This window comes from Pseudomonas sp. Irchel 3E20, assembly GCF_900187645.1.
Taxonomy (GTDB): Bacteria; Pseudomonadota; Gammaproteobacteria; order Pseudomonadales; family Pseudomonadaceae; genus Aquipseudomonas.
In genome coordinates, this window is sequence record NZ_FYEE01000001.1 from 342348 (window position 1) to 400018 (window position 57671).

The 57671-nt window shown below is 62.3% G+C and carries 53 protein-coding genes (2 of these 53 cut by a window edge); 32 read left to right on the forward strand and 21 right to left on the reverse strand.

All coding sequences use genetic code 11. The annotated features are described in order from the left end of the window. Positions 1-130 carry the 3' end of an HU family DNA-binding protein gene (locus CKW13_RS01425; protein ID WP_095106229.1) on the forward strand. The gene continues 152 nt to the left of window position 1, outside the view, so only the last 130 of its 282 coding nucleotides appear in the window; its start codon lies off the left edge, out of view; the stop codon is at positions 128-130. Between the two features lie 74 nt (positions 131-204). Here the strand turns inward: CKW13_RS01425 and rlmF are convergent, their stop codons facing one another. The 5 genes from rlmF to CKW13_RS01450 form a co-directional block, all read right to left on the reverse strand. Further along, on the reverse strand, positions 205-1218 hold the full coding sequence (rlmF, locus tag CKW13_RS01430; RefSeq protein WP_095106230.1) for a 23S rRNA (adenine(1618)-N(6))-methyltransferase RlmF: 1014 nt from the start codon (positions 1216-1218) through the stop codon (positions 205-207). Positions 1219-1385: 167 nt separating this feature from the next. After that, on the reverse strand, positions 1386-4232 hold the full coding sequence (locus CKW13_RS01435; protein ID WP_095106231.1) for a valine--tRNA ligase: 2847 nt from the start codon (positions 4230-4232) through the stop codon (positions 1386-1388). 112 nt (positions 4233-4344) lie between these two features. Then, on the reverse strand, positions 4345-4725 hold the full coding sequence (locus CKW13_RS01440) for a DNA polymerase III subunit chi (RefSeq protein ID WP_095106233.1): 381 nt from the start codon (positions 4723-4725) through the stop codon (positions 4345-4347). Positions 4726-4732: 7 nt separating this feature from the next. Further along, on the reverse strand, positions 4733-5161 hold the full coding sequence (locus tag CKW13_RS01445) for a DNA polymerase III subunit chi (RefSeq protein WP_095106234.1): 429 nt from the start codon (positions 5159-5161) through the stop codon (positions 4733-4735). Between the two features lie 58 nt (positions 5162-5219). Next, positions 5220-6710, reverse strand: coding sequence for a leucyl aminopeptidase (locus CKW13_RS01450; protein ID WP_095106236.1), 1491 nt, complete (start codon positions 6708-6710; stop codon positions 5220-5222). A 276-nt stretch (positions 6711-6986) separates the two neighbouring features. On the opposite strand from CKW13_RS01450, the gene lptF reads away from it, so the two are divergent. The 8 genes from lptF (at position 6987) to pdxJ (ending at position 15388) form a co-directional block, all read left to right on the forward strand. Next, entirely contained in the window at positions 6987-8105 is a 1119-nt protein-coding gene (gene lptF / locus CKW13_RS01455; RefSeq protein ID WP_095106238.1) for an LPS export ABC transporter permease LptF, read from the forward strand. Continuing rightward, positions 8098-9159 carry an LPS export ABC transporter permease LptG gene (lptG, locus tag CKW13_RS01460; protein WP_095106240.1) on the forward strand — a complete coding sequence of 354 codons (1062 nt, stop codon included), beginning with the start codon at positions 8098-8100 and terminating at the stop codon, positions 9157-9159. The genes lptF and lptG overlap by 8 nt, the downstream gene beginning before the upstream one ends. A gap of 160 nt (positions 9160-9319) precedes the next feature. Beyond that, positions 9320-11119, forward strand: a complete 1800-nt coding sequence (gene lepA, locus CKW13_RS01465; protein WP_095106242.1) for a translation elongation factor 4 — start codon at positions 9320-9322, stop codon at positions 11117-11119. A 5-nt stretch (positions 11120-11124) separates the two neighbouring features. Then, a complete protein-coding gene (gene lepB, locus CKW13_RS01470; RefSeq protein ID WP_095106244.1) occupies positions 11125-11979 on the forward strand; it encodes a signal peptidase I in 855 nt (284 codons plus the stop codon). Positions 11980-12154: 175 nt separating this feature from the next. Further along, the gene (rnc, locus tag CKW13_RS01475; protein WP_095106246.1) at positions 12155-12844 is read left to right on the forward strand and encodes a ribonuclease III; all 690 of its coding nucleotides are present in this window, start codon (positions 12155-12157) and stop codon (positions 12842-12844) included. Continuing rightward, positions 12837-13739: a GTPase Era gene (gene era, locus CKW13_RS01480; protein ID WP_095106248.1), complete on the forward strand. Its 903-nt coding sequence runs from the start codon at positions 12837-12839 to the stop codon at positions 13737-13739. Before rnc ends, era begins: the two co-directional genes overlap by 8 nt. Before the next feature lie 166 nt (positions 13740-13905). After that, positions 13906-14595, forward strand: a complete 690-nt coding sequence (recO, locus tag CKW13_RS01485; protein WP_095106250.1) for a DNA repair protein RecO — start codon at positions 13906-13908, stop codon at positions 14593-14595. Positions 14596-14641: 46 nt separating this feature from the next. Then, positions 14642-15388 (forward strand): pyridoxine 5'-phosphate synthase, encoded by a 747-nt coding sequence (gene pdxJ, locus CKW13_RS01490; RefSeq protein WP_095106252.1) that lies wholly within the window; start codon positions 14642-14644, stop codon positions 15386-15388. A gap of 119 nt (positions 15389-15507) precedes the next feature. On the opposite strand, the gene mltF is transcribed toward pdxJ, so the two are convergent. Next, complete coding sequence (gene mltF, locus CKW13_RS01495; protein ID WP_095106254.1) at positions 15508-16968, reverse strand: membrane-bound lytic murein transglycosylase MltF; 1461 nt, start codon at positions 16966-16968, stop codon at positions 15508-15510. Between the two features lie 286 nt (positions 16969-17254). On the opposite strand from mltF, the gene purL reads away from it, so the two are divergent. Beyond that, positions 17255-21151, forward strand: coding sequence for a phosphoribosylformylglycinamidine synthase (gene purL / locus CKW13_RS01500; protein WP_095106257.1), 3897 nt, complete (start codon positions 17255-17257; stop codon positions 21149-21151). Between the two features lie 4 nt (positions 21152-21155). Then, complete coding sequence (locus tag CKW13_RS01505; RefSeq protein ID WP_095106259.1) at positions 21156-21467, forward strand: YqfO family protein; 312 nt, start codon at positions 21156-21158, stop codon at positions 21465-21467. A gap of 75 nt (positions 21468-21542) precedes the next feature. On the opposite strand, the gene CKW13_RS01510 is transcribed toward CKW13_RS01505, so the two are convergent. After that, a complete protein-coding gene (locus tag CKW13_RS01510) occupies positions 21543-22046 on the reverse strand; it encodes a murein L,D-transpeptidase family protein (RefSeq protein ID WP_095106261.1) in 504 nt (167 codons plus the stop codon). A gap of 33 nt (positions 22047-22079) precedes the next feature. Then, positions 22080-22631, reverse strand: coding sequence for an NUDIX hydrolase (locus CKW13_RS01515; protein ID WP_095107016.1), 552 nt, complete (start codon positions 22629-22631; stop codon positions 22080-22082). 149 nt (positions 22632-22780) lie between these two features. Between CKW13_RS01515 and CKW13_RS01520 the strand changes: the two genes are divergently transcribed. From CKW13_RS01520 to purT, 5 genes are all read left to right on the forward strand, one after another. Beyond that, positions 22781-23380 (forward strand): CoA pyrophosphatase, encoded by a 600-nt coding sequence (locus CKW13_RS01520; RefSeq protein WP_095106263.1) that lies wholly within the window; start codon positions 22781-22783, stop codon positions 23378-23380. Positions 23381-23422: 42 nt separating this feature from the next. Further along, on the forward strand, positions 23423-23947 hold the full coding sequence (locus CKW13_RS01525; protein WP_095106265.1) for a gamma carbonic anhydrase family protein: 525 nt from the start codon (positions 23423-23425) through the stop codon (positions 23945-23947). Next, on the forward strand, positions 23944-24159 hold the full coding sequence (locus tag CKW13_RS01530; RefSeq protein WP_095106267.1) for a DUF1289 domain-containing protein: 216 nt from the start codon (positions 23944-23946) through the stop codon (positions 24157-24159). The genes CKW13_RS01525 and CKW13_RS01530 overlap by 4 nt, the downstream gene beginning before the upstream one ends. 100 nt (positions 24160-24259) lie before the next feature. Next, the gene (locus tag CKW13_RS01535) at positions 24260-24727 is read left to right on the forward strand and encodes a VUT family protein (RefSeq protein ID WP_095106269.1); all 468 of its coding nucleotides are present in this window, start codon (positions 24260-24262) and stop codon (positions 24725-24727) included. Between the two features lie 99 nt (positions 24728-24826). Further along, the gene (purT, locus tag CKW13_RS01540) at positions 24827-26008 is read left to right on the forward strand and encodes a formate-dependent phosphoribosylglycinamide formyltransferase (protein ID WP_095106271.1); all 1182 of its coding nucleotides are present in this window, start codon (positions 24827-24829) and stop codon (positions 26006-26008) included. An 80-nt stretch (positions 26009-26088) separates the two neighbouring features. Here purT and CKW13_RS01545 read toward each other — a convergent pair whose 3' ends face one another. The 3 genes from CKW13_RS01545 to CKW13_RS01555 all read right to left on the reverse strand — a co-directional run bounded on the left by CKW13_RS01545 (position 26089) and on the right by CKW13_RS01555 (position 29697). Then, positions 26089-27405: an MFS transporter gene (locus tag CKW13_RS01545; protein ID WP_095106273.1), complete on the reverse strand. Its 1317-nt coding sequence runs from the start codon at positions 27403-27405 to the stop codon at positions 26089-26091. A gap of 240 nt (positions 27406-27645) precedes the next feature. After that, positions 27646-28872: an HlyC/CorC family transporter gene (locus CKW13_RS01550; RefSeq protein WP_095106275.1), complete on the reverse strand. Its 1227-nt coding sequence runs from the start codon at positions 28870-28872 to the stop codon at positions 27646-27648. Positions 28873-28884: 12 nt separating this feature from the next. Continuing rightward, positions 28885-29697 (reverse strand): inner membrane protein YpjD, encoded by an 813-nt coding sequence (locus tag CKW13_RS01555; protein WP_095106277.1) that lies wholly within the window; start codon positions 29695-29697, stop codon positions 28885-28887. A gap of 209 nt (positions 29698-29906) precedes the next feature. Between CKW13_RS01555 and ffh the strand changes: the two genes are divergently transcribed. From ffh to CKW13_RS01615, 12 genes are all read left to right on the forward strand, one after another. After that, on the forward strand, positions 29907-31283 hold the full coding sequence (gene ffh, locus CKW13_RS01560) for a signal recognition particle protein (protein ID WP_095106278.1): 1377 nt from the start codon (positions 29907-29909) through the stop codon (positions 31281-31283). A gap of 250 nt (positions 31284-31533) precedes the next feature. Next, positions 31534-31785 carry a 30S ribosomal protein S16 gene (gene rpsP / locus CKW13_RS01565; RefSeq protein ID WP_007944872.1) on the forward strand — a complete coding sequence of 84 codons (252 nt, stop codon included), beginning with the start codon at positions 31534-31536 and terminating at the stop codon, positions 31783-31785. A 5-nt stretch (positions 31786-31790) separates the two neighbouring features. Next, the gene (gene rimM / locus CKW13_RS01570; protein WP_095106280.1) at positions 31791-32327 is read left to right on the forward strand and encodes a ribosome maturation factor RimM; all 537 of its coding nucleotides are present in this window, start codon (positions 31791-31793) and stop codon (positions 32325-32327) included. Between the two features lie 2 nt (positions 32328-32329). Continuing rightward, the gene (gene trmD, locus CKW13_RS01575) at positions 32330-33082 is read left to right on the forward strand and encodes a tRNA (guanosine(37)-N1)-methyltransferase TrmD (RefSeq protein WP_095106281.1); all 753 of its coding nucleotides are present in this window, start codon (positions 32330-32332) and stop codon (positions 33080-33082) included. A gap of 45 nt (positions 33083-33127) precedes the next feature. Then, entirely contained in the window at positions 33128-33478 is a 351-nt protein-coding gene (rplS, locus tag CKW13_RS01580) for a 50S ribosomal protein L19 (RefSeq protein WP_003175895.1), read from the forward strand. 82 nt (positions 33479-33560) lie between these two features. Beyond that, positions 33561-33974 (forward strand): acyl-CoA thioesterase, encoded by a 414-nt coding sequence (locus CKW13_RS01585; protein ID WP_095106282.1) that lies wholly within the window; start codon positions 33561-33563, stop codon positions 33972-33974. Between the two features lie 103 nt (positions 33975-34077). Continuing rightward, positions 34078-34974, forward strand: a complete 897-nt coding sequence (xerD, locus tag CKW13_RS01590; protein WP_095106283.1) for a site-specific tyrosine recombinase XerD — start codon at positions 34078-34080, stop codon at positions 34972-34974. A 111-nt stretch (positions 34975-35085) separates the two neighbouring features. Beyond that, the gene (locus tag CKW13_RS01595) at positions 35086-35817 is read left to right on the forward strand and encodes a DsbC family protein (protein WP_095106285.1); all 732 of its coding nucleotides are present in this window, start codon (positions 35086-35088) and stop codon (positions 35815-35817) included. 129 nt (positions 35818-35946) lie between these two features. After that, positions 35947-37251, forward strand: a complete 1305-nt coding sequence (locus CKW13_RS01600) for a homoserine dehydrogenase (RefSeq protein ID WP_095106287.1) — start codon at positions 35947-35949, stop codon at positions 37249-37251. Between the two features lie 104 nt (positions 37252-37355). Beyond that, positions 37356-38765, forward strand: coding sequence for a threonine synthase (gene thrC, locus CKW13_RS01605; RefSeq protein WP_095106289.1), 1410 nt, complete (start codon positions 37356-37358; stop codon positions 38763-38765). Between the two features lie 121 nt (positions 38766-38886). After that, on the forward strand, positions 38887-40227 hold the full coding sequence (locus tag CKW13_RS01610; RefSeq protein ID WP_095106291.1) for a transporter substrate-binding domain-containing protein: 1341 nt from the start codon (positions 38887-38889) through the stop codon (positions 40225-40227). Positions 40228-40379: 152 nt separating this feature from the next. After that, positions 40380-40667, forward strand: coding sequence for a DUF3509 domain-containing protein (locus CKW13_RS01615; protein WP_095106293.1), 288 nt, complete (start codon positions 40380-40382; stop codon positions 40665-40667). Between the two features lie 167 nt (positions 40668-40834). On the opposite strand, the gene CKW13_RS01620 is transcribed toward CKW13_RS01615, so the two are convergent. Both CKW13_RS01620 and CKW13_RS01625 read right to left on the reverse strand, forming a co-directional pair. Then, positions 40835-41776, reverse strand: coding sequence for a TIGR02285 family protein (locus CKW13_RS01620; protein WP_095106295.1), 942 nt, complete (start codon positions 41774-41776; stop codon positions 40835-40837). Next, positions 41757-42956, reverse strand: coding sequence for a CaiB/BaiF CoA-transferase family protein (locus CKW13_RS01625; protein ID WP_095106297.1), 1200 nt, complete (start codon positions 42954-42956; stop codon positions 41757-41759). Before CKW13_RS01625 ends, CKW13_RS01620 begins: the two co-directional genes overlap by 20 nt. A 148-nt stretch (positions 42957-43104) precedes the next feature. Between CKW13_RS01625 and CKW13_RS01630 the strand changes: the two genes are divergently transcribed. The 3 genes from CKW13_RS01630 (at position 43105) to CKW13_RS01640 (ending at position 46708) form a co-directional block, all read left to right on the forward strand. Continuing rightward, complete coding sequence (locus CKW13_RS01630; RefSeq protein WP_095106298.1) at positions 43105-43647, forward strand: YaeQ family protein; 543 nt, start codon at positions 43105-43107, stop codon at positions 43645-43647. 60 nt (positions 43648-43707) lie between these two features. Continuing rightward, positions 43708-45417, forward strand: a complete 1710-nt coding sequence (recJ, locus tag CKW13_RS01635; RefSeq protein WP_095106300.1) for a single-stranded-DNA-specific exonuclease RecJ — start codon at positions 43708-43710, stop codon at positions 45415-45417. Positions 45418-45601: 184 nt separating this feature from the next. Next, positions 45602-46708, forward strand: coding sequence for an NADH:flavin oxidoreductase/NADH oxidase (locus CKW13_RS01640; RefSeq protein ID WP_095106301.1), 1107 nt, complete (start codon positions 45602-45604; stop codon positions 46706-46708). A 48-nt stretch (positions 46709-46756) separates the two neighbouring features. On the opposite strand, the gene CKW13_RS01645 is transcribed toward CKW13_RS01640, so the two are convergent. Beyond that, complete coding sequence (locus tag CKW13_RS01645) at positions 46757-47938, reverse strand: DUF418 domain-containing protein (protein ID WP_095106303.1); 1182 nt, start codon at positions 47936-47938, stop codon at positions 46757-46759. A 273-nt stretch (positions 47939-48211) separates the two neighbouring features. On the opposite strand from CKW13_RS01645, the gene CKW13_RS01650 reads away from it, so the two are divergent. After that, positions 48212-48397: a hypothetical protein gene (locus tag CKW13_RS01650; protein WP_095106305.1), complete on the forward strand. Its 186-nt coding sequence runs from the start codon at positions 48212-48214 to the stop codon at positions 48395-48397. A gap of 361 nt (positions 48398-48758) precedes the next feature. Here the strand turns inward: CKW13_RS01650 and CKW13_RS01655 are convergent, their stop codons facing one another. From CKW13_RS01655 to CKW13_RS01685, 7 genes are all read right to left on the reverse strand, one after another. Continuing rightward, positions 48759-50621: an FAD/NAD(P)-binding protein gene (locus CKW13_RS01655; protein WP_095106306.1), complete on the reverse strand. Its 1863-nt coding sequence runs from the start codon at positions 50619-50621 to the stop codon at positions 48759-48761. 105 nt (positions 50622-50726) lie between these two features. Beyond that, entirely contained in the window at positions 50727-52151 is a 1425-nt protein-coding gene (locus CKW13_RS01660) for a gamma-aminobutyraldehyde dehydrogenase (RefSeq protein WP_095106308.1), read from the reverse strand. A gap of 66 nt (positions 52152-52217) precedes the next feature. Next, on the reverse strand, positions 52218-53027 hold the full coding sequence (locus CKW13_RS01665; RefSeq protein ID WP_095106310.1) for an ABC transporter permease: 810 nt from the start codon (positions 53025-53027) through the stop codon (positions 52218-52220). Further along, positions 53017-53946 (reverse strand): ABC transporter permease, encoded by a 930-nt coding sequence (locus tag CKW13_RS01670; protein ID WP_095106312.1) that lies wholly within the window; start codon positions 53944-53946, stop codon positions 53017-53019. The genes CKW13_RS01665 and CKW13_RS01670 overlap by 11 nt, the downstream gene beginning before the upstream one ends. A gap of 1 nt (position 53947) precedes the next feature. Next, positions 53948-54985: an ABC transporter ATP-binding protein gene (locus CKW13_RS01675; RefSeq protein WP_095106314.1), complete on the reverse strand. Its 1038-nt coding sequence runs from the start codon at positions 54983-54985 to the stop codon at positions 53948-53950. Between the two features lie 223 nt (positions 54986-55208). After that, positions 55209-56360 carry a putative ABC transporter substrate-binding protein YdcS gene (ydcS, locus tag CKW13_RS01680; protein ID WP_095106316.1) on the reverse strand — a complete coding sequence of 384 codons (1152 nt, stop codon included), beginning with the start codon at positions 56358-56360 and terminating at the stop codon, positions 55209-55211. A 131-nt stretch (positions 56361-56491) separates the two neighbouring features. Beyond that, positions 56492-57671: the 3' portion of a gamma-aminobutyraldehyde dehydrogenase gene (locus CKW13_RS01685; RefSeq protein ID WP_095106318.1), read on the reverse strand. The gene runs 308 nt beyond the window's last position; the window shows 1180 of its 1488 coding nt (coding positions 309-1488); its start codon lies off the right edge, out of view; it ends in the stop codon at positions 56492-56494.

Genomic DNA, 57671 nt, shown 5'->3' on the forward strand with positions numbered 1-57671 from the left:
GCTGAAAGTGACCGAGCGTCCTGCCCGTACTGGCCGTAACCCTTCGACTGGCGCTGCCATCGAAATCGCTGCCAAAAAAGTTATCAAGCTGGTTGTGGCTAAAGGCCTGACTGACGCGGTTAACAAGTAAGACCGAAGTTCAAAAAAAACCGTGCGCCGGAGCGATCCGGGCACGGTTTTTTATTGCCTGCGATTTGTTGGTGCTCAGTCCTTGCGGGCCCAGCGTTGGCGCCAAGCCTGCTGTTGTGCCTCGGTCTGGAACGTCCAGGCGACGAAGCGGCTTTGCTTCTGGCCCTGGGACATTTCCACCACTTGGCTTTGCAGGACGCCGGCCTTTTTCAGGGCGGTCTGGATCGCGGGCAGGTTCGAGGCTTTGGATACCAGGGTGCTGAACCACAACACTTGCTGGGGCACATGGGCGCTTTCGGCGATCAGTTGGGTGACGAAGCGCGCTTCACCGCCCTCGCACCACAACTCTGCCGATTGGCCGCCGAAGTTCAGCACCGGCAACTGGCGCTTGGGGTCGGCGCGGCCCAGGGCGCGCCATTTGCGCTCGCTGCCACGGGTCGCTTCGTCCATCGAGGCGTGGAACGGCGGGTTGCACATGGTCAGGTCGAAACGTTCGTTGGCCTCAAGCAAACCCAGCAGGATGTGTTTGGGGTTATTTTGCTGGCGCAACTGGATGGCTTTGTTCAGGCCATTGGATTGCACGATGGCCTTGGCGGCGGCGATGGCCTTGGGGTCGATCTCCGAACCCAGGAAGTGCCAGCGGTAGTCGCTATAGCCGATCAACGGGTAGACGCAGTTGGCGCCCATGCCGATGTCCAGCACCTTGACCGGCGCGCCACGGGGGATCACGCCTTCGTTGACGCTGGCCAGCAGGTCGGCGAGGAAGTGCACGTAATCGGCACGTCCCGGTACTGGCGGGCACAGGTAGTCGGCGGGAATGTCCCAGTGGGCAACGCCATAGAAGGACTTGAGCAGCGCCCGGTTGAACACCCGCACCGCATCGGGGCTGGCGAAGTCGATGCTTTCCTTGCCGTAAGGGTTGAGGATCACAAAACGCGCCAATTCCGGTGTGGTCTTGATAAGCGCCGGGAAGTCGTAGCGACCCTGGTGGCGGTTGCGCGGGTGCAGGCTGGCCTTGGCGCGTGGCTCTACAGCCTTGGCAGGCTTGGTTTTGGTGCGCGGGGCTTTAGGTTTGCTGGGGGCGGTCATGGGCGGGTCGATTCGGGGGTTGGCTCAAAGTGGCGGGCATTGTCCCACATCTATGGGGAGTACCGATCAACTGTACGAGCCTGCTCGCTCCCCCGGTGTTTTTGCGCAGGGCGTTTGGGGGACCAAAAAAAAGAGACCCGAAGGTCTCTTTTCATACGGGCGACACCTTACAGGCTGGCAATCCGCGCATGTTGCTCGGCCAACTTGCCCAGGGCCTGTTCGGCCTCGGCCAGTTTGGCGCGCTCCTTGTCGATGACTTCGGCCGGGGCCTTGTCAACGAAACCGGCATTGGACAGCTTGCCGCCGACCCGTTGCACTTCGCCTTGCAGGCGCTGGATTTCCTTGTCCAGGCGCGCCAGTTCGGCAGCTTTGTCGATCAGGCCGGCCATGGGCACCAGCACTTCCATCTCACCCACCAGGGCGGTGGCGGACAGCGGCGCTTCTTGGCCCGCGGCCAATACGGTGATGGATTCGAGCTTGGCCAGTTTTTTCAGCATCGCTTCGTTTTCGCTCAGGCGACGCTGGTCCTGGGCGTTGACGTTTTTGAGGAACAGCGGCAGGGGTTTGCCCGGGCCGATGTTCATCTCGCCACGGATGTTGCGCGTGCCGAGCATCAAGCTCTTGAGCCATTCGATATCGCCTTCGGCCGCCTCATCGATGCGAGCTTCGTTGGCCACTGGCCAAGGCTGCAGCATGATGGTTTTGCCCTCGATACCGGCCAGCGGCGCGAGGCGCTGCCAGATTTCTTCGGTGATGAACGGCATGAACGGATGGGCCAGGCGCATCGCCACTTCGAGCACGCGTACCAGGGTGCGGCGGGTGCCGCGCTGGCGTTCGATGGGCGAGTTTTCGTCCCACAGCACGGGTTTGGACAGTTCCAGGTACCAGTCGCAGTATTGGTTCCAGATGAACTCGTACAAGGCCTGCGCCGCCAGGTCGAAGCGGAACTGGTCAAGTTGGCGGGTCACTTCGGCTTCGGTGCGCTGCAACTGGGAGATGATCCAGCGATCGGCCAGGGACAGCTCCACCGCTTCGCCGTTCTGGCCGCAATCTTCGCCCTTGTCCAGCACGTAGCGCGCAGCGTTCCAGATCTTGTTGCAGAAGTTGCGATAGCCTTCGACGCGGCCCATGTCGAACTTGATGTCGCGGCCGGTGGACGCCAGCGAGCAGAAGGTGAAGCGCAGGGCGTCGGTGCCGTAGCTGGCGATGCCGTCGGCGAACTCGTCGCGGGTCTGCTTCTCGATCTTTTTCGCCAGTTTGGGCTGCATCAGGCCGGTGGTGCGTTTTTGCACCAGGGTTTCCAGGTCGATGCCGTCGATGATGTCCAGCGGGTCCAGGACGTTGCCCTTGGACTTGGACATCTTCTGGCCCTGGCCGTCGCGTACCAGGCCATGCACGTAGACAGTTTTGAACGGCACTTGCGGCGTGCCGTCTTCGTTTTTCACCAGGTGCATGGTGAGCATAATCATCCGGGCGACCCAGAAGAAAATGATGTCGAAACCGGTGACCAGAACGTCGGTGGAGTGGAATTTCTTCAGGAACTCCGTCTGCTCTGGCCAGCCCAGGGTGGAGAAGGTCCACAGGCCGGAACTGAACCAGGTGTCGAGGACGTCGTTGTCCTGTTGCAGCGCCACGTCCGGGCCCAGGTTGTGCTTGGCACGCACCTGCGCTTCGTCGCGGCCGACATAGACCTTGCCGGCCTCGTCGTACCAGGCCGGAATGCGGTGGCCCCACCACAGTTGGCGGCTGATGCACCAATCCTGGATGTCGCGCATCCAGGAGAAGTACATGTTTTCGTATTGCTTGGGCACGAACTGGATGCGGCCGTCTTCAACGGCGGCAATCGCGGGCTCGGCCAGGGGTTTGGTGGAGACGTACCACTGGTCGGTCAGCCACGGCTCGATAATGGTGCCGGAGCGGTCGCCCTTGGGCACTTTCAAGGCGTGGTCGTCAACGCTGACCAGCAGGCCGGCGGCATCGAAGTCGGCGACGATCTGCTTGCGGGCCTCGAAGCGGTCCAGGCCGGCGTACTGCGCCGGGATCTGGCCGTCGACGCTGTCGTTGAGGGTGCCGTCGAGGTTGAACACTTGGCAGGCCGGCAGCACGCTGGCGTTCTTGTCAAAGATGTTGAGTAGCGGCAGGTTGTGGCGCTTGCCCACTTCGTAGTCGTTGAAGTCGTGGGCCGGGGTGATTTTCACGCAACCGGTGCCGAACGCTGGGTCGCAGTAGTCGTCGGCGATGATCGGGATACGGCGCCCGACCAGCGGCAGTTCGACGAACTTGCCGATCAGGGCCTGGTAGCGCTCGTCGTTGGGGTTAACCGCAACGGCGGAGTCGCCCAGCATGGTTTCCGGGCGGGTGGTGGCGACGATCAGGTAGTCGTTGCCCTCGGCGGTTTTGGCGCCGTCAGCCAACGGGTACTTGAGGTTCCACAGGAAGCCCTTTTCGTCGTGGTTTTCCACTTCGAGGTCAGAAATCGCGGTGTGCAGCTTGGTGTCCCAGTTGACCAGGCGTTTGCCACGGTAGATCAGGCCATCCTCGTGCAGGCGCACGAAGGCTTCCTTGACCGCTTCCGACAGGCCATCATCCATGGTGAAGCGTTCGCGGCTCCAGTCTACGGACGAGCCGAGGCGACGGATCTGACGGGTGATGTTGCCACCGGACTCGGCTTTCCATTCCCAGACTTTTTCCAGGAACTTCTCCCGGCCCAGGTCGTGGCGGCTCTGGCCCTTGGCTTCGAGTTGGCGCTCTACCAGCATCTGCGTAGCGATGCCAGCGTGGTCGGTGCCTGGCTGCCACAGGGTGTTGCGCCCCTGCATGCGGCGAAAGCGAATCAGGGCGTCCATGATCGCGTTGTTGAAGCCATGGCCCATGTGCAGGCTGCCAGTGACGTTCGGTGGCGGGATCATGATGGTGTAGGAATCGCCCGCGCCTTGCGGGGCGAAGTAGTTCTCGGACTCCCAGGTGTTGTACCAGGAAGTTTCAATGGCGTGCGGCTGGTAGGTCTTATCCATGCGCGGCGGGACCCTATTGGCATTTATTCAGGAAAAGCCGGGAAGTATAGCGGCGGGGGGCGTGGCAAGCCACAAGCTGCAAGCTACAAGAAGAGAGTGCTCGGCTTGCCGCTTAAAGCTTGCCGCTTGTAGCCGCGGCCAGTAACCGCTCCATCCGCGCTTCGAGGCGGCGCTTGATTTCGGTTTCGATGTGAGGGGCGAAGTCGTCGATGACGTCTTGCATGATGAGCTGGGCCGCGGCGCGCAGTTCGCTCTCCAGGTGCAGCAGAGTGTCGGGAGCGTTGTCCGCGACGGGAGCGGGGGTTGGTTTGGGCGCAGGTGCAGCCGGGATCTGGGCGCTGATTTGCTCGAATAGCAGGGGGATTTGCACCTCGCTGGCGACCGTTTCGGTCAGCAGCGGCGGTTGCAGGTTGTCGTCGCCGAGCAGTTGGCGGATCGACTCAAGGTCGTCCAGCAGGTGCGCGGATTTTTGTAGTGGGTTCGGGGTGTCCATCGTGGGCTCAGAGTCGCTGTAATCGGTGATCTTGCAGAGGATAGCCCTGTTCACGGTAGAAGCGGAAACTCTCCCGTGCGGCCTGACGAATTGCCGGGTCTTCGACCACCACTTCCGCTACGCGGGCAAAGCGCGGGGCGAAGGCCGGGACCTTAAGGGCGAGGTTGACCAGCAGGTCTTGGTGCTCGCCGCAGTCGTCGCCCAGGCCCAGGACCACCTGGCCGTCGCGCTCGCTTTCGGCCGGGCCGTGGGGCACGAAGCTTTCGCCCTTAAAACGCCAGAGGCGGGCGTCGAGATCGTCGCGCTGAGCCGCGTCGCAGCAATGCAGGTAGATGCGGTGGCCCATGCGCCAGGCTTTTTCGGTGAGCTTGCAGGCAAAATCCAGGCGCGCCGAAGGATCGGCACTGGGCAGGATATAAAAGTCGACTTGGGTCATTGCGGTTCCTGGGCCCGGGTGGCGTTGAATGGAGCAACGCCGCCCGTGCTCATTGGGTTCAGGCGTTGGCGCGATCGATCAGGTATTGGGTCAGCAGCGGCACTGGCCGGCCGGTGGCGCCTTTGTCCTTGCCGCCGCTGGTCCAGGCTGTGCCGGCGATGTCCAGGTGTGCCCAGTTGAAGTTCTTGGCAAAGCGCGACAGGAAGCAGGCCGCGGTGATGGTCCCGGCCTTCGGCCCGCCGATGTTGGCGATGTCGGCGAACGGGCTGTCCAGTTGCTCCTGGTATTCATCGAACAGCGGCAGTTGCCAGGCGCGGTCGTCGGCCTGCACGCCGGCGCTGAGCAGTTGGCCGATCAGTTCGTCGTTGTTGCCCAAAAGGCCCGAGGTGTGGGAACCCAGGGCAACGATGCAAGCGCCGGTCAGGGTGGCGATGTCGACCACAGCCTGGGGCTTGAAGCGTTCGGCGTAGGTCAGGGCATCGCACAGCACCAGGCGCCCTTCGGCGTCGGTGTTGAGGATTTCCACGGTCTGGCCGCTCATGGTGGTGACGATATCGCCAGGACGGGCGGCCTTGCCGCTGGGCATGTTCTCGGCGCAGGCCAGGATGCACACTAGGTTGATCGGCAGCTTGAGTTCCAGCACCGCACGCAGGGTGCCGAACACGCTGGCCGCGCCGCCCATGTCGTATTTCATTTCATCCATGCCGGCACCGGGCTTGAGGCTGATGCCGCCGGTGTCGAAGGTGATGCCCTTGCCGACCAGGGCGAAGGGTTTCTCGGATTTCTTGCCGCCGTTGTACTGCATCACGATCAGGCGTGGCGGTTGCTCGCTGCCTTGACCGACGGCGTAGAACGAGCCCATGCCCAGTTCCTTGATTTTCTTCTCGTCCAGGACTTCGACTTTCAGGCTTTTATAAGCCTTGCCCAGCTCCTTGGCTTGCTCGCCGAGGAAGGTTGGGTGGCAGATGTTTGGCGGCAGGTTGCCCAGGTCGCGGGTGAACGCCATGCCGCCGGCGATGGCCTGGGCGTGGGTCACGGCGCGTTCGACTTCAGCCTGGGCGGCCTTGATGGTCAGCAGGGTGATTTTCTTCAGGGCGTGGGGTTCGGCTTTCTGGCTCTTGAAGCGGTCGAAGCTGTATTGGCCGTCGAGCAGGGTTTCGGCCAGCAGGCGGGTCTTGCCGTAGCTGTCGCGGCCCTTGACCTGCACGTCGTCCAGGGCCAGCACGGCGTCGCTGCCGCCCAGGCTTTTGAGGGTGTTGAGGATGGCGGCGACGATTTTGCGCAAAGGGCGGTCGCCCAGCTCTTGATCCTTGCCCACGCCCACCAGCAGCACGCGTTCGGCTTTGAGGTTGGGCAGGTTGTGCAGCAGCAGGCTCTGGCCGATTTTGCCGGCCAGGTCGCCGCGCTTGAGCACGGCACTGATGGCGCCGCCGCTTTGTTCGTCGAGGCGGCTGGCGCTGGCGCCCAGTTTGCGGCCTTCACCGACAGCGACGACCACGGTGGCGGTCTTCACGGTTTCTGGGTTAACGCTCTTTACAACCAATTCCATGTCCGGCTCCCTGAATAAATGGTCAATAGGCGCACCGCCAGGCAGCGGGCGCTTGAGGCGTGTTCTATAAAGAAAGGCGCCGGTGCGTGCCAGCGACAAAGCGGCCAGTTTGAACCTCGCCGCCCGAGGCTGACAACCCTCGCAGCGCATGCGCAGTGACAGGCGCACCCAATCACAGGATAATGCGCCATCTTTTTCGGCGGCCGTCTATTGCGCGCCCGCTCGCGACGTTTGCTTGTTTGGCCGCCTTAGCCTGACAACCCTGGAGTGTCTGGTTTGATCGTCTTCCGTTATCTATCCCGCGAAGTCCTGTTGACCCTCAGCGCCGTCAGCGCCGTGCTGCTGGTCATCATCATGAGCGGGCGCTTCATCAAATACCTGGCCCAGGCTGCCTCTGGCGCGCTGGACCCAGGCTCGCTGTTCCTCATCATGGGGTTTCGCCTGCCGGGCTTTTTGCAACTGATCCTGCCGTTGGGGCTGTTTCTCGGCATTCTGCTGGCCTATGGCCGATTGTACCTGGAAAGCGAAATGACCGTGCTCTCGGCCACCGGTATGAGCCAGCAACGCCTGCTGGGCATGACCATGGTGCCGGCCGCGCTGGTGGCGCTGATCGTCGCCTGGCTGAGCCTGAGCCTGGCGCCGCAAGGGGCCAACCAGTTCCAGTTGCTGCTCAACAAGCAGGACGCGATGACCGAGTTCGACACCTTGGTGCCCGGCCGCTTCCAAGCGCTGCGCGATGGCACGCGGGTGACCTACACCGAAAAACTGTCCGACGACCGCACCAACCTGGCCGGTGTGTTTATTTCCGAGAAACGGGTGTCGGCGGACAAGAAAGACCGGGGCATTTCCGTGCTGGTGGCCGAGAAGGGCCGCCAGGAGGTCCAGGAGGATGGCAACCGCTACCTGATCTTGGAAAACGGCTATCGCTACGATGGCAACCCGGGGCAGGCGGACTACCGTGCCATCAAGTACGACACCTACGGCGTGCTGCTGCCCAAGCCTGATGTCAGTGACGAAGTGACCGACCGTGACGCCATGTCCACCCGTACCCTGCTGGGGAACGACGACCTGCGCTCACGCACCGAGCTGCAATGGCGCCTATCGCTGCCGCTGCTGGTGTTCATCGTGACGCTGATGGCGGTGCCGCTCTCGCGGGTCAACCCGCGCCAAGGGCGTTTCCTCAAGCTGCTGCCGGCGATCCTCCTTTATATGGCTTACCTGAGCATCCTCATCGCCGCCCGTGGCGCCCTGGAAAAAGGCAAGATCCCGCCCGCGCTGGGCTTGTGGTGGGTTCACGGGATTTTCCTGGCCATTGGCCTGGGGCTTTTGTACTGGGAGCCGTGGCGTTTGAAGATGGCGAGTCGCCGCAGTGTGTTGGAGGTGGCCCGTGGGTAAGCTCGACCGCTACATTGGTAGCAGCGTATTCATGGCCATCATCGCCGTGCTGGGGATCATCCTCGGCCTGGCGTCCCTGTTCGCCTTCATCGATGAAATGGGTGACGTCAGCGACACCTATACCTTGGTCGATGTGCTGAGCTTCGTGCTGCTGACCGCGCCACGGCGGGTCTACGACATGCTGCCGATGGCGGCGCTGATTGGCTGCCTGATCGGCCTGGGCAGCCTGGCCAGCGCCAGCGAACTGACCATCATGCGTGCGGCCGGGGTGTCCATCGGGCGCATCGTCTGGGCGGTGATGAAGCCGATGCTGGTACTGATGCTGGTGGGCGTGCTGGTGGGCGAGTATGTCGCCCCGGCCACGGAAAACATGGCCCAGGCCAACCGCTCCCTGGCCCAGGGCGGCGGCGAGGCGCAAAGCGCCAAGCACGGTTTGTGGCACCGGCAGGGCGACGAGTTCATCCACATCAACTCGGTGCAACCCAACGGCTTGCTCTACGGTGTCACCCGCTACCGCTTCGACAAGGAGCGGCACATGCAATCGTCGAGTTTCGCCCGGCGGGCGACGTTCGATCAGGATCACTGGCAACTGACGGACGTCACCACCACCCTGTTCCATGGCGACAGCACTGAAGTGGTCAATGTGCCCGAAGAGCGCTGGGACGTGGCCCTCAGCCCGCAACTGCTGAGCACCGTGGTCATGGCCCCGGACTCGCTGTCCATCACCGGCCTGTGGGGTTACATCCACTACCTGGCCGACCAGGGCCTGAACAATGGCCGTTACTGGCTGGCCTTTTGGGTCAAGGTGCTGCAGCCCTTGGTTACGGCGGCGCTGGTGCTGATGGCGATTTCCTTCATCTTCGGCCCGCTGCGTTCGGTGACCTTGGGCCAGCGCGTGTTTACCGGTGTGCTGGTGGGTTTCACCTTCCGCATCGCCCAGGACTTGCTCGGCCCCTCGAGCCTGGTGTTCGGCTTCTCGCCGCTGTTCGCGGTGCTGGTGCCGGCCGGGATTTGCGCCCTGGCAGGCGTCTGGCTGCTGCGCCGGGCCGGCTGAGCCCGTATCAGGCTGCACGCAAAGCGCCCTGGTCGAAAGACCGGGGCGTTTTTCATTGTGCGCTGCTGACAGGTGAACGTGACGCTGGCGCCGTGGATCAGGTACAATTCCCGGCTATTTTTCGGCGGGCTATGCCTGCAGCCTTTTTGAGTGTTCATCCGTGAGTGATTTGAGTCATATCCGCAATTTCTCCATCATCGCCCACATTGACCATGGCAAGTCGACGCTGGCTGACCGTTTCATCCAGATGTGCGGTGGCCTGGCCGAGCGCGAGATGGAAGCCCAGGTACTCGATTCCATGGACCTGGAGCGTGAACGCGGGATCACCATCAAGGCCCACAGCGTCACCCTCTATTACAAAGCCAAGGACGGTATCAACTACCAGTTGAACTTCATTGACACCCCCGGCCACGTTGACTTCACCTATGAAGTCAGCCGTTCGCTGGCGGCCTGTGAAGGTGCCTTGCTGGTGGTCGATGCCGGCCAGGGCGTCGAAGCCCAGTCCGTGGCCAACTGCTACACGGCCATCGAGCAGGGCCTGGAAGTAATGCCGGTGCTGAACAAGATCGACCTGCCACAGGCCGATCCGGACCGGGTCAAGGAAGAAATCGAGAAAATCATCGGCATCGATGCCACCGACGCCGTCACCTGCAGTGCCAAGACCGGCCTGGGTGTCGACGAAGTGCTCGAACGCCTGGTCGCGACCATCCCCGCGCCGACCGGCAATATCGAAGATCCGCTGCAAGCGTTGATTATCGACTCCTGGTTCGACAACTACCTGGGCGTCGTGTCCCTGGTTCGCGTGCGCCATGGCCGCGTGAAGAAGGGCGACAAGATCCTGGTCAAGTCCACCGGCAAGATCCACCTGGTGGATAGCGTGGGCGTGTTCAACCCCAAGCACACCGCCACCGTCGATCTGAAAGCGGGCGAAGTGGGCTTCATCATCGCCGGCATCAAGGACATCCACGGTGCACCCGTGGGCGACACCCTGACCTTGAGCTCCACCCCGGACGTCGATGTACTGCCTGGCTTCAAGCGCATCCAGCCGCAGGTCTACGCTGGCCTGTTCCCGGTCAGCTCCGACGACTTCGAGGACTTTCGCGAGGCGCTGCAAAAGCTGACCCTCAACGATTCGTCCCTGCAGTACACCCCGGAAAGCTCCGACGCCTTGGGCTTCGGCTTCCGTTGCGGGTTTTTGGGCATGCTGCACATGGAAATCATCCAGGAGCGCCTGGAGCGCGAGTACGACCTGGACCTGATTACCACCGCCCCGACCGTGATCTTCGAGCTGCTGCTCAAGACCGGTGAGACGATCTACGTCGATAACCCGTCGAAACTGCCGGATCTGTCGTCTATCGAGGACATGCGCGAACCTATCGTGCGGGCCAACATTCTTGTGCCCCAGGAACACCTGGGCAACGTCATCACCCTGTGCATCGAGAAGCGTGGCGTGCAGCACGACATGCTCTTCCTCGGTACCCAGGTCCAGGTGACCTACGATTTGCCGATGAACGAAGTGGTCCTGGACTTCTTCGACCGTCTCAAATCCACCAGCCGCGGCTATGCTTCGCTCGATTACCATTTCGATCGTTACCAGTCGGCGAACCTGGTCAAGCTGGATGTACTGATTAACGGTGAGAAAGTTGACGCCCTGGCGTTGATCGTCCACCGCGACAACGCCCACTACAAAGGGCGTGCATTGACCGAGAAAATGAAGGAGCTGATTCCTCGGCAGATGTTCGATGTGGCAATCCAGGCCGCCATTGGCGGGCAGATTGTGGCGCGGACCACTGTCAAGGCTCTCAGAAAGAACGTACTGGCCAAATGCTATGGCGGCGACGTCAGCCGTAAGCGCAAGCTGTTGGAAAAGCAGAAGGCCGGTAAGAAACGCATGAAGCAGGTCGGTAACGTGGAAATTCCACAAGAAGCCTTCCTTGCAGTGCTCAGGTTGGATAGTTAGGTCCTATGTCGCTAAATTTCCCGCTGTTGCTGGTCATCGCTGTTGCCGTTTGCGGCCTGCTGGCGTTGCTCGACCTGGTGTTTCTGGCGCCGCGTCGCCGGGGGGCCGTTGCCCAATATCAGGGCAGCGTCAGCCAGCCCGATGTGTTGGTGATTGAGAAACTGAACAAAGAGCCTTTGCTGGTTGAATACGGCAAATCGTTCTTCCCGGTGCTGTTCATCGTGTTGGTGCTGCGTTCGTTCTTGGTCGAGCCATTCCAGATTCCCTCTGGCTCGATGAAGCCGACTCTGGATGTGGGCGATTTCATCCTGGTAAGCAAGTTTTCCTACGGGATTCGCTTGCCGGTGATCGATAAGAAAGTTATCGAGGTCGGTGACCCGCAACGCGGTGATGTGATGGTGTTCCGCTACCCAAGCGACCCGAACGTCAACTACATCAAGCGTGTGGTCGGCCTGCCAGGCGATGAGGTGCGTTATACCGCCGACAAGCGTTTGTTCGTCAATGGTCAGTCGGTCGCCGAGCAATTGGTGGGCGCCGAGCCGGGTACCCTGGGCAGCGCCGAGCTGTACAAGGAAAAACTGGGCGAGGCCGAGCACCTGATCCGCAAGGAAATGAGCCGCTACCGGTCGCCGCCGGATCGCCAGTGGGTCGTGCCCGCCGGGCATTACTTCATGATGGGCGACAACCGCGACAACTCGAACGACAGTCGCTATTGGGATGACCCCAGCATTCCCAAGGATCTGCTGGGCATGGTTCCCGACCAGAACATCGTCGGCAAGGCTTTCGCGGTCTGGATGAGCTGGCCGGAGCCGAAACTCAGCCACCTGCCGAACTTCTCGCGGGTTGGCCTTATCAAGTAATCACCCACGGCGCTGTTGACCACAGCGCCGAATGCATTTTTGGTGCCGCCAAACGGGCCGCCCCTATGCAGCCAACGATATTCAGGAAGTTATTTTTGAACACAGCGTTAATTGTTCTAGCCCTCCAGGGCCTCGCCCTGGCGGATCTCGACCACGAACTCAGCGTGGATAAGCCGTGAGCGTCTCTTTAAGCCGTCTTGAGCGTCAGCTCGGTTACACCTTCAAGGACCAGGAACTGATGGTCCTGGCCCTGACCCACCGCAGTTTTGCCGGGCGCAACAACGAACGCCTGGAGTTTCTCGGTGATGCCATCCTCAACTTCGTCGCCGGTGAAGCCTTGTTCGACCGCTTCCCCCTGGCTCGCGAAGGCCAGTTGTCGCGTTTGCGCGCACGCCTGGTGAAGGGCGAGACCCTGGCAGTACTGGCCCGTGGTTTCGACCTGGGCGAGTACCTGCGCCTGGGTTCTGGCGAATTGAAGAGCGGCGGTTTTCGCCGCGAATCGATCCTGGCCGATGCCCTGGAGGCCCTGATTGGGGCGATCTACCTCGATGCCGGAATGGAAGTGGCCCGCGAGCGCGTATTGGCCTGGCTGGCTTCGGAGTTTGAAACGCTGACCCTGGTTGACACCAACAAAGATCCCAAAACCCGCCTGCAGGAGTTTTTGCAGTCCCGCGGTTGCGAACTGCCGCGTTACGAAGTGGTGGATATCCAGGGTGAGCCGCATTGCCGAACGTTCTTCGTCGAATGCGAGATCACCCTATTGAATGAAAAAAGCCGAGGTCAGGGTGTGAGCCGTCGTATTGCCGAACAGGTAGCGGCGGCCGCAGCTCTGATAGCCCTGGGCGTGGAGAATGGCCATGACTGATTCAACCGCAACTCGCTGTGGCTATGTTGCCATCGTCGGCCGTCCCAACGTGGGCAAGTCCACGCTGCTGAACCATATCCTGGGGCAAAAACTGGCGATCACTTCGCGCAAGCCCCAGACCACGCGCCACAACATGCTAGGCATCAAGACCGAAGGCAATGTGCAAGCCGTCTACGTCGATACCCCAGGTATGCACAAGGGCGGCGAAAAAGCCCTGAACCGCTACATGAACAAAACTGCCTCGGCCGCGTTGAAGGACGTTGATGTGGTGATCTTCGTGGTGGACCGCACCAAGTGGACCGACGAAGACCAGATGGTTCTTGAGCGCGTGCAGTACGTGACCGGCCCGTTGATCGTGGCGCTGAACAAGACCGACCGCATCGAAGACAAGGCCGAGTTGATGCCGCACCTGAGCTGGCTTCAGGAGCAATTGCCCAACGCTCAGATCATGCCGATCTCGGCACAGCACGGGCATAACCTTGAAGCACTGGAGCGCGTGATCGCCAATCATCTGCCGGAAAACGAACACTTTTTCCCGGAAGACCAGATCACTGACCGCAGCAGCCGTTTCCTTGCCGCCGAACTGGTGCGCGAGAAAATCATGCGCCAGATGGGGGCCGAACTGCCGTACCAGATCACCGTGGAAATCGAAGAGTTCAAGCAGCAGGGTAAGACTCTGCACATCCACGCTCTGATCCTGGTCGAGCGCGATGGCCAGAAGAAAATCATCATTGGCGACAAGGGCGAGCGCATCAAACGCATTGGCACCGAAGCGCGCAAGGACATGGAGCTGCTGTTCGACTCCAAGGTCATGCTTAACCTTTGGGTCAAGGTCAAGGGTGGCTGGTCTGACGATGAGCGGGCATTGCGTTCGCTGGGTTACGGCGACCTGTAGTTTCGGTTTGCGGTACACCGGGGCATTCCTGTGGGAGCGGGCCTGCCTGCGATGAGGATGCAGCATTCAACAGTGATGTTGAGTGTTAGTCCGCCATCGCGGGCAGGCCCGCTCCCACATTGGTTTGTGCTGTTCATAAAACTGTACCGCGTCCGTGAGAACCGCCATGTCCTCGACTCCCCCCACCGGTCAACCCGCCTACGTCCTGCATAGCCGCGCCTACCGCGAAACCAGCGCCCTGGTGGATTTCCTCACGCCGCAGGGGCGGCTGCGGGCGGTGTTGCGTAGTGCGCGGGGTAAGGCGGGCACACTAGCCCGGCCGTTCGTGGCGCTGGAAGTGGAGTTTCGCGGGCGCGGCGAGTTGAAGAACGTCGGGCGTATGGAAAGCGCCGGCGCGTCCAATTGGCTCAACGGCGAGGCGCTGTTCAGTGGGTTGTACCTCAATGAGCTGCTGATCCGCCTATTGCCCGCCGAAGACCCGCACCCAGCGGTGTTCGAGCACTACAGCGCCACCTTGCTGGCCTTGGCCGAAGGCCGCCCTCTGGAGCCGCTGCTGCGGGCTTTCGAATGGCGGCTGCTGGATGATCTGGGCTACGGTTTTGCTTTGGGCTCGGACATTGAGGGCAACCCGGTTGCACCGGACGGCCTCTATCGCTTGGTCGTCGACGCGGGCCTGGAGAGGGTTTACCTGGTGCAACCGGGCCTGTTCCACGGTGCCGAATTGTTGGCCATGGCCGAGGCCGACTGGAGTGCAACCGGCGCGTTGGCTGCGGCCAAACGCCTGATGCGCCAGGCCCTGGCGGTGCACCTGGGCGGGCGGCCACTGGTGAGCCGCGAGTTGTTTCGCAAGCCCTAGCCTGTATGCTGTGCGCCCAACTTCCCTGTCTTTTGGAGCGCTTTTCGTGACCACCAGCAATCGCATTCTTCTTGGCGTGAACATCGACCACGTGGCGACCTTGCGCCAGGCTCGCGGCACCCGTTATCCGGACCCGGTCAAGGCTGCGCTGGACGCCGAAGAGGCGGGCGCCGATGGCATCACCGTGCATCTGCGTGAAGATCGCCGGCATATCCAGGAGCGCGACGTGCTGTTGCTCAAGGACGTGCTGCAAACCCGCATGAACTTCGAAATGGGCGTCACCGAAGAAATGATGCTGTTTGCCGAGCGCATCCGCCCGGCGCACATCTGCCTGGTGCCGGAAACCCGTCAGGAACTGACCACCGAAGGCGGCCTCGACGTGGCCGGCCAGGAAGCGCGTATCAAGGCCGCGGTGGAACGCCTGGCGAGCTTCGGCTGTGAAGTTTCGCTGTTTATCGACGCCGACGAGCGGCAAATCGAAGCTTCGCGGCGTGTCGGTGCTCCGGCCATCGAGTTGCATACTGGCCGCTACGCCGATGCGCAAACCCCAAGTGACGTGGCCGATGAGTTGCAACGCATCGTCGATGGTGTGGCTTGCGGCTTGGCCCAGGGCTTGATCGTCAACGCCGGGCATGGTTTGCACTATCACAACGTCGAAGCGGTGGCGGCGATCAAGGGCATCAACGAATTGAACATCGGCCATGCGCTGGTGGCCCATGCGCTGTTCGTCGGCTTCAAGGGCGCGGTGGCGGAGATGAAGGCGCTGATCCTGGCGGCCGCCGCCAAGGCCTGAAGACAACCAAACCCTGTGGGAGCGGGCTTGCCCGCGATAGCGGTATTGTCGCGGTAGAGCAATGCGAATAGCTGCGGCACCATCGCGAGCAGGCTCGCTCCCACAGTCGATTCAGGGGGTTAGAGCGGCGGGGTTTCTTGGGCTGGCTTGGTCTTGTCCACGCCAGGTACATGCAGGTTGCCTTCGGCGACCTGATCGCCTTCCAACTGCGGCTGCGTGACCCAGGTCAGGATGTCGTAGTAACGCCGAATGTTGGCCACAAAATGCACCGGCTCGCCGCCCCGGGCATAGCCGTAGCGGGTCTTGCTATACCACTGCTTCTGCGACAGGCGCGGCAGCATTTTCTTTACATCCAGCCATTTATTAGGGTTCAGCCCTTCTTTTTCCGCGAGCTTGCGGGCGTCGTCCAGATGGCCGCCGCCCACGTTGTAGGCCGCCAGAGCGAACCAGGTGCGATCCGGTTCTTCGATCTTGTCGTCCAGTTGTGCCTTTATAAGGGCCAGGTACTTAGCGCCGCCGCTGATGCTCTGCTTGGGGTCGAGGCGGTTGGACACGCCCATGGCCTGGGCGGTGTTCTGGGTCAGCATCATCAGGCCGCGCACCCCGGTCTTGGAAGTCACGGCCGGTTGCCACAACGATTCCTGATAGCCGATGGCCGCCAGCAGGCGCCAATCGACCTTTTCTGCCTTGGCCGAGGTCTTGAAGAACTTCTCGTACTTAGGCAAGCGTTGTTGCAGGTGCTGGGCGAAGGTGTAGGCGCCAACATAACCGAGCACATCGACATGGCCGTAGTAGCGGTCCTTTAGGCGTTGCAGGGTGCCGTTCGCCTGGACCTTGTCCAGGTATTCGTTGATCTCATTGAGCAGGCTGTTGTCTTCGCCGGCGGCTACCGCCCAGCTTTGCTGGCTGGCTTCGCCTAGGTCGAAGGCGACACGCACATTGGGGAAGTAGACCTGGTTCATCGCCACTTCGTTGGAATCGACCAGGGTCAGGTCGATTTGCCCTTCGTCCACCATGCGCAGTAGGTCAACTACTTCGACGGCGTCGGATTCTTCGTACTCTATAGAAGGGTATTTCTGTTTCAGTGCCGCCAATTGCTCGGCGTGGGTGCTGCCCTTAAGCACCATGATGCGCTTGCCAGCCAGGTCGGCCGCGTTGGTGGGGCGGGAGCGGCCGTTGCGATAGATGATCTGCGGGGTGACGTCCAGGTAGGTGTGGGAAAAGCGGACCTGCTGTTTGCGTTTCTCGCTGCTGACCAGACCGGCAGCAGCCAGCACAGGGCCGTTGGGCTTGCCCAACTGATCGAAGAGGTCGTCAAGGTTGTCGGCGGTTTCGATCTTCAGCTCTACGCCCAGATCGTCGGCGAAACGTTTCACCAGCTCGTATTCGAAGCCGGTTTCGCCGTTGCGGTCCTGAAAGTAGGTGGCGGGACTGTTGCGGGTTATCACCCGCAGTACGCCATCCTCCTTTACGCGCTCCAGTGTGCTGGGTTTATCAACACAGGCACCGAGCATCAGGAAGAGTCCGGTTGCGATGAGCCATTTGGCGCAGCGCGGACGGAAAGCCATTTGGGAAAACATCTGCGCAGTATACGCAAAGGACCATCAGCGCCATATCTCGACAGCGCGAGGCAGGTCTGCTAGCGCAGGGCAAACACCCTGGCGGGCCTGAAGCGCCGCTGTTGTTCTGGCATATTTCGACGCAAAAAAACTATGCGCCTCGCCCCTCGCTGGCCTCGGTTACCCCGATGCGATGCTCAGGCGATGTCCGGCTCGCCCGTGGCGTGCCGTTTCGGGTGCTGTCGCGGGCGGTTTAGGCTAGAATACGCGGCCTCAAAGCACACCCCTTCCCGAGGCTGTCCCGAAGATGTTGATCCTGCGCGGCGCTCCTGCCCTTTCTGCCTTTCGCCACAGCAAACTCCTTGAGCAACTGAGCCAGAAGGTTCCGGCTGTCAGTGGCTTGTATGCTGAATTCGCTCACTTCGCCGAAGTTACCGGCGTCCTGACCGGCGACGAACAGCAGGTGCTCGCGCGCCTTCTGAAGTACGGCCCAAGCGTTCCTGTTCAAGAGCCGACCGGCCGCCTGTTCCTGGTGCTGCCGCGTTTTGGCACCATCTCGCCGTGGTCGAGCAAGGCCAGCGACATCGCTCGCAACTGTGGCCTGGCGAAGGTCCAGCGCCTGGAGCGCGGCATTGCCTTCTATGTAGCCGGTGAATTCAGTGAGGCCCAGGCGCAATTGGTGGCCGATGCCCTGCACGACCGCATGACGCAAATCGTGCTCGGCGACCTGGAGCAGGCTGCCGGTCTGTTCAGCCACGCCGAGCCCAAGCCGCTGACCGCTATCGATGTGCTGGGCGGCGGTCGTACCGCGCTGGAAACCGCCAACCGCGAACTGGGCCTGGCCCTGGCGGAAGACGAGATCGACTACCTGGTCAACGCCTTCGTTGGCCTGGGCCGCAACCCTCATGACATCGAACTGATGATGTTCGCCCAGGCGAACTCCGAGCACTGCCGCCACAAGATCTTCAACGCCAGTTGGGATATCGACGGCCAGAGCCAGGAGAAAAGCCTGTTCGGCATGATTAAGAACACCTACGTGATGCACAGCGAAGGTGTCCTGTCGGCCTACAAGGACAACGCCTCGGTCATCGTCGGCAGCGTGGCCGGGCGTTTCTTCCCGAACCCTGAGACCCGCCAGTACGGCGCGGTGCAGGAGCCGGTGCACATCCTGATGAAGGTCGAGACCCACAACCACCCGACCGCCATTGCGCCGTTCCCGGGCGCGTCCACCGGTTCCGGTGGCGAGATCCGCGATGAAGGTGCAACCGGTCGCGGCGCCAAGCCCAAGGCAGGCCTGACCGGTTTCACCGTATCTAACCTGCAGATCCCCGGTTTCGAGCAGCCCTGGGAAGTGCCTTACGGCAAGCCCGAGCGCATCGTCACCGCGCTGGACATCATGATCGAAGGCCCGCTGGGCGGCGCAGCGTTCAACAACGAATTCGGCCGTCCGGCCCTGACGGGCTATTTCCGTACTTTCGAGCAGTCCATCACCACCCCCCGTGGCGATGAAGTGCGCGGTTACCACAAGCCGATCATGCTGGCTGGCGGCATGGGCAACATCCGCGCCGAACACGTGCAGAAGGCCGAGATCGTTGTCGGCTCCAAGCTGATCGTCCTCGGCGGCCCGGCCATGCTCATCGGCCTGGGCGGCGGTGCGGCATCCTCCATGGCCACTGGCGCCAGCTCGGCGGACCTGGATTTCGCTTCCGTGCAACGGGAAAACCCGGAGATGGAGCGTCGTTGCCAGGAAGTCATCGACCGTTGCTGGCAGTTGGGTGACAAAAACCCCATCAGCTTCATCCACGACGTCGGCGCGGGCGGCCTGTCCAACGCCTTCCCGGAACTGGTCAACGACGGTGGCCGTGGCGGTCGCTTCGAGCTGCGCAACATTCCCAACGACGAGCCGGGCATGGCCCCGCACGAGATCTGGAGCAACGAATCCCAGGAACGCTACGTGCTGGCCGTTGGCCCGGAAGATTTCGCCCGTTTCCAGGCGATCTGCGAGCGCGAGCGCTGCCCGTTCGCCGTGGTCGGCGAAGCCACTGCCGAGCCGCAACTGACGGTCACCGACAGCCACTTCGGCAACAGCCCCGTGGACATGCCGCTGGAAGTGCTGCTGGGCAAGGCCCCGCGCATGCACCGTTCGGCGGTTCGTGAAAGCGAGCTGGGCGATGACTTCGACCCCTCGGGCCTGAACATCGCCGAGTGCGTCGAGCGTGTCTTGCACCACCCAGCGGTGGCCAGCAAGAGCTTCCTGATTACCATCGGCGACCGCACCATTACCGGCCTCGTGGCCCGTGACCAGATGGTCGGCCCATGGCAAGTCCCTGTGGCCGACGTTGCCGTCACCGCCACCAGTTTTGACGTCTACACCGGTGAAGCCATGGCCATGGGCGAGCGCACGCCGCTGGCCCTGCTGGATGCCCCGGCGTCGGGCCGCATGGCCATCGGCGAGGTGCTGACCAACATCGCTGCTTCGCGCATTGGCAAAATCTCCGACATCAAACTGTCGGCCAACTGGATGTCCGCGGCCGGCCACCCCGGTGAAGATGCGCGTCTGTACGACACGGTCAAGGCTGTCGGCATGGAGCTGTGCCCGGAATTGGGCATCACCATTCCGGTGGGCAAGGACTCCATGTCCATGGCTACGCGCTGGAACGATGAAGGCGTGGACAAGACCGTGACGTCGCCGATGTCGTTGATCGTCACCGGGTTCGCGCCGGTCACCGACATCCGCCAGACCCTGACCCCGCAGTTGCGCATGGACAAGGGCACCACCGACCTGATTCTGATCGACCTGGGCCGTGGCCAGAACCGCATGGGCGCCTCGATCCTGGCCCAGGTCCACGGCAAGCTTGGCAGCCAGGCCCCGGACGTTGACGACGCCGAAGACCTCAAGGCCTTCTTCGCCGTGATCCAGGGCTTGAACGCTGATGGCCACCTGCTGGCCTATCACGACCGTTCCGACGGCGGCCTGCTTACCAGCACCGTGGAAATGGCCTTTGCCGGCCATTGCGGCCTGAGCCTGAACCTCGATGGCGTGGCCGAAACCTCGGCCGATATCGCCGCCATTTTGTTCAACGAAGAGCTGGGCGCGGTGATCCAGGTTCGCCAGGACGCTACCCCGGACGTGCTTGCACAGTTCAGCGCCGCCGGCCTGGGCGATTGCGTCTCGGTTATCGGCCAACCGGTGAACAGTGGCGATATCAGCATCATCTTCAATGGCGACACCGTGTTTGAGGGTCAGCGCCGCCTGTTGCAACGTCAGTGGGCTGAAACCAGCTACCAGATCCAGCGTCTGCGCGACAACGTCGACTGCGCTGAACAGGAATTCGACCTGATCCTGGAGGAAGACAACCCGGGTTTGAGCGTCAAGCTCAGCTTCGACGTCAACCAGGACGTGGCCGCGCCCTACATCAAAAAAGGCATCCGCCCACAAGTTGCCGTGCTGCGTGAGCAGGGTGTCAACGGCCAGGTGGAAATGGCCGCAGCCTTCGACCGCGCCGGTTTCAGCGCGATCGACGTGCACATGAGCGATATCCTCGCTGGCCGTGTCGACCTCAACGAGTTCAAAGGCCTGGTGGCCTGCGGCGGTTTCTCCTACGGCGACGTACTGGGCGCCGGTGAAGGCTGGGCTAAGTCGGCGCTGTTCAACAGCCGCGCCCGCGATGCCTTCCAGGGCTTCTTCGAGCGTAATGACAGCTTCACTCTGGGCGTGTGCAACGGTTGCCAGATGATGTCCAACCTGCACGAACTGATCCCCGGCAGCGAGTTCTGGCCGCACTTCGTGCGCAACCGCTCCGAGCAGTTCGAAGCCCGGGTGGCCATGGTCCAGGTGCAGGAGTCGAACTCGATCTTCCTGCAGGGCATGGCCGGCTCGCGCATGCCAATCGCCATCGCCCACGGTGAAGGCCATGCCGAGTTTGAAAGCGAAGAGGCCCTGCTCGAAGCCGACCTGTCCGGCTGTGTGGCGATGCGCTTCGTCGATAACCACGGCAAGGTCACCGAAAGCTACCCGGCTAACCCGAACGGCTCGCCGCGCGGGATTACCGGCCTGACCAGCCGCGACGGCCGCGTGACCATCATGATGCCGCACCCGGAGCGGGTGTTCCGTGCCGTGCAGAACTCGTGGCGCTCGGAAGACTGGAACGAAGACGCGCCATGGATGCGCATGTTCCGCAACGCCCGCGTGTGGGTGAACTAAGGCCGTGTACAAACTCGCCTTCTTCGTTCCGCCCAGCCACGTGGAGCAGGTCAAAAGCGCCGTATTCGCCGCCGGTGGCGGACGGATCGGCGCCTACGACCAGTGCGCCTGGCAGGTGCTCGGGTTTGGCCAGTTCCGCCCTTTGGACGGCAGCCAGCCGTTCCTCGGGCAAACCGGCGAGGTCGAGCAGGTAGAGGAATGGCGAGTCGAGTTGGTGGTGGCAAATGAGTCGATAGTGGCCGCCGTCGCGGCCCTCAAACTCAGCCACCCCTACGAAACCCCAGCCTATGAAGTGTGGCGGTTGGAGGATTTCTGACTCCTGGGCCGCTCAAATGAAAAACCCGCTGAACCGGAAACGGTCAGCGGGTTTTTTGTGGGCGGGCCCAAAGGCTCACGGCCGGATTTCAATCATCGTGCCGTCCTTGACCAGGCCCCACACTTCGCGCATGTCAACGTTACGCATGGCAATGCAGCCGTCGGTCCAGTCCAGGGTGTGGAAGTAGTCCTCCGGGTATTCCTCGGAGTCCGGGGTGCCGTGGATCATTATCATTCCGCCTGGCGGTACGCCTTCGCGGCGGGCGCGGGCGGCGTCGGTGATGTTGGGGTAGGAAATGTGCATGGCCAGGTTGAAGCGGTCGCTGGTTTTGCGCCAATCCAGCCAATAGAAGCCCTCGGGGGTGCGTTTGTCGCCTTCCATCAGCTTGGGGCCCTTGGGTTTCTTGCCCAGGGAGATGCGGTAGGTCTTGAGCGGTTTGCCATCGTTTATCAGTTGCAGTTGATGGGCCGATTTGAGCACCAGCACTTTTTCGATGATTTTGCCGTCCAGGGTTCCCATCGGGGAGGCCTGGGATACAGCCATGACAGAGAGGCAGAGCAGTGCAAGCAACCAGCGCATTGAAACGATTTCCCAAGGTACGGTGTTGTTGTTTTAAGTGATCGCAGGCTGGGCCAGCGGCGGTATGGATTCGCTGCGCACCGGGTAGAGGCCCGCGCGGCGGTCAGCGAAAAAGCATTCTAGGGTACGCCCCACGGTGCGGAAAGCCAGCTCTGACCAAGGGATGTCGGCCTCCTCGAACAGCCGCACTTCCAGGCTCTCGATGCCCGCGGCGAAATCCGGGTCGGCCAGCTCGGCGCGAAAGAACACATGCACCTGGCTGATATGAGGCACATCGATCAAGGTGTAGAGGCTCAGGTTGCGCACGCGGGCGCAGGCTTCCTCGGCGGTTTCGCGTTCGGCGGCCTGCTGTACGGTCTCGCCGTTTTCCATGAACCCGGCCGGCAACGTCCAGTAACCCAGGCGCGGTTCGATGGCGCGGCGGCACAACAGCACTTGCGTGCCCCAGGTGGGCAGGCACCCGGCGACGATGTTGGGGTTCTGGTAGTGAATGGTCTGGCAGTGATCGCAGACAAAACGCAGGCGTGAGTCGCCATCGGGAATGCGCTGGGTAACCGGGTGACCGCACTGGCTGCAAAATTTCATACGGGGGCTTCCGAAAAGGCTGCGGCTATCTTGGCGTGGCGGGTCGCTTGCCTGCAAGTTGTCGTTAAGCGACATGCCGGGTTTTTTGGGGTTGGGCGAGTGATTCCTTTGGTGCATGATGCCCAGTAGCCAACAGATCGAGATGACTCATGCTGGACGAGCTACTTCACCGTGTAAGCAACCACACCCCGCGCACCCTGGAAACCGACCGGCGTTTTCCCGAAGCCGCGGTGCTGGTGCCCATCACTCGCAGCGACGAGCCGGAACTGGTGCTGACCCTGCGCGCCAGCGGCCTCTCGACCCATGGTGGCGAAGTGGCCTTTCCCGGTGGGCGCCGCGACCCGGAAGACCCGGACCTGGTGTTCACCGCCCTGCGTGAGGCCGAAGAAGAAATCGGCCTGCCGCCGGGCCTGGTGGAAGTGATCGGGCCCCTCAGCCCACTGATTTCCTTGCATGGCATCCGTGTCACGCCTTTTGTCGGGGTGGTTCCCGACTTCGTCGAATACCGCGCCAATGACGCCGAGATCGCAGCGGTGTTCAGCGTGCCTCTGGAGTTTTTCCGCCAGGACCCGCGTGAGCACACCCACCGCATCGACTACCAGGGCCGCAGTTGGTATGTGCCCAGCTACCGCTTTGGCGAGTACAAGATCTGGGGCCTGACCGCGATCATGATCGTCGAGTTGGTTAATTTGCTCTATGACGCGAAGATCAGCCTGCACCACCCCCCCAAGAGCTTTATCAATATTTGAAGCCATCGCTCGTATGGCGACGTGAGCCGTGAGGATTACCTGATGAAATACCGCTTGGGCGATGCCCTTGTCCAAACCCACCCCCAGAGCTGGGTTGCGCCTAACGCCACGCTGGTGGGCAAGATCAAGCTGGAGGAGGGCGCCAACGTCTGGTTCAACGCAGTGCTGCGTGGGGACAACGAGCTGATCCTGATCGGCAAGGACAGCAATGTGCAGGATGGCACGGTGATGCACACCGACATGGGCTTCCCGCTGACGATCGGCACCGGCGTCACTATCGGCCACAACGCCATGCTCCACGGCTGTACGGTGGGCGACTACAGCCTGATCGGCATCAACGCGGTGATCCTCAACGGTGCCAAGATCGGCAAGCACTGCATCATCGGCGCCAACTCGCTGATCGGTGAAGGCAAGGAAATCCCCGATGGTTCGCTGGTCATGGGCTCGCCAGGCAAAGTGGTGCGCGAGTTGACCGAAGCGCAAAAGAACATGCTCCAGGCCAGCGCCGCGCACTATGTGCATAACGCCCAGCGCTACGCCCGCGACCTGGCCGAGCAGGAGCCATGACCGCCAGCGAACGCCCGGTAGCCTCGCCCTGTGTCAGTATCTGCGCCCTGGACGAGCAGGATATTTGCACCGGTTGCCAGCGCAATGTCGACGAAATCACCCGATGGAGCCGCATGGACAACGCCGAGCGCCGTAGGGTGCTGGGCGTGTGCCATGAGCGGGCGAAGGCGAATGGGCGGCTGTGGATGATTCCGGGGCGCTCGGGTGCCTGAGCCGGCGCAGCAGCGGGCTTGCCCGCTATAACGATATCCAAGACGACATCATTTTAATTGTGCAGTACCCTGTGCGCCTTGTTCACAGGTCCCTCGCCCCATGCTCTTCCTGATTGCCTATATCAGCAGTGTCGTGCTGATTAACTACGCCTTTTCCACCGCGCCGCACCTGGACATCATCTGGTCTGCCTGGGGTGGCCTGGTGTTTGTGCTGCGCGACATGGTGCAGACCCGCTTCGGCCACGGCGCAATCATCGCCATGCTGGCGGCGCTGGTGCTCTCGTACCTGACGTCCGACCCTTCCATTGCCCTGGCCAGCGCCACGGCGTTCGCGGTCTCCGAATGCATCGACTGGCTGGTGTTCAGCATCACCAAACGCCCGCTGCACGACCGCTTGTGGATCAGCTCGGCCCTGAGCATTCCACTCGATACCTTTATCTTCTTCGGCCTGATCGGCGCGCTCACCCCCGGTGTGGTGCTCACCGCCCTGGGTTCCAAGTTCGCCGGCGTGACGGTGGTGTGGCTGGCCATGGCTTGGCGTTTACGCCGCAACCCGGTCGCCAACTGAGGCCAAGTGTCGCGGTTCATGTAAAATGCCGCGCTTTCTCCCCACGGGAAGCGCGCCCGGCGTGCGTCCCTCGATGATCTGCTCCTTTGAGGACCTGAAATGACCCGTATCGGAACTCCATTGTCGCCAACCGCGACCCGCGTTTTGCTGTGTGGTTGCGGCGAATTGGGCAAGGAAGTGGTCATCGAGCTGCAACGCCTGGGCGTTGAAGTGATCGCCGTGGACCGCTACGCCAACGCGCCGGCGATGCAGGTGGCCCATCGCAGCCACGTTATCAACATGCTCGATGGCGCCGCGTTGCGGGCAGTGATCGAGGCCGAAAAGCCGCACTTCATCGTGCCCGAGATCGAAGCCATTGCCACCGCGACCCTGGTGGAGCTGGAGGCCGAAGGCTTCACCGTGATCCCTACCGCGCGCGCCACTTCCCTGACCATGAACCGCGAAGGCATCCGGCGCCTGGCCGCCGAAGAGCTGGACCTGCCGACCTCGCCTTACCACTTTGCCGACACCGTCGAAGACTACCGCAAGGCCGTGCAGGACCTGGGTTTCCCCTGTGTGGTCAAACCGGTCATGAGTTCTTCGGGCAAGGGCCAGAGCCTGTTGCGCAGCGCCGATGACGTGCAAAAAGCCTGGGACTACGCCCAAGAAGGCGGCCGTGCGGGCAAGGGCCGGGTGATTATCGAAGGCTTTATCGACTTCGACTACGAAATCACCTTGCTGACTGTGCGCCACGTGGGCGGCACCATGTTCTGCGCGCCGGTAGGCCACCGCCAGGAGAAGGGCGATTACCAGGAATCCTGGCAGCCGCAAGCCATGAGCCCGATTGCCCTGGCCGAGTCCGAGCGGGTCGCTAAGGCGGTCACCGAAGCCCTGGGCGGGCGTGGCCTGTTTGGCGTGGAATTGTTCATCAAGGGCGATCAGGTGTGGTTCAGCGAAGTCTCGCCGCGCCCCCACGACACCGGCCTGGTGACTCTGATTTCCCAGGACTTGTCGCAGTTTGCCCTGCATGCACGGGCGATCCTGGGCCTACCGATCCCGCTGATCCGTCAGTTCGGGCCTTCGGCGTCGGCAGTGATTCTGGTCGAAGGGCAATCGACCCAGACTGCGTTCGCCAACCTGGGCCAGGCCCTGAGCGAGCCGGACACGGCGTTGCGCCTGTTCGGCAAACCTGAAGTCAACGGCCAGCGCCGCATGGGCGTGGCCCTGGCGCGGGACGAGTCCATCGAAGCGGCCCGCGCCAAAGCTACACGCGCTGCCCAAGCAGTGGTTGTAGAGCTGTAATCGGGGCGTTTTTATCGCGGGCAAGTGCGTTCTCACAGTGAACCGCACTGTGGGGCGGGCTTGCCCGCGATGCGCTGGTGTCAAACCACCCGATTCAAATCGTTATGCCGCGTTTCCTTCAGGCACAGCACCGCCACCAGGCTGAGCACCGCTGCCGCCGAGACGTACCCGCCGACCCAACTCAAACCGCCCATGGCCACCAGTTTCTGGGCGAAGAACGGTGCCGCCGAGGCGCCGACAATACCGCCCAAGTTATAGGCCGCCGACGCGCCGGTGTAGCGCACGTGGGTAGGAAATAGCTCTGGCAGCAGGGCGCCCATGGGTGCGAAGGTCACGCCCATCAGGAACAGCTCGATGCACAGGAACAGTGCTACGCCCCAGGTCGAGCCTTGGGTCAACAGCGGCTCCATGAGAAACCCCGACAATATCGCCAGCACGCCGCCGACAATCAGCACCGGTTTGCGCCCATAACGGTCGCTGGCCCAGGCGGAAAGCGGCGTGGCGGCGGCCATGAACAACACGGCAAAGCACAACAGGCCGAGGAAGGTTTCCCGGCTGTAGCCCAGGGTGGAAACCCCGTAGCTCAGGGAGAACACCGTTGAAATGTAGAACAGCGCATAGCACACCACCATCGCGGCGGCGCCCAGCAGGGTCGGGGCCCAGTATTGGCTGAACAGCTCAACCAGCGGCATCTTTACCCGCTCCTGGCGGGCGACGGCGTTGGCGAACACCGGGGTTTCGTGCAGTTTCAGGCGCACATACAGGCCGACCATCACCAGCGCGGCACTGAGCAGGAATGGAATGCGCCAGCCCCAGGAGCGGAACTGTTCGTCGTCCAGGGTCATGGCCAGCGTCAGAAACAGGCCGTTGGCTGCGAGGAAACCGATCGAAGGCCCCAGTTGCGGGAACATGCCGAACCAGGCGCGCTTGCCTTTGGGCGCATTTTCCGTGGCCAGCAATGCGGCGCCGCCCCATTCCCCGCCCAGCCCCAGGCCCTGGCCGAAACGCAGCACGCACAGCAGGATCGGCGCCCAGGCGCCAATGGTGGCGTAGCCGGGCAAGACGCCAATCAGGGTGGTGCACACGCCCATCAGCAGTAACGACGCCACCAGGGTGGATTTACGCCCGATACGGTCGCCAAAATGGCCGAACAGCGCCGAACCCAGAGGGCGGGCGAGGAAAGCGATACCGAAGGTCAGGAACGCCGACAGCATCTGTGCGGTGCCGGAGGTCTGGGGAAAGAACACTGGGCCGATCACCAGCGCGGCGGCGGTGGCGTAGACGTAGAAGTCATAGAACTCGATGGCGGTGCCAATGAAACTGGCGGTGGCCACGCGGGTGGCCGAGTTGGTCGGCGCAACAGGTGCGGCGTCACTCATGGTCGTGCTGGGGGGCATGCGGATATCCCTGACAGTCTTAGGCTCCGTTGGAGCGAATTATTATGGTCGAACACCCAGGGATCAGGGCTGCGCAGGCTTGGCTCGGGATGGGAGCGCGCACCGTCAAGACGCGGTGGAGCGGGGCCGGGGACCGGCAGGTGCGGATAGCACGCGGTACGGCGGGGCTTAGGTAAGCGGGGTCGATTATAGGAAGGGGCCTAACGATCCAGCAAGGGCCGGGCGCGGGGCTTTGCGCCGCTACAGCACTTTTGTCGGCCAGATCAGCACGCGGCTGACGCGGTTGTCCTCGGTTTCGAGGATTTCCAAGCGATAGCGGCCGATTTTCAGGCACACCGCGCTCTCGGGAATGGTCTCCAATGCTTCGGTGACCAGGCCGTTGAGGGTTTTCGGGCCATCGCAAGGCAGATGCCAGCCCAGGCTCTTGTTCAGCTCGCGGATCGAGGCTGCGCCGTCGATCACCAGGCGCCCATCCGGCTGGGGCTGGATATGCGGGTTATCGAGGTTTTGTTCGTTTTCAAATTCGCCGACGATTTCTTCGAGGATGTCTTCCAGGGTGACAATGCCCAGCACTTCGCCGTATTCGTCCACCACCATGCCCAGGCGCCGCTGTTGCTTGTGAAAATTGAGCAACTGCAATTGCAGGGGTGTGCTTTCGGGCACGAAGTATGGCTCGTGACAGGCTGCCAGCAAGGCGTCCTTGGTCAGGCTGGCATCGGCCAGCAGATGGCGGATCTGGCGGGTGTTGAGCACCGCCTCGACCTGGTTGATATCGCTGTGGAACACCGGCAGCCGCGTGCGCTTGGAGGCCTTGAGTTGCTCGATGATCGCGTCAATCGGGTCGTCGAGGTTGATCCCGTCTACGTCGCTGCGCGGCACCAGGATGTCATTGACGGTGATGTTGTCCAGCGCGTGGATGCCCGACAGCAGGTGCGGGCGGTTGGCCGGGTGATCGGCGTCAGCGTGTTCATCGTGGGGCGGTGGTGCATCGTCGCTCTGCTTGACTGCGCCGGGGCGTCGGACAAACGGGCGCGCCAGCAGGTGCGCCGCACCGTTGAGCAGCCAGGCCAGCGGGTAGAGCAGCTTCAACGGCGCGCCCAGTAAGGTATTGCCGAAGCTGAGAATGGCCTCTGGGTAACGGGCGGCGAGGGTGCGGGGCAGGTATTCGGCTACTACCAGCAGCAGGCTGGTAACGATCAGGCAGGCGAGCCAGGGGCCGTTTTCCTGCCATAGGTGCAGGGCCAGCAGTGTGGTGATGATGGCTGCCAGCACTCGGCTCAGGGTGTTGCACAGGATCAGGCTTTCGCGGGGGAAACTCAGGCGCGCCAGCGGTTTATCGCCGCCGCGCGAAGCCTGGCGTCGGGCCAGTAGCTGTTGTTGGGCGACTTCGATGGCGGTGAACAGCCCCGACCACAGCACCAACAGGAGCAGTACGGCAAGCAGCGGGCCCTGGGCCAGGTTATCCATGATCGCGGCTCGTCAGATATGCAGGATGTATTCGCGAACCAGCTTGCTGCCGAAGTAGGCCAACATCAGCAGGCAGAAGCCAGCGAGGGTCCAGCGGATCGCCTTGTGCCCACGCCATCCCAGGCGTGTGCGGCCCCACAGCAACACGCTGAACACGATCCAGGCCAGGCACGCCAGCAAGGTTTTGTGCACCAGGTGCTGGGCGAACAGGTTCTCGACGAACAGCCAACCGGAAATCAGCGAAGCCGACAGGAGGGCCCAACCGGCCCAGAGGAAGCCGAACAGCAGGCTTTCCATGGTTTGCAGCGGCGGGAAATTCTTGATGAGGCCGGACGGGTGCTTGTGCTTGAGCTGATGGTCTTGCAACAGCAACAGCAAGGCCTGGAACACGGCGATGGTGAACATGCCGTAGGCCAGGATCGACAGTAGGATGTGCGCCAGGATGCCCGGCGCCTCATTGATGATCTGCACCGTACCGGCCGGGGCGAACTGCGCCAGCAGCACCGTGGCCATCCCCAGGGGGAACAGCAACAGCAGCAGGTTCTCCACCGGGATGCGCGAACAGGCCAGCAGCGTCAGGGCGATCACGGCGGCGGCGATCAGGCTGGCGGCGCTGAAAAAGTCCAGGCCCAGGCCGACAGGCGTCAACAGGTGGGTGAAGAGGCTGGCACTGTGAGCCAGGATGGCAAGGATGCCAAGCCCGATCAGCAGGCGCTTGTTCGCCTTGGCACCGGTTGCCAGGCGCGAGCCTTGATAGAGAGTCGCAGCGGCGTATAAACAGGCGGCGGCGAGTGTGGTGAGCAAACTGGGTGACAAGGGGAGCATAAATCCTGTTAGGCAAGCCCGAAAGCCGATGAGTTTGGCATAGAACCCCTAGGCACGAAAGACCATGCAAGCAGACAGCGAGGTGGGCGCCAGGCCAAGTCTTCGCTATAATCCGCGCCCTGCCCACGCCGCAGGCTCGCCTAGCGTACGTTTTTCACGGGCTGGGCCGCCATTACCCCCGGTCTACATAGGGCCTGAAAGGATCGCGCATGTTTGAAAACTTAACCGACCGTCTCTCGCAGACGCTGCGCCATGTCACCGGCAAGGCCAAGCTGACCGAGGACAATATCAAAGACACCCTGCGCGAAGTGCGCATGGCGTTGCTCGAAGCCGACGTCGCCCTGCCGGTGGTCAAGGACTTCGTCAATTCGGTCAAGGAACGCGCAGTCGGCACCGAGGTGTCGCGTAGCCTGACGCCGGGCCAGGCCTTCGTGAAGATCGTCCAGGCCGAACTCGAAAGCCTCATGGGCGCGGCCAACGAAGACCTGAACCTGAGCGCCGTGCCACCTGCCGTGGTGTTGATGGCCGGCCTGCAGGGTGCGGGCAAGACCACCACCGCGGGCAAACTGGCGCGCTTCCTCAAAGAGCGCAAGAAGAAGTCGGTGATGGTGGTGTCCGCCGACATCTACCGCCCGGCGGCGATCAAGCAGCTGGAAATGCTGGCTGGCGAAGTGGGTGTGACCTTCTTCCCTTCCGACCTGAGCCAGAAGCCGGTCGAGATTGCGCAAGCAGCTATTAAAGAAGCAAAACTGAAATTCATCGACGTGGTTATCGTCGATACCGCCGGCCGCCTGCACATCGACGAAGAGATGATGGGCGAGATCAAGGCCTTGCACGCGGCGATCAACCCGGTTGAAACCCTGTTCGTGGTCGATGCCATGACCGGCCAGGACGCCGCCAACACGGCGAAGGCCTTTGGCGATGCGCTGCCGCTGACCGGCGTAATCCTGACCAAGGTCGACGGCGATGCTCGTGGCGGCGCCGCGCTGTCGGTGCGCGCCATTACCGGCAAGCCGATCAAGTTCATCGGTATGGGCGAGAAGAGCGAAGCGCTCGAACCGTTCCATCCCGAACGGATCGCCTCGCGCATCCTGGGCATGGGCGACGTGCTCAGCCTTATCGAGCAGGCCGAACAGACCCTCGACAAGGACAAGGCCGATAAGCTGGCCAAGAAACTGAAGAAGGGCAAAGGCTTCGATCTCGAAGACTTCCGCGACCAATTGCAGCAGATGAAGAACATGGGCGGCCTCGGCGGCCTGATGGACAAGTTGCCGAACATCGGCGGCGTCAACCTGGCGCAAATGGGCAACGCCCAGGGTGCGGCAGAAAAGCAGTTCAAGCAGATGGAAGCCATCATCAACTCCATGACCCCGGCCGAGCGCCGCGACCCTGAACTTATCAGTGGCTCGCGCAAGCGTCGGATCGCCATGGGCTCTGGCACCCAGGTGCAGGACATCGGGCGCTTGATTAAGCAGCACAAGCAGATGCAGAAAATGATGAAAAAGTTCTCTGCCAAAGGCGGCATGGCCAAGATGATGCGCGGCATGGGCGGTATGTTGCCCGGCGGCGGTATGCCGAAAATGTAAAGAATCCGCGTCGGCAGCCATGCCGGCGTTTCCCGCGGGGACGCGGGATCTCCAGCAAACCCGCCATTGGTGGGCGCTGACTTGCCGTTTTGAACGACGGCTCTATAGCAGATCTGAATGGCGCGCTGAGCAGGTGCCGGAAAAAGACATTTGCAAAAGTCCGGATATTCCTTAGAATATGCGGCCTTTCGGGCACCTATGCCCGCTGTGCATTTAGATTTGCAGCACCGACTACAGGAACGATCTTCACATGCTAACAATCCGTCTTGCCCTTGGCGGCTCCAAAAAGCGCCCGTTTTACCACTTGACCGTAACCGACAGCCGCAACCCGCGCGACGGTTCGCACAAGGAACAGGTTGGTTTCTTCAACCCTGTTGCTCGTGGTCAAGAAGTTCGTCTGTCCGTGAACCAAGAGCGCGTAGCCTACTGGCTGAGCGTTGGTGCACAACCTTCTGAGCGTGTTGCTCAGTTGCTCAAGGACGCTGCTAAGGCTGCGGCCTGAGCAATATGAACGCGACGCCAGATGCAGCTGATGATTTGATCGTTATCGGCAAGATTTATTCTGTTCACGGCGTTCGCGGCGAAGTGAAGGTCTACTCCTTTACTGATCCGATTAAAAACCTGTTGGAATACAAAACCTGGACGCTCAAGCGCGAAGGCAGCGTCAAACAGGTCGAGCTGGTCAGCGGACGCGGGAACGACAAGTTCCTGGTCGCAAAGCTCAAGGGTCTCGATGATCGTGAAGAAGCGCGTCTTCTGGCCGGTTATGAGATCTGCGTGCCGCGCAACCTGTTCCCTGAATTGACCGACGGCGAGTACTACTGGTACCAGCTGGAAGGTCTGAAGGTCATCGATACTCACGGGCAACTGCTGGGAAAAATCGATCATCTTCTGGAAACCGGCGCCAATGATGTAATGGTGGTCAAGCCTTGCGCTGGCAGCCTGGATGATCGCGAACGCCTGTTGCCCTATACCGAGCAATGCGTGTTGGCCGTCGACCTGGCAGCGGGTGAGATGAAGGTGGATTGGGACGCGGATTTCTAGTCGTGGCGAGCCTGCGCGTAGAAGTTATTAGTCTGTTTCCCGAGATGTTTTCCGCCATCAGCGAGTACGGCATAACCAGCCGCGCGGTGAAACAGGGGCTGTTGCAGCTTACCTGTTGGAATCCGCGAGACTACACCACAGATCGACATCACACTGTGGACGATCGCCCATTTGGCGGTGGCCCGGGCATGGTGATGAAGATCAAACCCCTGGAAGACGCCCTGGTCCAGGCCAAGGCCGCAGCCGGGGAGGCGGCGAAGGTAATTTACCTGTCACCCCAAGGCCGTCAGCTGACACAGTCGGCGGTACGCGAACTGGCGAATGAGGAAGCACTAATCCTGATTGCCGGCCGCTATGAAGGCATTGACGAGCGCTTTATTGAGGCTCATGTCGATGAAGAGTGGTCGATTGGGGACTATGTCCTGTCTGGCGGTGAGCTGCCGGCGATGGTCCTGATAGATGCGGTTACACGACTGCTGCCCGGAGCTTTAGGGCATGCGGACTCCGCGGAGGAAGACTCCTTCACGGATGGTTTGCTGGATTGCCCGCACTACACCCGACCGGAGGTGTATGCGGATCAGCGTGTTCCCGACGTATTGCTAAGTGGCAATCACGCACACATCCGGCGTTGGCGTTTACAGCAGTCCCTTGGTCGGACCTATGAACGACGCGTCGATCTTCTGGAAAGCCGCTCGCTTTCTGGAGAAGAGAAGAAGCTGCTCGAGGAATACATCCGCGAGCGGGACGATAGTTAACAACGTATCGATGGTAAGTCCGACGACTTGCCTTAGGAGCACAGCATGACTAACAAAATCATCCTTGCACTCGAAGCAGAGCAGATGACCAAAGAGATCCCAACCTTTGCCCCGGGCGACACCATTGTCGTTCAGGTGAAAGTGAAGGAAGGCGACCGTTCGCGTCTGCAAGCGTTCGAGGGCGTTGTAATCGCCAAGCGTAACCGTGGTGTGAACAGTGCTTTCACTGTTCGTAAAATCTCCAACGGTGTTGGCGTGGAACGTACTTTCCAAACCTACAGCCCGCAAATCGACAGCATGGCTGTCAAGCGTCGCGGTGATGTTCGTAAAGCCAAGCTGTACTACCTGCGCGACCTGTCGGGCAAAGCAGCTCGCATCAAGGAAAAACTGGCTTAAGTCCAGCTTCCCGATGCAGAAAAAAGCAGCCTACGGGCTGCTTTTTTGTTGCCCGTCATAAAACCGATCCAGGCCCTTGCCCATGACCACCCGCCTCGAAGAAATCCAGCGTCGCACCGACCTGAGTGTCACCCACGTCACCAAAGCCGTGTTCCCGCCCACCACCAACCACCACAACACCCTGTTCGGCGGCACCGCCTTGGCATGGATGGATGAGGTGTCGTTCATTACCGCCACCCGTTTCTGCCGTTTGCCCCTGGTGACAGTGTCTACGGATCGCATCGACTTCAATCACGCCATCCCCGCTGGCTCCATCGTTGAGTTGATCGGGCGCGTGATTAAAGTGGGCAACACCAGCCTCAAGGTAGAAGTCGAAGTTTTCGTCGAAAGCATGAGTTGCGACGGCCGCGAGAAGGCTATCCACGGTTTGTTCAGCTTTGTCGCCATCGACGAAGCCAAGCGCCCGGTTCCCGTCTTGCCCGGGTTCGCTGACTGAGGGGCCTCTGCTTTGTGAATAGGGCGGGCTGTGAAAGACTAGCGGCCAATTACTATCGGTCGTCTTTTTTGTAGCCGGCCCCCGTTGTGATTCCCGAGTGCCCATGCCTGCCATTGACCACCCCCTGATAGATCAGTTTCTGGATGCCCTGTGGTTGGAAAAGGGTCTGTCCGACAATACCCGCCAGGCCTATCGCAGCGATCTGGCGCTGTTCAATGGCTGGATGCAGGAGCAGGGCCTTGAATTGCCGGGCGCGGGGCGCGAGTTGATCCTCGATCATTTGGCCTGGCGCTTGGAGCAGGGCTACAAACCACGCTCCACGGCCCGATTTCTGTCAGGGGTGCGTGGCTTTTATCGCTACCTGCTGCGGGAAAAATTGATCGCCATTGACCCGACGTTGCAGGTGGATATGCCGCAACTGGGTCGTCCTTTGCCCAAGTCCCTGTCAGAAGCTGACGTGGAGGCCCTGTTGGCTGCGCCAGACCTGAGCCAGGCCATCGGCCAGCGCGACCGCGCCATGCTGGAGGTGCTTTATGCCTGCGGTTTGCGGGTGACTGAACTGATTAGCCTGACTCTGGAGCAGGTCAACCTGCGCCAGGGCGTGCTGCGGGTGATGGGCAAGGGCAGTAAGGAGCGCCTGGTGCCCATGGGCGAAGAGGCGATCGTCTGGGTTGAGCGCTACATGCGTGGTGCGCGCTCGGAGCTGTTGGGCGAGCGCCCCAGCGATGTGCTGTTCCCCAGCCTGCGCGGCGAGCAGATGACCCGCCAGACCTTCTGGCACCGCATCAAGCATCAGGCGCAGGTGGCCGGCATCAGCAAGACGCTGTCGCCCCACACCCTGCGCCACGCCTTCGCCACCCATTTGCTCAACCACGGCGCCGACCTGCGGGTGGTGCAGATGCTGCTGGGCCACAGTGACCTGTCCACTACCCAGATTTACACCCACGTGGCGCGGGCACGGTTGCAGGAGATGCACGCCCAGCATCATCCGCGGGGCTGAGCCTGGCGGGCCTTATGTGGTAGGCTTTGCCGGTTTGCACAGTGGGCGTCAAAAACCGCTGTTCGCGTGCGGTGTTTTGCTCGCTTCACTAGTCCGCCTTCAGGAGTTCCCATGCGCTTGACCCACATTTTCGCCGCCGCAGCCTTTGCGTTGGCCAGTACCTTTGCCGTGGCCGATAACAGCGCCGAGCAAGCTATTCGCAAGAGCCTTGAAAACCTGCAACTCGACGTGCCGGTCGAGACCATCACCGCCAGCCCATTGGCCGGCCTGTACGAAGTCAAGCTCAAAGGCAGCCGTGTGCTCTATGCCAGCGCCGACGGCCAATTCGTGATGCAGGGCTACCTGTTCCAGTTGAAGGACGGCAAACCGGTCAACTTGACCGAAAAAACCGAACGCCTGGGCATTTCCAAACTGGTCAATGGCATTCCCGTGGCCGACACCGTGGTCTACCCGGCGATCGGCGAAACCAAATCCCACATCACCGTATTCACGGACACCACGTGCCCGTACTGCCACAAGCTGCACGCCGAAGTGCCCGAGCTGAACAAGCGCGGCATCGAAGTGCGCTACGTCGCGTTCCCGCGCCAGGGCCTCGGTTCGCCGGGCGATGAACAACTGCAAGCGGTGTGGTGTGCCAAGGACAAGAAAGTTGCCATGGACCAGATGGTCGACGGCAAGGAAATCAAGTCAGCCAAGTGCGTCAATCCGGTTTCCAAGCAGTTCGCCCTGGGTCAGTCCATTGGCGTTAATGGCACACCGGCCATCGTTTTGGCCGATGGCCAAGTGATTCCGGGCTATCAGCCAGCACCACAAATCGCCAAACTGGCCTTGGGTGCGAAATAATTTTGCGTCGCCGAGTCTTGGCGATCATGGCCCGGCGAAAACGTTCGCCGTTCCATTAACAGAGGGCCGCGCGTGTGCGGCTGTTTTCCACGGCCGACCTTGAGTCGGCCGTTTTATGGGGAGTTCAGCGTGAATCCGGTCAAAGTAGGCATCTGTGGGTTAGGTACCGTCGGTGGCGGTACCTTCAACGTACTTCAGCGTAACGCCGAGGAGATTGCCCGCCGTGCCGGGCGTGGAATCGAAGTGGCTCAAATTGCCATGCGTACGCCAAACCCTCAATGCGAGATTACCGGTACCCCCATTACCAACGATGTCTTCGCCGTCGCCACCAACCCTGAAATCGATATCGTCATCGAATTGATTGGCGGCTACACCATCGCCCGCGAACTGGTGTTGAAAGCCATCGAAAACGGCAAGCACGTGGTCACCGCCAACAAAGCGCTGATTGCCGTGCACGGCAACGAGATTTTCGCCAAGGCCCAGGAAAAGGGCGTGATCGTGGCCTTCGAAGCAGCCGTGGCTGGCGGTATCCCGGTTATCAAGGCGATCCGCGAAGGTCTGTCGGCCAACCGCATCAACTGGGTGGCGGGGATCATCAACGGCACAGGCAACTTCATCCTCACCGAAATGCGCGAGAAGGGTCGTACCTTCGAGGACGTGCTGGTCGAAGCCCAGGCCCTTGGCTATGCCGAAGCCGACCCGACGTTCGATGTGGAAGGCATCGATGCCGCCCACAAGCTGACCATCCTGGCATCCATCGCATTCGGTGTGCCGCTGCAGTTCGACAAGGCCTACACCGAAGGCATCACCAAACTGACCACCGCTGACGTGAACTACGCCGAAGCCCTGGGCTACCGCATCAAGCACCTTGGTGTCGCCCGCAGTACGCCTGCGGGCATCGAACTGCGCGTGCACCCGACGCTGATCCCGGCCGATCGCCTGATCGCCAACGTCAACGGCGTGATGAACGCGGTCATGGTCAATGGCGATGCCTGCGGCTCGACCCTGTTCTACGGCGCCGGCGCCGGCATGGAACCGACGGCTTCCTCGGTCATCGCCGACCTGGTGGATGTGGTCCGCGCCATGACCAGCGACCCGGAAAACCGCGTGCCGCACCTGGCGTTCCAGCCTGACCTGCTGTCGGCCCACCCGATCCTGCCGATCGAGGAATGCGAAAGTGCCTACTACCTGCGCATCCAGGCCAAGGATCACCCAGGCGTACTGGCCCAGGTGGCCAGCATCCTGTCGGAGCGCGGCATCAATATCGAATCGATCATGCAGAAGGAAGTCGAGGAACACGACGGCCTGGTGCCGATGATCCTGCTGACGCACCGTGTGCTGGAACAGCACATCAACGACGCCATCCGGGCACTGGAAGCGCTCCAGGGCGTGGTCGGGCCGGTCGTACGTATCCGCGTCGAACACTTGAACTAACTCAGCGGCAAGTTTCGAGCTGCAAGCTGCAGGTTAAAGCACAGTCGCTTTCAACTTGTCGCTTATGGCTTGTAGCTTGAAGCCCAAACCAAAGGTTTGCCTTTATGCGCTATATCAGCACCCGCGGCCAGGCACCGGCCCTCAATTTCGAAGATGTCCTGTTGGCCGGTCTGGCCAGCGATGGCGGTCTTTACGTACCCGAAAACCTGCCGCGCTTCACCCAGGAAGAAATAGCCTCCTGGGCGGGCCTGCCTTACCACGAGCTGGCGTTCCGGGTCATGCGCCCGTTCGTTACCGGTAGCATTGCCGACGCCGACTTCAAAAAGATCCTGGAAGAAACCTACGGCGTGTTTTCCCACAGCGCCGTGGCGCCGTTGCGCCAGCTCAACGGCAACGAATGGGTATTGGAGCTGTTCCACGGCCCCACCCTGGCGTTCAAGGACTTTGCCCTGCAACTGCTCGGCCGTTTGCTTGACCACGTGCTGCAAAAGCGCGGCGAGCGAGTGGTCATCATCGGCGCCACCTCCGGCGATACCGGCTCGGCGGCCATCGAAGGCTGCAAGCATTGCGAAAATGTCGACATTTTCATCCTGCACCCGCACAACCGCGTCTCGGAAGTGCAGCGCCGGCAGATGACCACGCTCTTTGGCGAGAACATCCACAACATCGCCATCGAAGGCAACTTTGACGACTGCCAGGAAATGGTCAAGGCCAGTTTCGCCGACCAGGGCTTCCTCAAGGGCACGCGCCTGGTGGCGGTCAATTCCATCAACTGGGCGCGGATCATGGCCCAGATCGTCTATTACTTCCACGCGGCGCTGCAGTTGGGCGGCCCGGCGCGCTCGGTGGCGTTCTCGGTGCCGACCGGCAACTTCGGCGATATCTTCGCCGGCTATCTGGCCCGCAACATGGGCCTGCCGATCAACCAATTGATCGTGGCCACCAACCGCAACGACATCCTGCACCGCTTCATGAGCGGTAATCAGTACGTCAAGGAAACCCTGCACGCCACCCTGTCGCCGTCGATGGACATCATGGTGTCGTCGAACTTCGAGCGTTTGTTGTTCGACATGCACGGGCGCAATGGCGCGGCGCTGGCCGGCCTGATGGACAGCTTCAAGCAGGGCGGCGGTTTCAGCGTCGAACAGGACCGCTGGACCGAAACCCGCAAGCTGTTCGACTCTCTGGCAGTGGACGATGAGCAGACCTGCGAAACCATCGCCGATGTCTTCGAGCAAACCGGCGAGTTGCTCGACCCGCATACTGCCATCGGTGTTCGGGCGGCCCGTGAGTGCCGACGCAGTCTGGATGTCCCGATGGTGATCTTGGGCACCGCCCACCCGGTGAAATTCCCTGAGGCTGTCGAGAAAGCTGGAGTAGGAAAAGCCCTTGAGCTGCCTGCTCACCTTTCTGATTTGTTTGAGCGAGAAGAGAGGTGCACGGTTCTGGCCAACGACCTGAAAACCGTACAGGCCTTTGTCAGTCAGCATGGCAACCGCGGCAAGCCACTTTGACCGACTAGAACTGTCACATTTTTAAGCCCGTCACCTGACGGGCTTTCGCATTTGTGCGTGCCACACTTGTCGCAGTTTCGCCCCCCAAAGGACGGGCGAATGACAGTGAAGGAAAGTGCAAATGAGGTTCTTAGAGTGGTTTAAGCCAGCCTTGAGCTGGCTGTTTTTATTGGGGGCCCTGGGGCTCACGGCAACGGCCCAGGGGGCGTCGCTGTTCGGTCGCGACATGCAGGCGGTGGGCAACGTTCTGGGCCTGGACGACGCCGAGTTGCAATGGATCCGCGAACACCCGCAAGTGGTGGTGGCTTCATTGCCGTATCCGCTGTACCTGTTCAAGGATGAAAGCGGTGAATGGGCGGGGCTGAACAACGACATTCTTGGCCGCATTTCATTGCTGACCGGCCTGCGTTTTGTCCATCAGGAAGTTTCCTCAACGGTGCAGATGCTTGAGTTGCTGGAAAATGGCACGGCAGACATGAGCACCACCCTGGCGATCAACGAGGAGCGCCGGGCATTCCTCAACTTCAGCCACGCCTACGGTGGTTCGAGCTGGGTGTTCGTGGTGCGCGCCGGCGAGTCGCAGCCGAAGGCCCTGGAACACCTCGCCGGCAAGCGGTTGGCGCTGCCTGCCCGGCATGCACTGGAGCGCAAGATCCAGCTCGATTACCCGGCCATCAAGTTGCACACCGTCATGACCCAGGCAGAGGCCAGGGCGTTGGTCGAGAACGGTGAGGTCGACGCCACCATCGAAAACGAAACAGGTGCCTATCTCTATCCGGCCGGGGCGCTCAAGGTCGGTCATAGCGTCGACGGCATCTGGGAGCCCGATCACCTGGCGATGCACAAAAAACACCCACAACTGTTGAGCATCATCAACAAGGCACTCGATGCGTTCACGGCCGCCGAGTTGCGCGCCATGCGCCAGAAATGGGTGGGCGGTATCGCGCAGACCCCACCATCACTGTGGCAGCGCCTGTACTCGTGGTTGTGCCTGGGCGGGATCGTTACCGGGGCTTTTTTCCTGATCTCGATGGCATGGCGCCGCCGGTTCAACGAGCAGGTGCAGTTGCGCCTCAAGGCCGAGCAACAACTCAGCGACCAGTTGGCTTTCCAGAGTGCGCTGCTCAATGCCATCCCCACGCCGATTTTCGTCCGCGACCAGCAGGCACGCCTGGTGCTGTGCAACAAGAGCTATGAAGAACGCTTTTCAGTGCGCCAGGACCAGGTCAAGGGCCGGTTGCTGACGGATATCGACCTGCTGCCCCGGGAAACCGCCGAGCAGTTGCACAGGGAGCTGATCGAACAGTTGGCCAGCCAGAAGTCCCGCTTCATCAATCGGCAGTTGACCTTCAGGGAAGGAACCCTGGATGTCTACCAGTGGACGGTGCCGTTCTATAGCGCCCAGGGGGAGTTGCGCGGCTTGATGGGCGGCTGGATCGAGTCCGGGGATGTGCACCGTTGAAGCCATGGGCTGTTTTCTTTGTGTCATGTTCACGGAGCATGCTGGCCTTTCCAAGGCTGGCAGGCACGTCGAACTTTTTCGCCGGGCCGCAGGTCATCTAGAAACAGCCTGCCTTCAGGCATTTCATGTCCGGACTATTGAGTGGTGACGAGATGGAAAGTATCAGCCTGTTACTGTCCGAGGCCTTGAGCCCTTACCGGGTGGCATTGACACCCTGCGGCGCCGAGGGCCATTGCTTGGTAACCCTGAGAAATGCCGCCGGTGGCATCGTGCTTGAACGGGAGGTCAATCAGTTGCAACTGCATGACCGGCGCTTGCTGACCGATGTGGTCGACGGTTTGCACCGGGACCTGATGATTGCCGAAGGCCGCTTGGAGCCCTGCCTGATCGCCGCCATGCGTAGTGCTGCGGCGGATCTGGCCCGTGCTAGAGGAAATTGATTGGTTTTTTGTGGGAACCTTCCACAGCTTTAGTCAGTCAGAGTTTTTAACAGCAGGATCAAACATTGTGCTCCGGTGTTTGCCGCTTGCTGTACTGGTCTCGATAGACCACGTTTAACCCCGAGTCGTCTCCCCACTTCTCGGGGTTTCTTTTTGCCCGGCGTTTCTCAGGGCTGCGGCGGGGCCGCGAAAAAGCCCCGGATCTCTTCGCGATAGGCGCCGCGCATGGAGGTGTCTAGCCACGCGGCGTAGCTTTCGCTCAGTTGTTGCAAGTCCAGGGTGTGCAGGGTTTGGTTGATGCGGGCGATGACCTGACGACCTTCCTCGGTGTCCGAGCAGCCGATATGCAGCGATTGATAGTGCGGAGTCTGGCGGATTGGATAGAAGCTCAACTCGGCCGGGTCGATGCCTTGCTGCTGCGCCTGGTAGCGGATCTCTGCCCAATACCCCAACAATGCGCTCAAGCGCCCCAGGCGCTGCATTTGCAGCAGGCTGCCCAAAGCATCATTGCCGTAGTGCGCCGTCAGGGCCTGGGCGGGGGCCTGCTTGAGCCATTGGTCGACGTTCTGCCCATAGCTGCGCTCGGCCACCACGCCGAGTTTTTTGCCATCGCTGGCGAGCAACGCGGCGAGGTCGATTTCGCCGTCCTGGATAAAGGGCGCCAGGGCTTCACGGTCTTGCCGACGCACCGCCAAACCGTTGCTCATGATCCGCAGGCTGGGGCTGGAATAGGCGATCCAACGCGTCCGTTCCTGGCTCCAGAGCAAAGACGGGTCGCAGGTGAAAGTGGGTTCCTGGAGCATCTGCAAGCCGCGGGCGCGGTTGACCCGCAGGATGCTGTGTTCGTATTCCGGCAGGCTGGCGATCAGCGCGGGCATCAGTTGGTCGATCACACCACGGCCCTTTTGCGGGCCTTCGAAAATGGTCAGCGGCGGTAAGTCGCGTAACAGCCATACCAGCACTTGCTTGGCCTGCGCCGCTTGGGGCATGGCGCACAGCCCCATCAGCAGGCCGAACGCCAGCAGCGCCCGGCAGCGCCGCAGCAGCAGGTTCAGGCGCGCCGCCGCCGGTCGAAAACGGCTGGCCAGTTTAAATGGCCCCTGCTTCATGCAGGCGGCGGATCTGCTCGGCGTCGAAACCCAACTCACCCAGTATCTGGCTGTTGTGTTCGCCCAGTTGCGGGCCCACCCATTGCGCGCTGCCGGGCGTGTCGGAAAGTTTGGGCACGATGCCCGGCATCTTGAAGTTCTTGCCGTCGGGCAGCTTGGCCTGCAGGAACATTTCCCGGGCCAGGAACTGCGGGTCGCTGAACATATCCTCGGCGCTGAAGATCCGGCTGGCGGGTACTTCGGCTTGGTTCAGGCGCTCGATCACCGTCTCCAGCGGCAAGGCACTGACCCAGCGATCAATCACCCCATACAGCTCGTCGCGGCGGCTGTCGCGCCCATCATTGCTGGCCAGCGCCGGGTCATTGGCCAAATCGTCGCGGCCAACGGTGTGCATGAAGCGCTTGAAGATCGCATCGCCATTGGCGCCGATCTGCACATGCTTGCCGTCGGCGCTGGTGTGGATGGAGGAGGGCGTGATGCCCGGCATGATGTTGCCGGTGCGTTCGCGGATAAAACCGAACACATCGAACTCCGGCACCATGCTTTCCATCATGGCGAAGATCGCTTCATACAGCGCCACGTCCACCACTTGGCCCTGGCCACCGTTCATCTCGCGATGTCGCAGCGCCATCAGTGCGCCGATCACGCCCCACAGGGCGGCAATCGAATCACCGATGGAAATCCCCGTGCGCACCGGCGGGCGGTCCTCGAACCCGGTGATGTAGCGCAGCCCGCCCATGGATTCACCGACCGCGCCGAAACCGGGCTGGTCCTTCATCGGCCCGGTCTGGCCGAAGCCGGACAGGCGCACCATCACCAGTTTCGGGTTCAGGGCGTGGAGCACGTCCCAGCCCAGGCCAAGTTTTTCCAATACGCCAGGGCGGAAGTTCTCGATCAGGATGTCCGCTTCGCCCAGCAACTGCTTGAGGATGGCCAGGCCTTCGGGGTGCTTGAGGTTCAGGGTCAGGGACTTCTTGTTGCGCGCCTGCACGAACCACCACAGCGACGTGCCTTCATACAGCTTGCGCCATTTGCGCAGCGGGTCGCCGCCGTCCGGGGATTCCACCTTGATGACATCGGCGCCGAATTCGCCGCAGATGCGCGAGGCAAACGGCCCGGCGATCAAAGTGCCGAGTTCGACGACTTTGACCCCGGACAGAGGTTTGGCAGTAAGCGGCATGAAAGATCCTGTAGGACAAACGACTAATCGAAGTCAGCCTTTTAACATAGCCGGGCATTCCGGCTAAAGTGCGATGCGTCACGGATTCGTTGAATGACTCACGCATCGGTTAGACTTGCCGCCTTTCCCCGTATCAAGAAGCCCGTTCATGGCCCAGCCGTCCACGACCTACAAGTTTGAACTGAACCTCACCGACCTCGACCGCGGGGTGTACGAAAGCGTCAAGCAAACCATCGCCCGCCACCCCTCGGAAACCGAAACGCGGATGACCGTGCGCCTGCTGGCCTACGCCTTCTGGTACAACGAGCAATTGTCGTTTGGCCGTGGCCTTTCGGAAGTGGACGAGCCGGCCTTGTGGGAAAAAAGCCTGGATGATCGCGTGCTGCACTGGATCGAAGTCGGCCAACCCGACGCCGAGCGCCTGACCTGGTGCTCGCGGCGCACCGAGCGCACCAGCCTGCTGGCCTACGGCAGCCTGCGCGTATGGGAAGGCAAGGTCATCCCCGCGGTGAAAAACCTGAAGAACGTCAACGTCGCCGCCGTGCCCGAAGACGTCCTCGAAACCCTGGCCAAGGACATGCCCCGCGTCATCAAGTGGGACGTGATGATTAGCGAAGGGACGATTTTCGTCACCGACGACCGCGGCCAGCACGAAGTCCAGTTGCAGTGGCTGATGGGCGAACGCGGCTGATCGCTCGCCCCTTCGCCAACCGCCGCTCCCTGCCTGATAACGAGAAGCCTGCACCGCCCTATGCGTATCGAACCCCGCCCGTTGCCCGCCACCCTGCCGTTTCTTGGCGACCTGCCGCCGCTATTGACCCGCTTGTACGCCGCCCGCGGCGTGCAATCCCAGGCTGAGCTGGACAAGAGCCTGGCGCGGTTGATCCCGTTCCAACAGCTCAAGGGCATCGAGGCGGCGGTGGATTTGCTGGTGACCGCGCTGGACGAGCGCCAACGCATCCTCATCGTCGGCGACTTCGACGCCGACGGCGCCACCGCCAGCACCGTGGGCCTGCTGGGCCTGCGCTTGCTGGGGGCGGCCCATGTCGATTACCTGGTGCCCAACCGTTTTGAGTACGGCTACGGCCTGACCCCGGAAATCGTCGAAGTGGCGCTGACCCGTGAGCCGCACCTGTTGATAACCGTGGACAACGGCATTTCCAGCGTCGAAGGCGTGGCGGCGGCCAAGGCGGCGGGCTTGAAGGTGCTGGTCACCGACCACCACTTGCCCGGCCAGGAGTTGCCCGCGGCGGACGCCATCGTCAACCCCAACCAACCCGGTTGCGCGTTCCCCAGCAAGGCCCTGGCCGGCGTCGGGGTGATTTTCTACGTGCTGATGGCCCTGCGCGCACGCCTGCGCAGCCTCGGCCGCTACGCCAACCAGGCGCAGCCCAACATCGGCGACCTGCTGGACCTGGTGGCCCTGGGCAGCGTCGCCGATGTGGTGCCGCTGGATGCCAACAACCGCATCCTGGTGCATCAGGGCCTGGAGCGGATCCGCGCCGGGCGCGCCCGCCCGGGCATCAAGGCGATCCTCGACGTGGCCAAGCGCGAGGCGTCGCGCATCACCTCCACCGACCTGGGCTTCATCCTCGGCCCGCGCCTGAACGCGGCGGGGCGCCTGGACGACATGAGCCTGGGCATCGAATGCCTGCTCACCGCCGACCCGGAGTTGGCGCGGGACATGGCGGTGCAACTCGATGACCTGAACAAGGATCGCAAATCCATCGAACAAGGCATGCAGCGCGAGGCCCTGGCCCAGCTCAAGGACTTGCCGGTGGAATCGATGCCGTTCGGCCTGTGCCTGTTCGACCCGGACTGGCACCAGGGCGTGATCGGCATCCTCGCCTCGCGTATGAAGGACCGCTACCACCGGCCCACCATCGCCTTCGCCGACGCGGGGGACGGCATGCTCAAAGGCTCCGGGCGTTCGGTGCAGGGCTTTCACATACGCGATGCCCTGAGTGTCGTCGCCGCCCAGCACCCGGACCTCATGGGCAAATACGGCGGCCACGCCATGGCGGCGGGCCTGAGCCTGCCCCAGGAAAACTTCCCGTTGTTCGCCGAGGCCTTCGACGCCGAAGTGCGCCGCCAACTGCGCGAAGAAGACCTGACCGGGCGCCTGCTCACCGATGGCGCCCTGGCGATGACCGAGTTCAACCTGGAACTGGCCCGCGCCCTGCGCGACGCCGGGCCCTGGGGCCAGCACTTTCCCGAGCCGTTGTTCCACGGGGTGTTCCAATTGCTGGAAAAACGCATCGTCGGCGAGCGCCACCTCAAAGTGGTGCTCAAAAGCGAATGTGGCTCGGTGAAAATCGACGGCATCGCTTTTGGCATCGACCCCCAGGCCTGGGCCAACGCCCGGGTGGATTGGGTGGAACTGGCCTACAAGCTCGACCTCAACGAGTTTCGCGGCAAGGAAAGTGTGCAACTGATGATCGCCCACATCGAGCCGCGTTGATTCGCACCGATAAAGCGAACCCTCCTGCATCGCGGGTTGTCGACTAGTCTCTAAGCACTGCTTGATTGGCCTTGTGACCTATCCTTCATTTTTTGCCCGCGGGGGCGGGCGCTGCACCCTTCTTGTCACTCGCGGACTATTCAAACAGAACCCTGGAGCCTGACCACTGATCGAGAGGTGCCCCATGAGTCTGCTGCTTGAGCCCTATACCCTGCGTCAACTGACCCTCCCCAACCGCATCGCGGTGTCACCCATGTGCCAGTATTCCAGCGTTGATGGCCTGGCCAACGACTGGCACCTGGTGCACCTGGGCAGCCGCGCCGTGGGTGGCGCCGGCCTGATTTTCACCGAAGCCACCGCCGTCACCGCCGATGGCCGCATCACCGCCCAAGACCTGGGCCTATGGAATGACGCACAGATCGAACCCCTGCAACGCATCACCCGGTTCATCACCGCCCAGGGCGCCGTGGCCGGCATCCAACTGGCCCACGCCGGGCGTAAGGCCAGCACCCACCGGCCCTGGTTGGGCAAGCATGGCAGCGTCAAACCGGCGGACGGCGGCTGGGTGCCGGTCGGCCCGTCGCCCATTGCCTTCGACCCGGAACACACCGCGCCCGTGCAACTGAGCGAAGGGCAGATCGGCGAGATCATCCAGGCCTTCGTCGAGGCCGCCAAACGTGCTCTGGAAGCGGGGTTCAAGGTAGTCGAGGTACACGCGGCCCACGGTTACCTGCTGCACCAATTTCTCTCGCCCCTGAGCAACCAGCGCCAGGACTCATACGGTGGCTCGTTCGACAACCGCATTCGCCTGGTGCTGCAAGTCAGCGAGGCGGTGCGCGAGGTGTGGCCGCAAGAGCTGCCGCTGTTTGTGCGGGTTTCGGCCACCGATTGGGTCGAGGACGGTTGGAACCCGGACGAAACCGTGGAACTGGCGCGGCGCCTCAAGGCCCTTGGGGTGGATTTGATCGACGTGTCCTCCGGCGGCACCGCAGCCAACGCGGAAATCCCCATCGGCCCGGGCTACCAGACGCGCTTTGCCGAGCGGGTGCGCAAGGAGTCAGGCATCGCCACCGGCACCGTCGGCCTGATTACCGAGCCGGCTCAGGCCGAGCACATCCTGCGCACCTGCCAGGCCGATATCATCCTGCTGGCCCGGGAACTGCTGCGCGACCCGTACTGGCCGCTGCACGCCGACGATGACCTGGGCAGCCGCCAAGCCACCTGGCCGGCGCAGTACCAACGGGCAACCCACCGCGACTCACCGATCCACGAATCCGACCTGCGGGATTGACCCTGCGCCCCGCCCAAGCCCCGCTCAGTTGAGCGGGGCTGGGTTTTTTCAGGCCCGCCGCCATGCCGGCACTTGCCGCAACGTCACCGCCCGCAGCAGCCATTCCAGCGGCCCGTAAGGGTGGCGCGCCAGCCACCACGCGCTCAGGCGCAGTTGCACGGTGAAAATGACCAGCACCGAGACGAGCAGCAACGGTGATGGCATTTCGGCGATAAGCGCCCCGCCATAGCCGCTGAACAACAGGCCCAATGCCACCGATTGCAGCACGTAGTTGCTCAACGACATCCGCCCCAACGGCGCCAGGTGCCGCACCAGGGGCTCCCCACCCGCGCCGCGGAACAGGCGCAGCATCAGCAGCCCATAGCTCGCCGTCAGCAGTGGCGCGCTCAATTGGCCGATGCCGAAGGCCAGCAATTCCAGGCCGCCGCCGGGGATGAACGTCTCCACCAGGCCATAAAACAACCCGCCCAGCAGGCCGATGGGCAAGCCAATCGCCAGCAGCCTGCGCGCGTAGGGCTGCACGGGGTCCGGGGCGCTCAGTAATTGCTGGCGGCCGGCGGCAAAGCCCAGCAGGAACATCGCCAGGGCGCTGGGGCCCTGGATGATCCACAAAAACACTTGGGTCGGCACAAAACGGCTGGCGTGATAGGCCAGGGTCGCCAACGGCCCATTGCGGTACGCGGTAAGGGCGGGGTCGCTGGCGGTAATCACCGTGTCGAACGGGTCGCCGGTGCTGATGGCCAGGGCGCCGGCGACGACGAACAGCGTCCCCGTCGTCAACAGCAAGGTGCAGGCGATGAGCACGGCGGTTTTGGGCCGGACACGGTGCGCGGCCAGCAGCACCAGGCCGAGCACGGCGTAAATGGTGAGGATTTCGCCATGGAACAACAGCACGCCATGGAGCACCCCCAGCACCAGCAAACCCAGTTGCCGGCGCAGCATGCGCGGCACGAACGCCACGCCCGCCCGCTCGGCGCTGGCCATTTGTAGGGTGAAGCTGTAGCCGAACAGGAAGGAGAACAGCAGGTAGAACTTGGTTTCCACCAGGGTGCTGGTGAGCACCCGCAGCACGTGGTCGAGGGGGCTGGCGTAAAACAGGCTGGTGGCGCCGGTGCCGTACATCGGGTCGGCAAACGCCCACACATTGACTGCCAGAATGCCCAACAGGGCAAAACCGCGCAGGGCATCGACCGTGTGCAGGCGCGTCGCAGGGGGGAGGGGGCCGGTCATCAGTAACGTCCTTGTGGGGATGAGTGGCGTGGGTGCGCGATGGTAGCGGATCACGGTGATTGTTTAGGGTGAAAAAACCGCTGGGAAGTTTTTTGACTAATTACTCTAAAAAATTCTCACGATCTGAAAAAACTTTCTATTCTTAAGCCCATCACCGGCTTCAGCCCTTAAGCCGGAAGGTTTCAAACAGCGGCACAGGGACAGCCGCTGCTGAAAAGGGACGCAGGGCGATGAAGTGTCTGAAGTTATTCCGAATGCAGAGGGACATCGTCCATGGCAAAAGAACAGAGCGCAGTCAGGTTGTTAGGTTTTCTCTCGGGCCTGGGCCTGACGCGCCGCACCCGGCGCTTGAGTTCAGAAGAGTTGAAGTTGGTGGAGCAATACCGAACCTTGTCCGAGGCCGACCGCACCGCCATGCGCTACCTGGTGGATGCGATGCGTAGCGTCTCAAGGTTTTAGCACGGCAAACCCCCGCTCCCCCTGTGGGAGCGGGCCCTGCCCGCGATGAGGCCAGGACAGGCGATGCACTTGTGGCGGCTGGAATGCCGCCATCGCGAGCAGGCTCGCTCCCACAGAAGAAAAATCCCGCCCCCAGAGGAGAGAAAAATCCTACCCACCATGTGGGAGCGGGCCTTGCCCGCGATGAGGCCAGGACAGGCGATGCACTTGTGGCGGCTGGAATGCCGCCATCGCGAGCAGGCTCGCTCTCACAGAAGAAAAATCTCGCCCCTAGAGGAAAAACAAGCCCCGCCCACACCACACAAGCCTGTTCACACAGTAGGTGTAGGCCAGCCACGGCCCTTAGGGGACCGGTGGGCGGTTAGCCCACTTCCTCCACCGCTCGGTGTGCTTCATCGATGGCCGCGTGGGCGTAGGCGCTCCAGGCTGCATCCGAGTTGGCGATGCTCACATTGCCGACAGGCTGGCGCGCCAGGTTCATCCATTTTTCGCTTTCGTCGGCATCGTCATAGAGGCTGTTGGAGAAGTACGCGTAGCCGTGGGACCAACGGTTGACGGTGATGCTCAGGATGTCGTTCTGGTGGTCGAAGCCGCCCGGCCCGAGCATGCGTTGCAGTTGGTCGCGCAGTTGCGCTTCGAGCACCTCGAAAGTTTGCCCGTAGAGGCGGCCACGGCCGGCGCGGGCCTGGTCGCGGGCGGTCATGCCGCTGGTGGGGCTGGTGGGCACGTAGACCATGTGCAGGCCAATGGGCTGGCTCGGGTCACGCGGGTGTTCGTAGCCGCCCATGCTCACCGGGTAGTCGAGCTTGATGCGGCTGTAGGGCTGGGTCGCAGCGTAGATCTCATGCACACCCAGGTTGCGCCACGCCTCCCAGTTGCGGATCAGCACCTTGGTGTACACCAGCGGGAACTTCACGTTCTGGCTTAAGGCGTGGGCCTGGTCGGCGGGGAGGTCGCGCAGCAGGTAGGGAATGACCATGTTGTAGCAGGCCATGATGCAACGCTTGCCCCGCACCTGGCTCAGTTGCCCGCCGCGGCTGTAGCCGATATGCACGCCGGCGCCGACATTGCGCACGCTGACCACCGTGCTGTTGAGGCGCAGGCGCACCGGGGCCTTGGGCTGGTCGAGTTTGGCGTAGTCGAACGGCGCGAGGACGATGTCTTCCATGTCATGGCCCGGGGCCACGGTGGGAATCAGGCTGCGCACCAACAACCGCGCCAGGGACGCATTGCCGTCGGGGAAGTGGTAGATGTAGGGCTCTTCCATTTCCGCCTGGGCTTCTTCGCTGATGGGCTCTAAGTTCATCGCGCTGAAACCGGGGAAACCGACGTTGTAGGCGTCATACGCCGCCACGGCATCGATGCTCAGGGCCATGAAGTCGTTGGTGCGGCTCTGGAAGTACTTCACGGCGGCCGGGGTCAGGCCTACGTCCTTGAGTAAAAAGTCGCGATAACTGGTGCTTTCCAGGTGCGCGGTTTTCTCTTCCTGGGTTTTGCCGGCGAGGTAATCCCGCGGCGCGGTGTGCAGGGCGATCAGGGCGTCGCGGTCGCTTTGCGGCAGCGGGAAGTCGTTGATGAAGTCGCGCAGGCTGCGGGCGTGCAACTGATCCGGGGCGATGTCGTCGGCGACCATGGGCGTCGGGTCGCCGCTGACCAGTTTGTCTTCGCCGAAGTTTTCCTTGTCGAAAAACACCCCCCGCGACAGGCCGAGGCTGGGATAGAACGGGCGGTCGAACGCAGTTTCAAAACGCTTGATATCGACCCCGAGTTTTTTCAGCAGGCCGTTGACCTCGGCGCTGTACAGGTGATTAGGCGACTGGAAGGCCTCGCTGCCGCCGTAGCCGATGATCGTGCGCCCGCCGGCCTGGAATTCGTTGCGCTTGGCGTGGCCGCCGAAGTCGTCGTGGTTTTCCAGGATCAGAATGCGTGCGTGGGGGTGTTTCTCCCGGTAGAACCAGGCCGCCGACAATCCACTCAGGCCCCCGCCGACCACCACCAGGTCGTAATCCTCGCTGACGGGCAGGTGATCGGTGTTGAACACTTTCTTATCCCAGCCCATTTGGTGGGCGATTTCGAACGAGCCGACATGGCTGCCCCGCAGCCCAGTGAGGGCGGGCGGGTAGTAGCGCCCGTCGGGGGCGGCTTGCAGCAATTGCAGCGGGGTCATGCCGGCGGCGACGGTGATGGCGACGCCGTTGAGGAAGTCGCGACGGGTGATATCCATGGGGATTCCTGAGGTGTTTTCTTATGGGACAGCGGGCGCAAGGCAGGGCATGCCAGTCTGTGGGAACGCTCCCACAGAACAGGTTTCTGGGCAGGTTTTGCGGGCTCAGTGCTTGAACATCACATGGCGCACCGTGGTGTAGTCCTCCAGCCCATACATGGACATATCCTTGCCGTAACCGGACAGTTTCTGACCGCCGTGGGGCATTTCGCTGACCAGCATAAAGTGCGTGTTGACCCAGGTGCAGCCGTATTGCAGGCGCGCGGCGAGGCGGTGGGCGCGGCCGACGTCGGCGGTCCATACCGACGAGGCGAGGCCGTAGTCCGAATCGTTGGCCCAGGCCAGCACTTGCGCTTCGTCGTTGAAGCGGGTCACCGAAACCACCGGGCCGAACACTTCGCGGCGCACGATTTCGTCGTCCTGCTGGGCGTCGGCCAGCACCGTGGGCTCGAAGAAGAAGCCGTCGCCGGCCACGGCTTTGCCGCCGGTAATGAGGCGGATGTGGGGCTGGGCCACGGCCCGCTCGACAAACCCGGCCACGCGGTCGCGGTGTTGGGCGGTAATCAGCGGCCCCAGCTCGGTGGCCGGGTCATCCTGTAGGCCGTACTTGAGGCTGGCCACCGCCGCGCCGAGCTTCTCGACGAACGCGTCGTAGATCTCGGCCTGGGCGTAGATGCGGCACGCGGCGGTGCAGTCTTGCCCGGCGTTGTAGAAGCCGAAGGTGCGGATGCCTTCGACGGCGGCATCGATGTCGGCGTCGTTGAAGATCAGCACCGGCGCCTTGCCGCCCAGTTCCATGTGCATCCGTTTGACGCTGTCGGCGGTGCTGGAAATGATGTTTGCCCCCGTGGCGATGGAGCCGGTCAGCGACACCATGCGCACTTTGGGGTGGTTCACCAGAGGGCTGCCCACCGTTGGCCCACGGCCAAACACCAGGTTGAGTACGCCGGCAGGGAAAATATCCGCCGCCAGTTGCGCCAGGCGCAGGGCGGTCAACGGGGTTTGTTCCGACGGCTTGAGCACCACGGTATTACCGGCGGCCAGGGCCGGGGCGATTTTCCAGGCGACCATCATCAGCGGGTAGTTCCACGGCGCGATGGAGGCGATCACGCCCACCGGGTCGCGGCGGATCATCGAGGTGTGGCCGGCCAGGTATTCGCCACCGGCCGAACCGCCCATGCAGCGGCTGGCGCCGGCGAAGAAGCGGAACACGTCGGCAATCGCCGGGATCTCGTCGTTGAGGGCGGCGCTGTAGGGCTTGCCACAGTTGTCCGACTCCAGCTTCGCCAGTTCCGCGCCGTGGGCCTCGATGGCGTCGGCCAGTTTGAGCAGCAACAGGGCGCGGTCCTTGGGCGGGGTTTGCGACCAGCCCTCGAACGCCGCGTCGGCGGCGCGCACGGCGGCATCGACTTGGGCTTCGCTGGCTTCGGCAATTTCCACCAGCACCTGGCCCAGGGCCGGGTTGAGCACCGCTTGGGCCGGGCCTTCGCCGGCGACGAGTTGGCCGTTAATTAGGAGTTTGGTTTGCATGGTGCGGTCCTTTTCAAAGCTGAGTTTTTCTTTTTGTCGGTGCGCGGGAGCAAGGCGCGCCAAGGCTTACTTGCCGCCGCTGCCCGCCACGCTTTCACCGCCGCGTGTCAGGTAATAGGCGCCCAGGATGGGGATCATGGTGACCAGCATCACCAGCATCGCCACCACGTTGGTCACCGGTACGTCGCGCGGGCGGCTCAGTTGGTTGAGCAGCCACAGCGGCAGGGTGCGTTCGTGGCCGGCGGTGAAGGTGGTGACGATGATTTCGTCGAACGACAGGGCAAACGCCAGCATGCCGCCGGCCAGCAAAGCCGAGCCGAGGTTGGGCAGGATGATGTAGCGGAAGGTCTGCCAGCCGTCGGCGCCCAGGTCCATGGAGGCCTCGATCAGGCTATGGGAGGTGCGGCGCAGGCGGGCGATGACGTTGTTGTAGACGATCACCACGCAGAAGGTCGCGTGGCCGACGATGATGGTGAACATCCCCGGCTCGATGCCCAGGGTCTTGAAGGTCGCCAGCAGGGCGATACCGGTGATGATCCCCGGCAATGCGATGGGCAGGATCAGCATCAGCGAGATGCCCTGTTTGCCGAAGAAGTCCCGGCGATACAGCGCCGCCGAGGCCAGTGTGCCGAGCACCATGGCGATCAGGGTGGCGATGGCGGCGATCTGCAATGACAGCTTGATGGCTTCGAGCACGTCCGGGCGCGAGAAGGCCACGCTGAACCACTTCAGGGTCAGGCCCTGGGGCGGGAAGCTGAACGCCGCTTCTTCGGTGTTAAAGGCGTAGAGAAAGATAATCAGGATCGGGAAGTGCAAGAACACCAACCCGCCCCAGGCCGCGATCTTCAGGCCCCAGGAAGATTTTTCAGAGTGCATCGAAGGCCCCCAGGCGTTTGACGATGGACAGGTAGATGGCGATCAGCACGATCGGCACCAGGGTGAAGGCCGCTGCCATGGGCATGTTGCCGATGGCGCCCTGCTGGGCGTAGACCATGCTGCCGACGAAGTAGCCCGGCGGGCCCACCAGTTGCGGCACGATGAAGTCGCCCAGGGTCAGGGAGAAGGTGAAGATCGAGCCGGCGGCGATGCCCGGGATCGACAGCGGCAGGATCACTTGCATGAAGGTCTGGCGCGGCTTGGCGCCCAGGTCAGCCGAGGCTTGCAGCAGGGACGGCGGCAGGCGTTCCAGCGAGGCCTGGATCGGCAGGATCATGAACGGCAGCCAGATGTAGACGAACACCATGAAACGCCCCAGGTGCGAGGTGGACAGGGTGCTGCCGCCCACACCCGGGATGCCCAGGATGAACTGCAACACCGGCGTGAGCCCCAGGTGCTCGACGAACCACTGCGCCACGCCGCCCTTGGCCAGCAGCAGGGTCCAGGCGTAGGCCTTGACGATGTAGCTGGCCCACATCGGCATCATCACCGCGATGTAGAAAAACGCCTTGGTCTTGCCCGTGGTGTAGCGCGCCATGTAGTAGGCGATGGGGAAGGCCAGGGCGGCGCTGGCCAGGGAGACCACGATGGCCATGCTCAGGGTGCGCAGGATGATGTCGAAGTTCGACGGCTGGAACAGCGCGGCGAAGTTGCCCAGGGTCAGGTCCGGGGTAACGGCCATGGTGAAGTCGTCGAAGGTGTAGAAACCTTGCCACAGCAGGGTCAGCAGCGAGCCGAGGTAGATCGCGCCGAACCAGATCAGCGGCGGCACCAGCAGCAGCGACAGGTACAGGTTGGGCTTGCGGTACAGCAGGTTGGAAAACCGGCGCAGCGGCGGTTGGGTCAGGGCCAGGCTCATGTCATACCTCGCCTGCGTCGGTGTCGCGCAGCGTCACCATGGCTTCACGGGCCCAGCGCGCGCTGAGGGGCTGGCCGACCGCATGGCGGGCCGTGGTGTCCAGCCACTGGGTGTTGGCCTGGCTGATGTTCAGGGCCTGGCCGTTGTCCAGTTTCAACTCATAGCGGGTGGCGCTGCCCTGGTATTGGATGTCGTGGAGCACGCCGCGCACTTGCACCTCGCCGGCGCCCAACGGGCCCTCGGCAAAGCGCACGTGCTCGGGGCGGATCGAAAACGGTTGGGCGCTGCCGCTCAGGCGCTGGGCCAGTTCGCCACGGATCACGTTGGAGGTGCCGACGAACTCGGCGACGAAAGGCGTGGCCGGTTTCATGTAGAGGTTGCGCGGGGTGTCCACCTGCTCGATGCGGCCCTTGTTGAACACCGCCACGCGGTCGGACATCGACAGCGCTTCGGTCTGGTCGTGGGTGACGAAAATGAAGGTGATGCCCAGTTGGCGCTGGAGCTTTTTCAGCTCGCTTTGCATTTGTTCGCGCAGTTTCAGGTCCAGCGCGCCGAGGGGCTCGTCCAGCAGCAAGACGCGGGGGCGGTTGACCAGGGCGCGGGCCAGGGCCACACGCTGGCGCTGGCCGCCGGACAGTTGCACCGGTTTGCGCTCGCCATAGCCGCCCAGGGCCACCATGCCCAGGGCTTCCTCGGCCCGGGCCAGGCGTTCGGCCTTGGCCACGCCCTTGACCTTGAGGCCGTAGGCCACGTTGTCACGCACGTTCATGTGGGGGAACAGGGCGTAATCCTGGAACACGGTGTTGACGTCGCGCTGGTACGGCGGCAACCCGGCGGCTTCTTCGCCGTGGATGCGGATGGAACCGGCACTGGGCTGCTCGAACCCGGCAATCAGGCGCAGGCAGGTGGTCTTGCCCGAGCCGGAGGGGCCGAGCATGGAAAAGAACTCGCCGTCCTGGATATCGATGCAAACCCGGTCGACGGCTTTGACTTCGCCGAACTGTCGGGAAACCTGGGTGAATTGGACTGCAAGCGTCATGGTGCGGTGCTCCAAAAAGGCGCGGGCCGTCGCAGCGGCCCTGCCTGGACTTCTGAAAAAACAAGGCGTTGGTCGAACGTGATGTGGGGAGGCACGGTATCCCTACCGGTGCAGCCCTTCTGTGGGAGCGAGCCTGCTCGTGATGGCGGTGTAGCCGTCGATATCGATCATGAGTCTCGGATCGCTATCGCGAGCAGGCTCGCTCCCACAAGGGCAGCAGTATTTATCTACCGCCCATGATCGCAATGTAGTCCTGGGTCCAGCGGCTGTAGGGCACGAACTTGCCGCCCTCGGCCTGTGGGGTTTTCCAGAAGGCGATCTGGTCGAACTGGTCGAAACCGTTGGTCTTGCACCCTTCGCCGCCCAGCAGTTCGCTGGCGCTGCACGCGGCGGGCACCGCCGGCAGGGAGCCGAACCACGCCGCCACGTCACCCTGCACCTTGGGTTGCAACGACCAGTCCATCCACTTGTAGGCGCAGGTCGGGTGCTTGGCCTCGGCGTGGAGCATGGTGGTGTCGGCCCAACCGGTGGCACCTTCCTTGGGAATGGTGGAAGCAATCGGCTGCTTTTCGTTTATCAGGCCGTTGACCTGATACGGCCAGGCGCTGGAGGCCACCACCCCTTCGTTCTTGAAATCGCTCATCTGCACCGTGGTGTCGTGCCAGTAGCGGTGGATCAGTGGTTGCTGGGCGCGCAGCAGTTCGAGCACAGCCTGGTACTGGGTTTCGGTCAGCTCATAGGGGCTCTGGATGCCCAGCTCCGGCTTGGCCGACTTGAGGTACAGCGCCGCATCGGCGATGTAGATCGGCCCGTCATAGGCCTGCACGCGGCCCTTGTTGGCCTTGCCGTCGGGCAGGTTCTGGGCCTCGAACAGCACGTTCCAACTGGTTGGCGCCTGCTTGAACACGTTGGTGTTGTACATCAGCACGTTGGGGCCCCACTGGTACGGGGTGCCGAAGGTCTGCTGGCCGACCACATACCAAGGCGCGTCCTTGAGGCGCGGGTCGAGGTTTTTCCAGTTGGGGATGAGCGCGGTGTTGATCGGCTGCACCCGCTTGCCAACGATCAGGCGCAGCGAGGCGTCGCCCGAGGCGGTGACCAGGTCGTAGCCGCCCTTGGCCATCAGGCTGACCATCTCATCGGAGGTGGCGGCGGTCTTGACGTTGACCTTGCAGCCGGTTTCCTTCTCGAACCCGGTGACCCAGTCGTAGGCCTTGTCGCTTTCGCCGCGCTCGATATAGCCGGGCCAGGCGACGATATCCAACTGCCCCTCGCCCGCACCCAAAGCCTTGAGCGGTTCGGCGGCCTGCAGGCTGGCGCTGGCCAGCAACGCGGTGGTGAGTGCACTGAGCAGTGCGGTCTTGTGCGCGAACATGGGATTCCCTCGGCGGTTGTAGTTATTGTGGGTTGTTGAAGCGTAGCTCTTAGGGGCGAGCGGCAAGCTTTAAGCGGCAAGCGGCACGAACAAGGCCCGCCCGCATCGGCTTGCCGCTTGAAATTTGCCGTTCACAACTGCCCGCCATGGCGGGCCATGATGTGCCTGACCACGCTGTAGTCCTGTAATGAGTCGCTGGACAAATCCTTGCCGTAGCCGGAGCGTTTCAGGCCGCCGTGGGGCATTTCGCTGACGAGCATGAAGTGGCTGTTGATCCAGGTGCAGCCGTATTGCAGGCGGGCGGCCACTTGCATGGCCTTGTCCAGGTTCTGCGTCCACACCGACGACGCCAGGCCGTATTCCGAATCGTTGGCCCAGTCCACGGCCTGTGCCAGTTCATCGAAACGGGTCACCGTCACCACCGGCCCGAACACTTCGCGCTGGACGATTTCGTCGCCTTGCTTGCACCCGGCCAGCAGCGTGGGCTGGTAGTAGAACCCGGCACCGGAGTGCACCGCCGCGCCGGTCACCCGCTCGATATGGGGCTGGTTCAGGGCACGTTCGACGAAACTGGCCACGCGGTCGCGCTGGCGGGTGCTGATGAGCGGGCCGATTTCGTTGTCGGCGTCGCGCTTGCCGGCAAAGCGCAGGCTGCTGACCGCTGCGCCCAGTTCGGCGACGAGGCGGTCATGGATGCCGGCTTGGGCGTAGATGCGGCACGCGGCGGTGCAGTCTTGCCCGGCGTTGTAGTAGCCGTAGCTGCGTACACCCTCGACCACCGCTTGCAGGTCGGCGTCGTCGCAGACGATCACCGGCGCCTTGCCGCCCAGCTCCAGGTGCGTGCGTTTGAGGGTTTTGGCTGCGGCCTGGAGGATTTTCTGGCCAGTGACGATATCGCCGGTCAGCGACACCATGCGCACTTTCGGGTGGCTGACCAAGTGGCTGCCCACGCCTTCGCCACCGCCGCAGATGATGTTGATGACCCCGCGCGGCAGCAGCTCGGCCAGGGTCGGCGCCAGGGCCAGGATCGACAGCGGCGTGTGTTCCGACGGCTTGAACACCAGGGTGTTGCCGGCGGCCAGGGCCGGGGCGATTTTCCACGCGGCCATCATGATCGGGTAGTTCCACGGTGCAATCGAGGCGACCACGCCAATGGGGTCGCGGCGCACCATGCTGGTGTAGCCCGGCAGGTATTCGCCGCTCAGTTGCCCGGTTTGGCAGCGCACCGCACCGGCAAAAAAGCGGAACACGTCCACGGTGGCGTTCAAATCGTCCTGGCGCGCCAGGTGCAGGGGCTTGCCGCAATTGAGG

Coding starts and splice junctions, on each gene's coding strand:
- rlmF (WP_095106230.1), bottom strand. CDS start 1,218: ATGACCGCCCCCAGCAAACCTAAAGCCCCGCGCACCAAAACCAAGCCT.
- CKW13_RS01435 (WP_095106231.1), bottom strand. CDS start 4,232: ATGGATAAGACCTACCAGCCGCACGCCATTGAAACTTCCTGGTACAAC.
- CKW13_RS01440 (WP_095106233.1), bottom strand. CDS start 4,725: ATGGACACCCCGAACCCACTACAAAAATCCGCGCACCTGCTGGACGAC.
- CKW13_RS01445 (WP_095106234.1), bottom strand. CDS start 5,161: ATGACCCAAGTCGACTTTTATATCCTGCCCAGTGCCGATCCTTCGGCG.
- CKW13_RS01450 (WP_095106236.1), bottom strand. CDS start 6,710: ATGGAATTGGTTGTAAAGAGCGTTAACCCAGAAACCGTGAAGACCGCC.
- lepB (WP_095106244.1), top strand. CDS start 11,125: ATGTCGCTAAATTTCCCGCTGTTGCTGGTCATCGCTGTTGCCGTTTGC.
- era (WP_095106248.1), top strand. CDS start 12,837: ATGACTGATTCAACCGCAACTCGCTGTGGCTATGTTGCCATCGTCGGC.
- recO (WP_095106250.1), top strand. CDS start 13,906: ATGTCCTCGACTCCCCCCACCGGTCAACCCGCCTACGTCCTGCATAGC.
- mltF (WP_095106254.1), bottom strand. CDS start 16,968: ATGTTTTCCCAAATGGCTTTCCGTCCGCGCTGCGCCAAATGGCTCATC.
- purL (WP_095106257.1), top strand. CDS start 17,255: ATGTTGATCCTGCGCGGCGCTCCTGCCCTTTCTGCCTTTCGCCACAGC.
- CKW13_RS01510 (WP_095106261.1), bottom strand. CDS start 22,046: ATGCGCTGGTTGCTTGCACTGCTCTGCCTCTCTGTCATGGCTGTATCC.
- CKW13_RS01515 (WP_095107016.1), bottom strand. CDS start 22,631: ATGAAATTTTGCAGCCAGTGCGGTCACCCGGTTACCCAGCGCATTCCC.
- CKW13_RS01520 (WP_095106263.1), top strand. CDS start 22,781: ATGCTGGACGAGCTACTTCACCGTGTAAGCAACCACACCCCGCGCACC.
- CKW13_RS01525 (WP_095106265.1), top strand. CDS start 23,423: ATGAAATACCGCTTGGGCGATGCCCTTGTCCAAACCCACCCCCAGAGC.
- CKW13_RS01530 (WP_095106267.1), top strand. CDS start 23,944: ATGACCGCCAGCGAACGCCCGGTAGCCTCGCCCTGTGTCAGTATCTGC.
- CKW13_RS01535 (WP_095106269.1), top strand. CDS start 24,260: ATGCTCTTCCTGATTGCCTATATCAGCAGTGTCGTGCTGATTAACTAC.
- purT (WP_095106271.1), top strand. CDS start 24,827: ATGACCCGTATCGGAACTCCATTGTCGCCAACCGCGACCCGCGTTTTG.
- CKW13_RS01545 (WP_095106273.1), bottom strand. CDS start 27,405: ATGCCCCCCAGCACGACCATGAGTGACGCCGCACCTGTTGCGCCGACC.
- CKW13_RS01550 (WP_095106275.1), bottom strand. CDS start 28,872: ATGGATAACCTGGCCCAGGGCCCGCTGCTTGCCGTACTGCTCCTGTTG.
- CKW13_RS01555 (WP_095106277.1), bottom strand. CDS start 29,697: ATGCTCCCCTTGTCACCCAGTTTGCTCACCACACTCGCCGCCGCCTGT.
- ffh (WP_095106278.1), top strand. CDS start 29,907: ATGTTTGAAAACTTAACCGACCGTCTCTCGCAGACGCTGCGCCATGTC.
- rpsP (WP_007944872.1), top strand. CDS start 31,534: ATGCTAACAATCCGTCTTGCCCTTGGCGGCTCCAAAAAGCGCCCGTTT.
- rimM (WP_095106280.1), top strand. CDS start 31,791: ATGAACGCGACGCCAGATGCAGCTGATGATTTGATCGTTATCGGCAAG.
- rplS (WP_003175895.1), top strand. CDS start 33,128: ATGACTAACAAAATCATCCTTGCACTCGAAGCAGAGCAGATGACCAAA.
- CKW13_RS01585 (WP_095106282.1), top strand. CDS start 33,561: ATGACCACCCGCCTCGAAGAAATCCAGCGTCGCACCGACCTGAGTGTC.
- xerD (WP_095106283.1), top strand. CDS start 34,078: ATGCCTGCCATTGACCACCCCCTGATAGATCAGTTTCTGGATGCCCTG.
- CKW13_RS01595 (WP_095106285.1), top strand. CDS start 35,086: ATGCGCTTGACCCACATTTTCGCCGCCGCAGCCTTTGCGTTGGCCAGT.
- thrC (WP_095106289.1), top strand. CDS start 37,356: ATGCGCTATATCAGCACCCGCGGCCAGGCACCGGCCCTCAATTTCGAA.
- CKW13_RS01610 (WP_095106291.1), top strand. CDS start 38,887: ATGAGGTTCTTAGAGTGGTTTAAGCCAGCCTTGAGCTGGCTGTTTTTA.
- CKW13_RS01615 (WP_095106293.1), top strand. CDS start 40,380: ATGGAAAGTATCAGCCTGTTACTGTCCGAGGCCTTGAGCCCTTACCGG.
- CKW13_RS01620 (WP_095106295.1), bottom strand. CDS start 41,776: ATGAAGCAGGGGCCATTTAAACTGGCCAGCCGTTTTCGACCGGCGGCG.
- CKW13_RS01625 (WP_095106297.1), bottom strand. CDS start 42,956: ATGCCGCTTACTGCCAAACCTCTGTCCGGGGTCAAAGTCGTCGAACTC.
- CKW13_RS01630 (WP_095106298.1), top strand. CDS start 43,105: ATGGCCCAGCCGTCCACGACCTACAAGTTTGAACTGAACCTCACCGAC.
- recJ (WP_095106300.1), top strand. CDS start 43,708: ATGCGTATCGAACCCCGCCCGTTGCCCGCCACCCTGCCGTTTCTTGGC.
- CKW13_RS01640 (WP_095106301.1), top strand. CDS start 45,602: ATGAGTCTGCTGCTTGAGCCCTATACCCTGCGTCAACTGACCCTCCCC.
- CKW13_RS01645 (WP_095106303.1), bottom strand. CDS start 47,938: ATGACCGGCCCCCTCCCCCCTGCGACGCGCCTGCACACGGTCGATGCC.
- CKW13_RS01650 (WP_095106305.1), top strand. CDS start 48,212: ATGGCAAAAGAACAGAGCGCAGTCAGGTTGTTAGGTTTTCTCTCGGGC.
- CKW13_RS01655 (WP_095106306.1), bottom strand. CDS start 50,621: ATGGATATCACCCGTCGCGACTTCCTCAACGGCGTCGCCATCACCGTC.
- CKW13_RS01660 (WP_095106308.1), bottom strand. CDS start 52,151: ATGCAAACCAAACTCCTAATTAACGGCCAACTCGTCGCCGGCGAAGGC.
- CKW13_RS01665 (WP_095106310.1), bottom strand. CDS start 53,027: ATGCACTCTGAAAAATCTTCCTGGGGCCTGAAGATCGCGGCCTGGGGC.
- CKW13_RS01670 (WP_095106312.1), bottom strand. CDS start 53,946: ATGAGCCTGGCCCTGACCCAACCGCCGCTGCGCCGGTTTTCCAACCTG.
- CKW13_RS01675 (WP_095106314.1), bottom strand. CDS start 54,985: ATGACGCTTGCAGTCCAATTCACCCAGGTTTCCCGACAGTTCGGCGAA.
- ydcS (WP_095106316.1), bottom strand. CDS start 56,360: ATGTTCGCGCACAAGACCGCACTGCTCAGTGCACTCACCACCGCGTTG.